The sequence below is a fragment of the Haloprofundus marisrubri genome (assembly GCF_001469955.1).
Taxonomy (GTDB): domain Archaea; phylum Halobacteriota; class Halobacteria; order Halobacteriales; family Haloferacaceae; genus Haloprofundus; species Haloprofundus marisrubri.
In genome coordinates this window covers 1-52606 of sequence record NZ_LOPU01000037.1, presented here as the reverse complement: position 1 = coordinate 52606, position 52606 = coordinate 1, and the positions used below count along the sequence as shown (strand labels likewise).

Below are 52606 nucleotides of genomic sequence, written 5' to 3'. Positions count from 1 at the left end.
ACGCGTGCGCCCGGGACTCGGTCGCGGAGCGTTTCGACCAGTCCGGTCGACGAGAACTCGTCGGGGACGATATCGACGCTGAAGCCGTGGTCGCGCATCACGGCGGCGGTGCTGTCGCCGATAGCACAGAGCGTCGTTTCCTCGGGCGTCCATCCGGCGTCGGCGACGAGTTCGACGCCCGTTTTGCTCGTCAGGATGGCGTACTCGGCGTCTTCGCGTGGTTTCTGTCCCGTCGGTTCGACGGCCAGCATCGGGTCGTCGACGGGCGTCGCGCCGAGCGAGTCGAGTAGTTCTATCGCATTCTGCAGTCGCTCGTCGTTCGGCCGGAAGACGGCGACGCGGACTTCCTGACTCATCGTTCGGTCCCCGTCTGCGACTCAGGTTCTGTCTCCGACTCGGACTCGTTTCGCAGGAACTCCAACACTCGTTCTCGTGTTCCGGCCACCTCGCCGATGACGGTGATGGCGGGCGGTTCGATGTCGTACTCGTCGCGTACGTCGACGATATCTTCAAGATTTCCAGTGGCGACGCGCATGTTCGGCCACGTCGCGCGTTCGACCAGCGCAACGGGCGTTTCGGGGTTCATTCCGGCACTGCGGAGCGCCTTCGTGTAGTCGGGCAGTTTACCGACACCCATCAGGACGACGATGGTTCCTCCTGTTGCGGCCAGCGCCTCCCAGTTCACCGCCGACTCCTCCTTCGTGGGGTCTTCGTGACCCGTCACGAACGAAACCGAGGAAGCGTGGTCGCGGTGAGTCACCGGGATTCCGGCGACGGCGGGACCGCCGATTGCCGAGGTGATGCCCGGGACGACCTCGAAGGGGATTCCTTCGCTCGCCAGATGCTCGGCTTCCTCGCCGCCGCGGCCGAAGACGAACGGGTCGCCGCCCTTCAGACGGACGACCGTCTTCCCCTCGCGGGCGAGTTCGACGAGACGCTTGTTCGTGTACTCCTGCGGCGTCCATTCGCCGCCGGCGCGTTTGCCGACGTCTTCGCGTTTCTCCTCGGGGATTTGGCCGAGAATCTCGGGACCCGGCAGTTTGTCGTGCAGCACCACGTCCGCTTCTTCGAGCAAGCGCTGGGCTTTCACCGTCATGAGGTCGGGGTCGCCCGGACCGCTGCCGACGAGGTAGACGACACCGGGGGCCGTCTCCGGGTCCGACTCGGCGTCGGGTACTTCCGTCTCGCTCGCCTCACCCGCGTCGCCTCCGTCGCTCATTCCGCCGCGTCCTCCTCGTCCTCGCGGGCCTCTCGCTGGTTCACCGCCTCGTCGGCGTCGCGTTTGGCTTCCTCGATGAGGTCGGCCGCCCCGCGCCCTCTGAGGTCGGCGGCGAACTCCGCAGCGGCGACGGCGTGGTTCTCCACCGGCAGGTCGCGCGTCGCTTCCACCGTCTCCTCGCCGTCGCGGCCGAGAACTTGGACTCGGGTGTGGACGTGCCGGCCCTGTACGAGTGCGAACACGCCGATGGGGGCGACGCACCCACCGCCGAGTTCCGAGAGAATCGTCCGTTCGACGGTCGTTTCGACGCGCGTCCGCGGGTGGTCGATGGCTTTGTGGATGGCTTCTGCGGCGTCGCCGTCGACGCTGGTCACCGCGATAGCGCCCTGTCCGGGCGAGGGGACGAACTGTTTGCGCGGCAGGCGGGCGTAGTTCACGTGATGGTCGAGGCCGCTTCGATTGAGACCCGCTTCGGCGAGAACGATGGCGTCGTACTCGACGTCAACGTCGCGGCCGAGTGCGCTGCGCTGGAGTTCGCTCAGTCCGTCGAACCACTCTTCGGGTCGCTGGTCGTACTCGGGTTCGTAGTCGTCGTTGCCGACGTTTCCTTTTCTGTCTTTGTCGGCTTCGACGCGCGCTTCGTGTTCTGCCTGCAGCGACGGCGCGAGCAGTTTCTCGATGCGGGTGTCGACGTTGCCGCGCAGCGGTTCGACCGTCAGGTCGGGTCGGGCGTTGAGCAGTTGCGCCTGCCGCCGCAGCGACGACGTGCCGACCGTCGCGCCACTCGGCAACTGGTCCAACTCGTGGCCGTCGGGCGTCACGAGCACGTCGCCTGCTGCCGCGCGCTCGGGGATGCCGGCGACGAGGAGTTCGTTCGGCTGGTCGGTCGGCATATCTTTCATCGAGTGGACCGCGGCGTCGACCTCTCCGGAGATAATCTTCTCGTCGAGCGAGCGGACGAACGCCCCGGTCTTGCCGAGACGGTGGATGAGTTCGTCCTGAATCTGGTCGCCGCGGGTTTCGACTTCCACTAGTTCGACGTCGCGGCGGCGTCCGGCGAGCGCCTCCTGTACGCTCGCGGCCTGTCGCAGCGCGAGGTCCGACCCTCGCGTGGCGAGGCGGAGTGTCCCGTGAGTACTCATGTGCGTCGGTGGGCGTCGGACCCTGAAAAGGGCTTCAGTTCCGCCTGCGGACGGTTCGACGGGTGTTTCTCACACTCACGGCCGCCCGAGAGCGCCGTGGCGCTTGTAGAGGTAGTACACCGACAGCGGGACGCTCAACAGGAAGTTCGTCGCCACGACGGCGAACACCGCGCCGAGGAAGTACAGCACGGGGTCGGGGTTCCAGCCCAAGTCGGCATCCTCGACGGCGCGGGCGTCGACGTACATCGCCACCGGGAACAGCACCGCGACGACGAAGCTCACGAGCACCAGAAGCGAGGCGACGACGAAGAACAGCAGGCCGAAACCTGCCGACGCGAGGCCCATGAAGCCCGCGATGTCGAGGCCGACGCCCAGCAATGCGAGGAAGAAGGCGCTCACGCCGAAGCCGAGCGAGACGACGAGCAGCGCGGGGACTGCGGCTATCCAGTACCACCAGTTCGAGTCGACCGATGCGGACGGGAGATACTCGTCGAGGATACGGCGAACGCTCTCGGTGGTCGACCCCGCCGAGTCGGTTCGGCCGTTCGACCCACTCGGCCCGTTGGTCGGTGTCGGCCCGTCGATTCGGGTGTCTCGGTTGGTCGTCGGTTCGTCGGTGGGAGGGCTCATACGCGACAGTAGCGCGGCTTCGGGGATAAATCTCGTCCGCCACGTCGGTGCATCGACGAACAGTTCTGTACATCACGTCCCGTTTGCCCTCGACCGCGGATTCTTCGGCACGCGGAGAGACGACTCGCTATGGACGTACTCATCGTCGGCGGCACCGGTCTCATCAGCACCGCAATTACGCGCCAACTCGTCGCCGCCGGCCACGACGTGACGCTGTACAACCGCGGCGAAACCGACGCCCAGATACCCGATTCGGTCTCCGTGATTCGCGGCGACCGAACCGAGTACGAGAAGTTCGAAGAGCAACTCGGCGGCCGCGAGTTCGACGCCGTCGTCGACATGGTTTGTTTCTCTCCCGACGACGCCGAGAGCGCCGTTCGAGCCTTTTCGGACTCCGTCGACCGCTACGTCTTCTGCTCGACTATCGACGTCTACTCCCGACCGGTTTCACGGATGCCGCTGACCGAGGAGACGCCGCGACAGCCGCCGACGAGCGACTACGGGAGAGAGAAAGCCGCCGCAGAGGACGTGTTCTTCGAGGCGTACGAGGAGTCGGGCTTTCCGGCCGTCGTGCTTCGCCCGTGGCACACCTACGGCGAAGGTGGTCGGCTCATCCACTCGCTCGGCGACCGGACGAGCTACATCGACCGTATTCGTGCGGGAAAACCGGTCGTCGTTCACGGCGACGGCACCTCCGTCTGGGCACCGTGTCACCGCGACGACGTGGCCCGGAGTTTCGTCGCTGCAGTGGAAGCGAAGGGGTCCGTCGTCGAGGGCGAAGCCTACCACGTCACCGCCGAGGAGCATCTGACGTGGAACGAGTACCATCGGGGTGTGGCCGCCGCCCTCGACGCACCCGACCCCGAGTTGGTCCACGTTCCCTCCGACGTGCTCTTCGAAGTCGCACCCGAGCGCACGGGTGGACTCAGAGACCACTTCCAGTACAGCACCGTCTTCGACAACTCGAAGGCGAAACGCGATTTGGACCACGAGCAGACCATCGGCTGGGAAGAAGGAGTGAAACGAACCGTGGGCTGGTTGGACGAGAACGACGAGATAGAGTCGTGGGAGTCGGACCCGTTATCGGATAGAATCGTCGCCGCGTGGCGTGAGTCGAGAGACGAACTCGTTTCGAGATTCGAGCGCTGAGCGTATGGGTTTCACTCAGACTCGTCTACTCTGGTAACGAGCGCACTATTTCACAAATCATAAGCTAAGCGACAACAAATAACGTCTACCGATATGAACAAACTGTTCTTCAAATATATCGCCTTGATTGGCGGGCTCTACCTGTTGTTTAGGCTTGTCGTAGAAACGACAGTTGGATGGCCAGCGAATCAGCCACAATCCGCGGTGACGTACTTCGCAGCCGGTTTCGTCGTGTTTGGACTCTCTGGGTATCTTACCAGCGCGTACATCGCCGACAACTGAATCCGGCGTGACTGACTGCTGGGCTTAACTGGGATTTCCTCACAACGCCTCTTTGTACGCTTCCAACGTCTCCTCGATGTCCTCGTCGGTGTGCGCGTAGCAGACGAACTGCGACTCGAACTGGTTCGCCGTGAGGAACACTCCTTGGTCTTTCATCTCCTGCCAGAAGATGCGCTCCCAGCGTTCCGTGTCCGCTTTCGCCACGTCCGCACCGGTTTTCGGACAGTAGTCGAAACGCGGGCAGTCGGCGCGTTGTTGACAGCCGGCCTCGCACTGCCCGTCGAGGTCGGCGGGCCCCTCGCGGGTGAACACCGTCTTGAACATGCTGTCGCTGCCGACGACGGTGTATTCGGGCGCTTGGTCTTCGCAGATGTCGGCGATGCCGCGGCGAAGTTTCTCGCCCAGTCGGTTGACGTGTTCGTACACGTCGTTCTCGGCGGCGTATTTCAGGTACTCGTGGCCGGCGGCCATCGTCACCGGATGTCCCGAGAACGTCCCCGACTGGAACACGTCGCCGCTGGGACTGAACTGTTCTATCAACTCCGCGCGGCCGCCGATAGCGCCGACGGGGAAGCCGCCGCCGATGATTTTGCCGAACGTCGTGAGGTCGGGCGTGACGCCGAACTTCCCCTGCGCGCACTGGAGGCCCCCGACCCGAAAGCCGGTGATGACCTCGTCGAAGATGAGAAGCGACCCGTGTTCGTCACAGAGGTCTCGTAGGGTTTCGTGGTAGCCGTCGACGGGCGCGACGATGCCCATATTAGCTAAGATGGGTTCGACGAGCACGCCTGCGATATCGTCGCCGTGTTCTTCGAACACTTCGGCGACGGCTTCCTCGTCGTTGAACGGCACGGGCAGGGTGTGTTCGGCGAACGACTCGGGGATACCGCTCGTGGAGGGGTGTGGGTTCTCCGGACCACCTTCGACGAGCGTCGACTCCTGAGCACCGTGGTAACCGCCCTGCATGATGACGATTTTGTTTCGACCCGTCGCCCCGCGGGCGAGGCGAACCGCCGAGACGGTCGCCTCTGTTCCCGAGTTGACGAAGCGAATCATCTCCACGGAGGGGACGTGTCGGGCGACGAACTCGGCGTGTTCGACCTCTATCTCGGTCGGCGCGCCGTACATCGGTCCGGCGCTGGCGTATTTTTGGACCGCGGCCTGCACCGGCTCTGGCGCGTCGTGGCCGTACAGAAGCGGACCATACCCCATCACGTAGTCCACGTACCGGTTGCCGTCGGCGTCGATAACGTGGCCGCCGTCACCGCGTTCGACGAAGAACGGGTACGGCCGCGTCGCGCGCACCGAGGAGTTGACGCCGCCGGAGAGTACCGAGAGTGCCCGGCCGTACAGGTCGCGGGAACGTTCGTGGTTCACGGGTTCCCTCCGCCCGCGTGCGTGCGAATCGTCGTCTGCTCTGTGAACGTCTTCCCTGTCAACGGTGCATCCGCACCGGTCTGTCCCGACGTGTTCATGTCTCGCGGTTCGAACGCTGGCGAAAAAGTAGTTACTGAGTCGCCGACGGTGTCGCGTTGATTACTGCGCGGCGTCTGCTTCCGCGTCGGCCTCGCTCTCCTCTGTCTCGGCGTCCTCGTCGTCCATCATCTGCGGTTTGCCGAACGGGAACGACCCGAACAGCGCGTAGTGGGCGACGGAGGCGACGACGAACAGTGCAACGAGTCCGAACAGGGCTTTCTTCGCTTTCGAAGGCATAGCAGCGTGTACGACCACTCGCCCCATGAGCGCTTCGGGGTTTCTCTCTCGGCGAAACTCGTTGCCTAGAAGTCATTTATCAGCAGCCTGACGAATGACGGCCATGGATATGGATATGGGACTGGAAATCCGCGGAGCGACCGAACCGGGCAGTCGCTTCAAAACGGTCGGCGTCCTGTTCGGACTCCTCCTGATAGCGTTCCTCTGCCTGTTCGTCTTCAGCTACGTGTAGCGCCACCGCTCAGGCGTCGAGTACGCCTAAAACGAAACGAGAGATGAAGGAAACCGAGAGACGCCCGCTCAGACCGCGTCGGGGCCTTCGTTGCCGGTGCGGACCTGCGTGGCGCTCTCGACGGGGAGCACGAATATCTTCCCGTCACCGGGTTCGCCGGTGTTCGCGGCCTCTCGAATCGCGCTGACGACGTCTTCGGCGGGGATGTCGGCGACGACGCACTCGACTTTCACCTTCTGGTGGAGGTCGACGGTGTACTCCTCGCCGCGCCACTGGCCTTTTTTCGCCGGCTGTGACCCACGGCCGGAGACGTTCGTCACCGTCAGCGACGGCGCGCCGGCGGCGGCGAGTCCTTTCTTCACGTCACCGAGTTTGTCGGGGCGGATGATGGCGACGACCATCTTGATTCCGCCGTCGTTCGGAAGTTCGCTGCTCATTCGTTCTCACCGTTGTTGGTGCGTTCGACGCGCGTACCGGTAACTCCTCCGTCGGTACGGACGCCCGCCCCGTCGGCGACAGCACCGTCGGGCTGGCCGAACTCGGGGTAGGTGTCGACGCCGTGTTCGGAGGTGTCGAGACCCTCACGCTCGTGTGCGGGCGTGACGCGAGCCTCGCCGAGAGCGCGAATCGCGCCGAAGACGACAACCGTCGCGGCGACGGTCCACAGGCCGATAACGCCGACGCCGATAACCTGCGTCACGAGTTGACCCACGGAGAAGCCGTCGACGGCGAAGAACGGGAACAGGACCGCACCCATGATACCCGCGGAGCCGTGGACGGGGAACACCGCACAGACGTCGTCGATTCTGAGGCGTTTCTCGACGAACTCGAAGACGATGGGTAGCTGCGCACCGGCGAGCAGGCCGAGCACGAGCGCACCGGGCCAGACGATGGCGTCGGCGACGGCGGTGATGCCCACCAGACCGGCGAGCAGGCCGTTGGCGACGTACAGCGTGTCGACTTTGCCCGTCTTCAGAAGCGCAACGCCCGCAGCGCCGATTGCGCCGGCAGCCATGCCGAGCGTCGTGACGAGTGCGACGCGGCCGACGTACGCGAAGTCAGCGAGTTCCGTGCCACCTTCCGCCAGCGGCGCGGCGGCGGTGCCGACGTTGAAGCCGTACCAACCGAACGCGAGGATGAGCGTGCCCAGCACCGCAAAGGACAGCGAGTGACCGGGGATGACGTTGGCCGTGCCGTCGTCGTTGAAGCGGTCCATGCGCGGGCCGATGACCCACGCCGCGGTGAGGCCGGCGATGCCGCCCATCCCGTGGACAATCATGCCGCCCGCGAAGTCGTGAAAGCCCATCTCGGCGAGGAAGCCGCCCGCCCACGTGAAGCCGACGACGACGGGGTAGATGACGCCCGCGAGCAGGATGGTGTACGTAACGTACGCGCGGAGTTTCGCGCGACCGGCGACGGCCCCCGAAACGATGGTGGCGGCGGTCATGGCGAACACTGCACCGAACAGCCAACTCACCCACGCGGCCGAACCGCCGTTGATGTAGGCGAACGACTCGGCGAACCCGGTTCCGCCGACGAGGTTCGAGACGCCCGCGCCGACGAGGAAGAAGACGATGACGCCGACGCTCCACGTCAGCAGGTTCTTCGTCAACTGGTTGGCGACGTTCTTCGAGCGAACCTGTCCGGCCTCCAGCATAGCGAAGCCCGCGTGCATGAAGAAGATGAGGAACGTGACCGTGAGGACCCACAGCATGTTGACTCCCTCGACGACCGCCGAGAGGTCGGTCTGTAACAACGCCTCCATATCAGTTCGTCACCCCCGAATTCTGCAGCGATAGGTGTGGACATTCGTTCACGATTCTCCCGATTACGTGGCGATTAGTGCTCTTAATCACGTCAGATGGTCACGGAATGCTATGGTATAAGCGTTAGCGTTAGAAAACACAATTTTCAAGGGTCCTAAATGGCCATACGGTCGCTTTAATATCGAATACCAGTTGTATAAGGTCATATTCTTCGCACTGGTTCGACAAATGTTGCCGCGGATGTGGACGATTGTCGGGTCGAAAATCGGGTAATTCGGTCGAAAACCGGCGCGCGCACCGAGGGTTGTGGCCGACGAACGGCCTTACAGACGGTCGGCGACCTGCTCTGCGAAGTACGTGAGGATGAGGTCCGCACCCGCGCGCTTCATCGAGACGAGCGACTCCATCGCCACCTCATCTAACTCCAGCCAGCCTTTCTCGGCGGCGGCGTGCAGCATCGCGTACTCGCCGGAGACGTTGTAGGCGGCGACTGGGTGGTCGAACTCGCGGCGAATCGCGCTGACGATATCGAGGTAGGGAAGAGCGGGTTTGACCATCAACACGTCCGCGCCCTGTTCGACGTCGAGTCGAACTTCACGGAGTGCTTCTCTGGAATTCGCGGGGTCCATCTGGTAGTGTCGTCTGTCGCCGAACGCCGGCGCACCGTCGGCGGCGTCGCGGAACGGCCCGTAGAAGGCGCTCTGGTACTTCGCGGCGTAACTCATGACCGGCAGTCCCTCGAATCCGGCGTCGTCGAGCGCACCCCGAATCGCGCCGACCATCCCGTCGGTCATCGACGACGGCGCGACCATCTGCGCGCCCGCTTCGGCGTGCGAAACGGCGATTTTCCCCAGTAGTTCCAAGGTCTCGTCGTTCTTGACCGTGAGGTTCGGGTCGTCGGCCGCGTGGTCTTCCAGAACGCCGCAGTGGCCGTGGTCGGTGTACTCGCAGAGACAGACGTCGGTGATGACGTACGCGTCCGTCTCGGCGACGATGTCACGGGTGGCTCGCTGGACGACGCCGTCTTCGGCCCACGCGCGCGTGCCGCGTTCGTCTTTCGACTCGGGAATCCCGAACAGCATCACGGCTTCGACGCCGGTTTCGAGCACCTCTTCGACCCGGTCTACTGCCTCGGAGACGGGGACGCGTTCGTGGCCCGGCATCGAGTCGATGGGGATTCGTTCGTCGGTCGTCGCGTCGACGAAGACGGGGGCGATGAGGTCCGACGCGGAGACTCGGTTCTCGCTGACGAGGCCGCGAACGCCGTCGCGTCGAAGCCGACGGGGGCGCTTCGTACGGGTCATACCCCCCGTACGGTCGGCGGGTCCAAAGTCACGTCGTTCCCGCCGTGCGTGCGGTTCTCTGTCAGGGCCAAAACGATAAATGCTGTAACGACGGACGTTCTGTACATGCTGAGCCTGCTGCTTCAGGCCAACTTCGAGGTCCCCTCGATGTTGCAGGACCTGCTCGACTCCGAGTTCGCGTTTCTCTTACTCCTTGGTATCTTCGTCCTCGAAGGCGCGATGCTGATGTACTTCATGCCGAGCGAACTGGTCGTTCCCGGCGCGATTTTCGTCTTCGGTGCCTCCATCGAGACGGCGATTGTCATCATCAGCATCGCCGTTCTCGGCGCGACGGTGGGGCAACTCGCGCTGTTCATGGTCGCCAAACGCGGCGGCCGCGAGTACCTGTTGCAGAAGCGCTGGTTCCGAGTCAGCGAGGAGCGTCTCGACAAGTTCGACGGCTGGTTCGACCGCTGGGGTCCCATCGTCGTCCCCGTGAGCAACACGCTGCCGTTCACACGCGGGATGCTCACCGTTCCGGCAGGCTTCTCGGAGATGCGTCCTCGGAACTTCGTCGTGCTGTCGGCGCTCGGCACGCTCTCGTTCGAGACGCTGTTGGCGCTTCTGTACTTCGTCGTCCTTCCGTACCTCTGAGACAGAACACACAGTTCTCGAACGGCCGACGGTACTTTCCCCCGTCGCGTGGACGTTCAGTCATGCCCGGCCCCGTCTTTCTCGTCGGTGACCACGTCGAACTCCGCACGGTCGAACGCGAAGACCGCGAGTTCATCGCTCGGCACCGCAACGACCCTATCTTTCGTCGGCTCCTCGGCGACGCCCGGCCGATGAATCTCTCGTCGGCGACGGAGTATTTCGAGACGGTCGTCGGCAGCGACGACGGTGAGACGTTCGTCGTCGCAACCGAGGACCGCGCCGTCGGCCTTGTCTTCTTCTTCGACCTCGACGAGCGCAACGGCGTTGCCGAACTCGGCTACTGGGTCACGGCGGAGGCACAGGGACGTGGCTACGCGACCGACGCCGCCCGGGCGCTCGCGCGCTACGCCTTCGAAGAGCGCCGTCTCGAAAAGCTCACCGCGCAGGTCGTCACGTCGAACACGGCATCTGTGCGAGTCCTCGAAAAACTCGGCTTTCACGAAGAAGGCGTGCTGCGCGAACACGAGTTCGTCGACGGCCAGCGAGTAGACCTACGCGTGTTCGGTCTGCTGGCGTCGGAGTTAGAGCGCTGAGCGGCGACTCCGCTGCTTCGAGATGTCATCGACGACTCGGTGGTGCTACGCGCTCTCCGAGATAGCGGGTGTCGAAAACGGTCCGTTGGCGTCTTCAGGTCGTCCAAGACTCACCCGGCGCGGTCGACACTCATCGATGTGGACCGTCAGTCGTTCGTAGAACACTCACTCCGCTCGGTCCACATCGATACGCTCCCGCAAGGCCTCCAACTCGTCGGATTCGGCGAGTTCTTCCATCCGCTCGCGGAAATGCTGCTCGCAGAGACCGACTCGAATACCGTCCTTGCCGGCGGCGAACGCGGCTTCACGGTCGCAGTAGTGGCACTGCATACTCCACACTTCGTTCCCCAGCGCGTTTAAGCCACCGCTTCGGGTAGTCGGCTGCGAATCGCCGCAAACGCTTTCGGGGGTACGCCACAGACGCCCAGTTCTGTCCCGTGCGCGTCGCTTCCACCGGTCGTGAGAAGGCCTTCCGCGTCGACGACGTCGTCGACGCGCGTCTCGTCCACCTCGAACCCGTACGGGTAGTACCGTTCGACGGCGTCTAACTCCCCGGCCAACGACAGCGCCGCCTCGGGGTCACTGTACCGGAGCGGATGCGCCAGCGAGACGACCGAACACGCCGCCGAGAGCAGTCGCACCCCGTCTTCGAACGTCGGAATCTCACGGGCGACGAAACAGGGGCCGTCGTCGCCGATGAGGTGGTCGAACGCGCCCTGATAGTCGTAGTCGGCGTCGCTCCCGTCGATGGCGCGGGCGACGTGCGGTCGGCCGATACCCGGTCGCGGTTCGATGTCGAGGTCGACGTCGAGATACGATTCGACGCGCTCGACCATCTCCGCGCCGCGTTCGACGCGGTTTCGCTGGAGGCGGTCGAGTTCGTGGGTCAGCGCGGGCGTCCGCCGAACGCCGTACCCCAAGAGGTCGACCTGCGTTTTCGGCCCTTCGACGCGGAGTTCGAGACCGTGAATCACCGTGACGCCGTCGCGGACGCTCACCGGGGCGTCGAGGCCCGGATGAAACGTATCGTGGTCGGTGACGGCGACCACGTCGATGCCGCCTGCCCGTGCGGCCGCCGGTATCTCGTCGAGCGTCAGTCGGCCGTCGGAGGCCGTGGTGTGGACGTGGAGGTCGCCGGCGATAGTCATGCGTATCGGTGGACTCCCCCTCGTCAAAAGCGCCGCGCCGTCCGGCCGCGTGATTACAGCCGAACGACATTAAGGACCATTAAGGAACTATTGGTGTCCCATCCCGACTAATGATGTGCATGGAAAATCGTTATAAACCAGAACGGCGTCGCTGTAGTCGATGCGCTTGAACAGAACTGGCGACCTCGTTGCCGACCACGAGTACCCCGCGACAACCGACGAACTCGTCAGTGCCTACGGCACGGAGACGATTCACCTACAGAACGGTTCGGAGACGGTGGGAGCCGTCCTCGAACGACTCGGCGCGCAGACGTACGCCGACTCCAACGAAGTGTACGACGCGATTCTCACCGGCGTCGGACACGAGGCCATCGGTCGGCGTTTCTACAGCGACCGGGACGCGCCGACCCTCGGCGAGGGCAACGCCGAACAGGTGTCCTTCTGACGCCGTAGCCCACCATCGCGGGCGTGTCGGGCCGCCAGTACTACCGACTCGCCCATCGCTATCTTCCTTTTGCTCGGACTCAGACCCACTCGACAGCGCCGTCTAAGTCCAGCGGGACGCTTCCTTTCCGATATGCTTCGACGCGTCCGGAGGGTCGCGTCCGGAAGACGACGGCCGGTCGATGCCGAACGTCCGGTTTCTCGCCGCGGACGGACGCCCAGTCGTCGTCGGGGAACGACGAACAGTCGACGAACAGCGTGACGCCGCCGCCGTGTCGCTCCAGTTGCCCCGACGTCTTCGTCTCCGCCGTGTCGCGGACGGCGGCGACAGGTGTCCCGGCACTACGGCGGTCCGTCGGCAGCGGCCGAGTTACTTCGACGAGCGTTCCGTCTCCGTTTCGCTCGGCGCGGTAGTCGAGCGAGTGTCCCGTCGTCACCTCGATTTCGGGCGTGATGTCGTACCCGGCCTCGGTGAGCAGCGCCGCCGCGTTGAACTCGCCCATCGAGGCACTCATCCGCACCAAATCCAGCTGTTTCGAGGTACCGAGTTTCCCCGCCATCAGTTCGCGGTACTCGTCTAACACGCCGGTCGAGAGAAACTCCTCGTAAAAGGACAGCGCCTCGTCGCGCGTCGCGTCGGGAAAGCCAGCGGCGTGTTCGTCGAAGAACTGCCGGGTGGTGTGCCGGCCGTCTTTCGAGAGGAAGACGGGCAGAAAGAACCACGAGAGATGCGGAAACGGTTCGAGCCACGGCGTCTCCTCGTGTAACTGTGCGAGCAGTTCCCGTTCGGCCCAGCGCCGGACCCGATACGGAACTTCGGTGAAGCCGAACTTGTCCGTTCGCCAGAGCGTGCTCGGCGTCTCCGTGTTGCCGAGCCAGTACGCGCCGTCGTCGTTCCAGCAGAACAGCGCCGTGTCGCCGTTGTCCATCTCGAAACGGCGGGCTTCGTAGCCCGAGGGCGGCTTGAACCACGGCCGTCGCATCGTCGCACCGAGATTCGAGTCGAGATGGGAGTACACGTCGTGTCGGACGCGCCCTTCCGTCCACCGACCGGGCGCGTGCCGAAACCGCAGGGGTCGTGCCACGACGCGGAGTTACCAGTGGGGCACCTTACGTGTTCCGTGCGCGTTCCGCCCACGTACGCCCTGTTTCACGTCAGCCGTGTTCGAAATCTGAGAAACCGTTATGTATTTATAGAGGAATTGTTAAGTGTTGACATAGCATGTCAATGGGAGCCTATGACGAAGACGAACACGAGCGTCGTGCGCAGAAAACGAGTCAAGTCGATGCCGACTTCGGCGAGGCGCGCACGGAGTTTCGCGGCCGTCTCGAGTACGACTCCGGCGAGTCTACGGAAGACCTCCTCGACCAGTTCCGTAAGCTGAAAGACGGCCAGTAGTCGACTACCAGTTTTCGCCGCCCGTCTCGACGTCGAGCGTCAGCATCGCCACCACCGAGACGACGGTGACGGCGACGACGTGGCCGCCGACGGCGAACAGCAACACCGGCCGGTCGAGGATAAACGGGACGAGCACCAACTGTGCGAGTCCGAACGCGACGTTCATCAGGTCGACGCGTCGCAGTTCGGCGGCCGTCTCGCCGTCGAACGTGAACCGATACGAACGCCACAGCGCGACAACCGACGCCCACCACGAGGCACCGATGCGGTAACAGAGGTCCCAGAGGACGAGCAACATCAGATACACCGGAATCACGTCCGGTTGCTCGCCGAACAGCGTCGTGACCAGCGGGTTCGCCGCCCGCTCGGGGTCGAACACGAACAGATGCGTAATCAGCGCGATGAACGCCAATACGGTGAGCACCACTTCGATACGCGACCCGAACAGCAGTCGCTGATACGACGTCGGGAGGTCGAGCGAGCGCGTGCCCTCGCCGATACGGACCATGGCGATGCTGCCGACGGCGGCGACGAACACCGCCGCCGTTCCCGCGAGCGCGGCGTTCCAGAGGTCGTACGCCCACGCGAGAAACAACACGGATATCTCGAAGATAGCTATCTGGAGCAGCACCGCCTGCCACTCCGTCAGGTCGATACCGGGCAGTGCACCGACGATGCTCTCGTACACCCACGTGTCGCCGTACACTGGTTCGGGTTCTGTCGCCTCGTCGTACTGCGGTTCCTGCATTCCTGTCTTCGTCTCCGTCCCCTCGTCGTTCAGTCGGCTTTCGGTGCGCTCGTCGCGTCCGCCACCGGCGTCGTCTCCCGCCCTTCACCCTCGCCGAGCGCCGCCGAGACGGCCTCGTCGAACGGCGTCAACTCGAACTGGACGATGTCTTCGATTCGGTCGTCGTCGACGACGACGGGGTTTTTCAGACCGTCGATGAGCGGCCGGGCGATGCTCGCCGGCACGTCGGTGACGAGTCCGACCCAGTACGCCGACAGTCGCGGCGTCAAGACGGGTACGGGGAGGATGGTCAGCCGTCGACCTATCTGTCGGGCGGTTTCGCGGAGTACCTCGTCGTACGTCAGCACGTCCGGACCTCCGATTTCGTACATCTCACCCGCCGTCTCGGGATGGTCGAGGATGCCGACGAGGTACGCGACGACGTCGTCGATGCCGATGGGTTGACACTTCGTCTGTACCCACTGCGGCGTCACCATCACCGGGAGTCGCCGCGCTAGCTGTTCGACGAGGTCGAAACTCGCGCTGCCGTTGCCGATGATGATGGCCGCCCGCAGCGTCGTCAACTCGTACTCGCCCTGCGAGAGGATGTACTCCACCTCCCGTCGCGAGCGGAGATGTTTCGAAAGTTCGTCTCGCTCCTCGCCGAGGCCGCCGAGATACAGCACGCGCTCGACGTCGGTGTCGTTCACCACGCGGACGAACCGCCGGGCGATGCGTCGGTCGCGCTCTTCGAAGTCGTTTCCGGCCTGCATCGAGTGGACGAGGTAGTACGCCGCCTCTATCTCCAGTGCGTCCAACAGCGTCGACAGCGACTGTTCGCCCGTCGGTCCGTCGCCGACGACGAGTTCGCAGTCGTCCGGTTCGAGCAGGTCGCCTTCGACGACGCTGACGCCCGCCGGTGGGTCGTATCGGTCGGCGTCACGGACCAGCACCGTCACGTCGTGGTCGGCGGTCCGAAGCGCCGGAACGAGTCGTCCACCGACGAACCCGGTCGCTCCCGTCACGAGGACCTTCATAGGTGACAAAAGGGCGTGAGTCGGTTAACTGTTCTCGCTGTTTTTCCAGTCACCACTCCGCGGCCGGTGGCGCGCCCTGTCGCTCCTCACGTTCGGCGGCGTCGGTGACGCTCCGAGCGTCGCTGCCGCGGCGACCCGCCTGTCCGGTCCACATCTCGACGACTGTACTTGCCCACGACGATGCATTTTGGGCACGCTCGCGGCCGGATTTGGCTTTCGCCTCGTCGACGGCAGTCGTCCCCGGCCGCGACCCGACGGCCGCGCCGACGAACAGCGCCCGGTCGGCGTCGGTGGTCTCGCCCGCGGCGAGGCGGTCGACGACGCCCGCCAGCTCTTCGGGGTCGGGGTAGACGAACAGTTTCGCGCCGAGCGCCTGCGGGCCGAGCGCCAACCCTCGGAGTCGTTCCGGCGGGTCGTCGTTTAGCAGGCGGTCGCCGCCGTAGCTTCGCTCGACGCGTTCGCACTCGGTTTCCGTGCCGAGCGTAAGATTCTGTCCGGGGTAGTCCGCGCAGGTCGTCGGATACAGGTCGGTTTCGTGGATTCGACAGCGGAGCGTCTCGGGGTCGAGAAAGACGCACGCGTCGAGCCACGTCGCGTCGAGACCGAACGGCCCGACCGGTTTCGGCGGCTTGCGGAGGCCGACGTAGAAGACGGGACCGCCGTCGATGGCGGCGAGGTCGTAGCCGTCGACGCGAACCGAGTTCGGTCCCTCGTCGGCGCGGAACAGTCGCGGCGTCATCGCGTCGCCGAGACCCGCGTCGAGGAACGCTTTCACCTCGTCACGCGTCAACGGCACGAGGTTGTAGGTGTCGTCGAGCGGGTCGCGCCGCCCGCGGCGCTCGTGGTCGAGCGCTTCGGGGGCGACCGGCCGCCAGTCGATACAGCAACCGGCGCACCCCTCGCAGTTCACCTTCATACCCGGCAGGTCGGTGCGGCGTCGCATAAACTGTCGTGTGCCGGAGGCGAATCGTCTCTGTTCGCCTTCGACCGGCCGAGTACGGCGTCCGTACCTCCCGAACGGTCCGTGCTAACCGACGATTAGACGCCTTATCGACGGCGTTAGCGCGGTCTCAGACGGGCTTAGACACCCCTCAGCACAGATTAGCAACCCGGCACGTGGCTCGTACCTATTACCCGACAGTTCTTGGGCGGTGATAGGTCGTCGGGCCCCGCCGGACGACGTGGACACCAATGAAAGAGAAACTCAACGTCTCGCGCCGCAACGTACTGCTCGGAATCGGAACCGTCGGAATCGCGTCCGCTGGTGCCGGTCTCGGAACGACCGCGTATTTCAGCGACCAAGAGTCGTTCACCGAGAACGCGTTCACCGCGGGCAAACTCGACCTCACCGTCGACTACACGACGAAGTACAACGGCGCGGAGGGCGACGACTCCGGCGACCTCAGCGGCAGCGTCGACGGCCGGCCCGCAGTCGGTACGTACACACTCGGCGACGTGAAGCCCGGCGACTCCGGCTGTCTGGAGTTCTGCTTCGAAATCGAGGACAACCCCGCGTACATGTGGGCGTGCGGTGACCTCCTCTCGAACGGAGAGAACAACCGCAGCGGTCTCGAACGGAGCGCGGGCGACGACAGCACGGACGTCGGCGAACTCGCCGACAGTATCGACGCACGTCTTCTCTACTGCGAGAACGGAGACAACGACCAGCACGACGATGACGACGATGACGACGACACCCTCCTCACCAGCGGCACGCTCACCGAGGTACTCCAGACACTCAGCACCGGCGTCCCGCTCGACGCCCGCATGCGTGAGGGAATCCTGACGCCCGGCCGCCAGAAGCCGTACACCATGGAGAACAGAGCCGGCAACATCACCGGTCCGTGTCTCTGCTTGGAGTGGAGCATCGACTTCGAGTCCGTCGGCAACGAGATTCAAAGCGACTCCATCGAGTTCGACCTGGCATTCCACGCGCTGCAGGCGCGCCACAGCGACGGTACCATCAACCCGTGCCCGGTCAAGAGCTCCACGATACCAAACTTCCCCCAGTTCGCCTACGACGGCTACAAGTGGAACGCACAGGCGGTAACGAACAACCAAGGAGACACTTGGAACCTGTTCCTCGGCAACGAACCCGCAGACGGCGACACCGACTCCACGAGTTGGCGTTTCGACACGCCGTACGCGTTCACGCTCTCGTTCGACCACGACGACGGCGCGACGTTCGAGGTCGCGGGTAAGACGCTCAGCTTCGACGGCTTCGACTCGACGGACCACACCGGTACAGTCGGCCTGCTCGGGAAGTCCGACAACGGCGCTTTCGACTTCGAGCTGTCCGACATCGAAGTCGCAGGTCGCAGCATCGACGGGCCGACCAGCGCACTCGCCGAGAACGGCGCGAAATCGGGCGTCCTGCTCGAAAACATCGCCGCCGACGAGTTCGCCGTCAGCGGGACGATGACGTTCCTCGGCGGCAGCGGTGCGGTGCCGCGGAACGGCAACTACGGTCTCAACATGTTCGTCGAGTACGAAGACGACGACTGAACGGTTCGCAACCGGACGCGGAAGTGATACCTTCCCGTGCGGTTTCGCCATCGCTGCTCCCTTCCGTCGCGGCCGCCGGTGGCCGCGGACGGCTGCCTCGGGTGCGACTTCCGTCGTTCCCCCGGCTCTCTGCGACCGCAGCACACCACGCTGCGTCGGCGCGTCCGGCGGTTCGACTCCGCCGAGAGCCGTTTATGACCGACGATAGTGGGTCGTCGACGTCTCGGCGTCGCACCCTCCTCGGCATCGGTGCGCTGGTCCTCGGCGGACTCGGCGGCGGTATCGGTGCCCAGCAACTGCTCGGCGACCCGACCGGCGACTCGGGGTCGGGCTTCGATTTGGGCGTCGAGACCAGAGACGGCGGTCGGACGCCGACACCGACCGGTGCCGACAGCGGCAGCAGCGCAAGCGAAGACGCCGAGGACGACGATGCCGACGCCGACGGCGTCGACGATGGCGGGTCCGACGACGTCGAGGACGTCAGCGACGGAAACGCGGACAACTCCGGCGGAGACGGACCAACCGACGCGTCCGCTGACGACGACAGTCGGGACAGTCGGGGCAGCGGCGACGACCGAGACGGCGAGGATTCGTCCGGGAACGGCGGCGGTGACGGCGAAACGACCGACAAAGCCCACGTCTCGCTCCGTCGCGTTTCATCCGAACCGGTCCGAGTGGGCAACCTTCTCCCCGGCCACAGCGGCACCGCCTCTTTCGTCGTCGAACTCCGAGGAACCGACGCGACGCTCACCGTCGACGGCGAGCTGTACGACACCGCCGAGAACGGCCGGACCGAACCCGAACGGAGCGATGGCGACGACACCGACGACGTCGGCGAGTTACAGGAGTTCCTCCACGTCACGCTCTGGCATGACGAATCCGGGAAAGACGAGCGCGGGCCACGCGACCACGTCGTGTACGACGGACCGCTGTCGGGCCTCTCGCGGGTCGAAAACGTCGCGCTCGCGGGCGGACGCTGCGTCGAACCCGGTACCCACCACCTCGGCGTCGAGTGGACGCTCCCGAACACCGTCGGCAACGTCGTCCAGTCCGACTCGGTGTCGTTCGGCGTTACCGTCGCCGCCGAGACGTGTGCGGACCGTCTGCTCCGACGGTAACGTCGTCTCCGGCATTCGTCACTGGTCGCCGACAACGCCGATGCCGATGCCGTCAATGCCGATGCCGCCAATACCGCCGATTCCGTCGTCTCCGCTGCCACACTCTCCTCGAAGGGGTCTTGTGTGGGCCTCGCTAGTTCGCTCCCATGGCGAAGGCACGCTGTGATGGCTGCAATCTCAAAATCCGCATCAGCGGCGGCATCGGCGACTTTTGGAGCTTCGACTACGGTCCTTCGGGGGGGATGGCGCTCGAACTCGCCGACGGTACCGACTGCCTGCTCTGTTTCGACTGCATCGAGCAACTACCCGAGGACCGCGACGTGACGGCTGCCGACGTGAAAGCGCTGTAGGCGCGGTCACGTTCCGACGGACGCGTCAGCGTCGTCGACGGCGAGTTCGCCCATCGACGCGGAGTCGGTGGTTTTAGGCCCGTGCCCGCGGTGACTCCCTGCGTGGACCCCGAGCGCATCTTCGAGTCCTTCCCCGCGCCGAGCTATCGCGGCAATCAGGAGCAAGCGCTTCGGGACATCCGTGACGCGTTCGCCGCCGGAAACGACGTCGTCTTGGTTCGCGCACCGACCGGCAGCGGTAAATCCCTCCTCGCGCGCGCTATCGCTGGCTGTGCGCGTACCGTCGAGGAGTCGGAACCGAAACACGCCACCGACGCCTACTACACTACGCCCCAAGTCTCGCAACTCGACGACGTCGAAAGCGAGTCACTTCTCGACGACTTGAGCATCATCCGCGGTAAGCGCAACTACACCTGCATTCTCCCGGGCGAACACGACACGCCCGTCAACCGCGCGCCGTGCGTCCGCCAGAAGGGGTTCGACTGTACCGTCCGGCACCGCTGTCCGTACTTCTCGGACCGCGCCATCGCCTCCTCGAAATCCATCGCGGCGATGACGCTCGCGTACTTCATGCAGACGGCGGGCAGCGACGTGTTCAGAAAGCGTGACGTGGTCGTTATCGACGAGGCCCACGGCCTCGCCGAATGGGCCGAAATGTACGCGACCATCGAACTGAGTCCTCATACGGTGCCCGTTTGGGACGACGTGGGCATCCCCGACGTCGCCGCCGCGGACGACGCCGTCGAACGCGCGTCCCGCCTCGCGGAGACGCTCTCGGGGGTCTGCGAACGCGCGAAAGACGAACTCCTGACCAAGCCGGAACTCACGCCCGACGAGGCTGCCCGCCGCGACAGACTCCAAGAACTGCGCTCGGAACTCGACTGGTTCGTCAAGGACTACCGCGACCCGACGAGCGCAACCACGTGGGTCGTCGACCAACCGGACGGCGAGGGCACGAAAATCGTCATCAAGCCGCTGAACCCCGAGAAGTATCTTCATCACACCGTCTGGGACCGCGGCAACAAGTTCGCACTCCTGTCGGCGACGATTCTCAACAAGGACGCCTTCTGTCGGCAGGTCGGCCTCGACCCGAAAGACGTCGCTCTCGTCGACGTGCCGCACACGTTCCCCGTCGAGAACCGCCCGCTGTACGACGTGACACAGGGTCGGATGACGTACGAACACCGCGACGAGACCATCCCCAAAATCGCGCGTCTCGTCGTTCGCCTGATGGCCCACCACCCCGACGAGAAGGGGCTGATTCACGCGCACTCCTACAGCATCCAGGAGCGACTCGCCGACCATCTCGTCGACTTCGGCGTCGGCGAGCGCGTTCGAACGCACAGTAAAGAGAACCGCGACGCCGAGTTGGACGCCTGGAAAGCGAGTTCGGACCCGGAGCTGTTTCTCTCGGTGAAGATGGAGGAGGCGCTCGATTTGAAGGGTGACCTCTGTCGCTGGCAAGTGCTGTGCAAAGCGCCGTACCTCAACACGAGCGACTCGCGCGTCGCGCGCCGTCTCGAAGAGGGACAGTGGAGTTGGTACCACCGGGCCGCGCTCCGAACCGTGATTCAGGCTTGCGGGCGCGTCATCCGCGCCCCCGACGACCACGGGGCGACGTATCTCGCCGATTCGAGTCTCCTCGATTTGTTCGAGCGCGCGCGGAGCGACACGCCCGACTGGTTCGCCGAGCAGGTCGACCGGACGAAAATCCCCGACTTACCGGAGTTCGACCCACGGGCGGCGCTTTCGGGTCTCGACGGCGGTGGACCTGGCACGCTCGGCGGGTCGTCGTCGACCAGTCAGAATGACGGGTCCGGCCGCGAGAACCGCGGTTTCGGCCGGCGTCGTCGACGCGGCAAGAGCGGGGTTCGCTCCAGCGAGGAGGAGCGCAAGAACCACCCGCTGTCGGACGTGTGGGGCGACGGGTAGCCGAACGGGCCGCTCGAAGTGCCGGTAGTCGCGTCTCTACGTGGGTGTCGAGGCGGTCGTCTTAGAAGAGGCTCGCACCCGCGTAGACGACGGACGACCCAATCATGAGCACGACGAAGAAGATGGCAATCCACTGTTGTCGGTCCATAGCCTCCTCTTTGGCACACCCCCATTTGTAGCTATTCACTCACCGGGTGGCAGAATTTGCCGGACAGAACTAACACGATTGTTAATCTTACTGCGTGTTTCCAAACTAGATTCGCACATCTGTGGGCGATTCACAACGTAATGCGGCCCCTACACACACGTAGTGGCACCGCTTCTCACGATAGCTTTACATGCACGTATTCTGTAGCAGTTCTCGAACGCAGATGCACACTCACTCCCTCACGACGGCGCTGACGCTGTACCGCAGCGGAACCCTGACGCTCGCGCAGGCCGCTTCCCGCGCCGGGAAGTCGCAAGCGGAGTTCCGGAAGGTACTCGCCGCCCACGGTATCGCACTCCACGATACCACGCCGTCGCCCACCGAGTCGGTGACGCCCGCGCGCGCCGACTGAATTTCGTCTCTTGCTTCCGACTCGTCCGCAACGCTCGTCGAGCGACGCGTATGCTCAGTTAGCGACACGTCGGTCTAGCTCACCCGCACGTCCGCCCGCTTACTCGCTGTCGACGGCGTCATCGGGAAGGATGTGCAAGCCGGCGCGACTCCGCAACACCGGCACCGTCTCGGCATCGGGGTCGAAGTACGACGGCCGGGCGATGGTTTTCGACTGGAACGTCTCGGGGTCTAACACTTGGACCGCGTGGTCGTCCTCGACGGTGACGACGGTGGTCTCGACGGCGTCGTCGACGGAGCCGAGTTCGCGGGCGTCGGGGGCTTCGCCCTCTTCGAACTGCGCTTCGTAGCGGTCGCCCGTCGTGAGACGTATTCCCTTCAGGTTCCCTCTGACGCTGCGAACCAGCACCGGTCCCTCGTCGTCTTCGGGGTCGATAATCGTGCCCGGGGTGTACTGCGGCAGGCGGACGGCGTAGGTGACGCGGTAGACTTCGTTACCGTCGCTGTCCTCGGTGACGAGCGTCGGATAGCTCTCGACGTTGCCGCCGAGTTCGCGGGTGATTCGCGTCGCCACGGCTTGCCCGAGTTGGTTCGTCGAGAGTTTGATATCGGTGCCGTCGTCGACTTCCTTCGACTCGGTGATGAACGCGTTTCGGTCGCCGGCCTCCTCGCGTTTGGCGACGAACGACTCGGCGATGTCGACGGCGCGGGACTGCTCGTCGGGCGTCGGCGTACGGCCCTCCGCGCGGACCTGAATCTCGCTGGCGTAGTAGCCGCCGGCGATGCGCCCGCATCGCTGGCACGTCTCCCGGGAGATGTAGACGGGGACGACGACTTCCTCTTCGACGTAGGTGCCGCGAACGACGCCGGAGAACTGACAGTGCATCCGAATCGTGTTCTGGTCGACCTGTTCGGGTTCGACGGCCCACGCGACGTCGCGGGCTTTGAGATGGACGCCGAGTGCTTCGCTGACGGCGTCGACGGCGATGTCGGTGTAGTCACGTGCGCCGACGTCGACCCAGCGGTTGCCGCGGTGGACCGCCCCGCAGTTCGCACAGACGCGGACCGTCACCCGGTCGGGTGCGTCCACGAGGTCGAAATCCTCGAAGTAACACGCGTTGCAGAGAACCTCGTCGCGCTCACGGGGTGCGCCGGGGAGCGGTTCGGAGCGCTCCTCGACTTCGTTTCCACAGCGCGGACAGAACTCGCGCGTTTGACTCATTGCCTCCGCTAGACCGCTCAGATGTTTAAGACCGACGACCTGCCCGTTCGAGAACTCGCGTTCGCACCCCCCGAAGACGGCGAGGACACCGACGACGCCGACGACACCGACAACGCCGACGACACCGACGACGCCGACGACACACCCTCTATCTCGGCTGACTCTCGCGCAGTATCGCTCGCGCCTCCTCGTTCGACACCTGACCGAACGACCGGTAGTACTGCCCCACCGCACCGAAGGAACTCGGCGCTTCGACGCAGACGAACGTGTCTAACTCCTCTGCGAGTCGCTGCTTGGCGTCCGCCGGAGCGACGGGAACCGCGAGCGTGACGTGTGCGGCCCCCGCGTTTCGGAGTTGTCGGAGGCAGGCGATGGCCGTCGCCCCCGTCGCGACGCCGTCGTCGACGAGGACTACCCGCTTGTCGGCCATCTCCGGGACCGCCTCGCCGCCGCGATACGAGGCGACTTTCTCGCGGGCGTTCTCCGCCTCGGTTTCTCTGACTCGCTCGACGTACTCCGAGGAAATTCCGAGTCGGTCGACCAACTCGTCGTTCAGCCAGACGCTTCCGTCGCCCGCGACGGCTCCGATAGCGAGTTCCGGGTTTCTTGGCGCACCGAGTTTTTCGGCGACGACCACGTCGAGCGGAGCGCCGAGTCGGTCGGCGACGACCCGACCGACCGGGAGGGCCCCCCGTGGAATCGCAAGCACGAGGTCGGCGTCGACGCCCCGACGTTCGAGCGCGTCGGCCACCCGTTCGCCCGCCTCGGTTCTGTTGGTGAACCTCATATGCGATACTGTGACACAGGCGCGCAAAAGCGCACCGCGGGTCAGTCCGCGAGGAGGTCCGGTTCCGCGACCGATTCGTCGACGGCGTCACGCCACGAGTGCGACGGTCGCCAGTCGAGCATCCGGTCGGCTTTCGCCGTCGACAGCGCGGACGCCTCTCCCTCCACGTTGCAGTCGTCCGGCAGTGCGCCGAACCGTTCCTCGACGGCATCCAGCGTCGCCACGTCGAGGTAGTTCTCCGCGGCGACGGCGTGGAACGCTTCGTGACCGGCGACCCCGATATCGAGCGCCGTCGCGACGAGTGAGGCCACGTCGCGTACGTCGACGTACGACCAGAAGTTGCCGACGCCCGCGTCGAGGTCCAGCGCCGACAGCGGTCGGTTCTCGCGGAGGTCCTCGCGGTCACGGCAGGCGTACTCGCCGGGGTACTGAATCCACGACGGTCGAATCGAGGCGACCGGAACGTCGTACCGGCGCACGACCATCTTCGCAATCTCCTCGCCGACGACTTTCGAGGTTCCGTACGGGTCCTCGGGGCGCAACGGGTGGTCTTCGGTGATGGGGAGTTCGTCGGGCAGCGTCGTCTCGCGGGCGAACGGGAAGCCGTAGGCGCTCTCGCTCGACGCCCAGACGATTTTCGCATGTTGTCGCGCCGCGGCGACGAGCACGTTGTACGTCGCCATCGTGTTCGTCTCGAACACTCGCCCGCCGGCGTGGCGCGTCGGCGACGGCAACGCCGCCCAGTGGACGACGCCGTCGGGGTCGAGTTCCGAGACGAGGTCGAACGTCTCGCCGCGGTCGGTGAGGTCGGCGGCCCGAAAGTCGATTGACGGGCGTTCGGAGACCTCGAACCCCGGTTGTGACAGGTCGACGCAGACCACGTCGTAGTCGTTGGCGAGACGGTCGACAATCCAGCGACCCGAGCGGCCGAGGCCGCCGGTGACGAGTACCGTGTCCATACGCTCTCGACGGTGCTGAGAGTCAAGTAATCTCGTCCCCCCTGTCGGGTTTGCCGCGGTTGCCGTAGTTGTCGATTGCACTCACGTTCATGGTCGCGCTACCGCTCACAGCCCAGCCGTCTCTCACGCCCGAAAGACCGTCTCACCGGCCGCAACGAAGCTTCTTACCGTCGAAACGCTTCCCGACCGCAGAGGCTTCTCACACGATGAGTCACGACCCACCAGACGACGGTCCCCGAAACGACGAGCAACTCCGCGACGCCGTAGAGCGGGCCCGCAGCGGTGCGCCGGCGGCCGGGAAGGCGGTCAGAGACCGCTTTTCTGCCGACGAAATCTTCCAGCGCGTGGTCGCCACCGCCAACGAAGAAGTCGACGAGTCGACCAGAAAACTGTTCTTCAGCGGGTTGGCCGCCGGGTTCGCCATCACGCTGACGTTCCTTCTGCAGTCGTCGGTGACCGCTGTCATCCCCGGTCCGTTAGCGCATCTGCTCGGTGCGGCGCTGTACCCGCTGGGGTTCGTCTACATCATCATGGGCCGCTATCAACTGTACACCGAGAACACGCTGCCGCCGGTTGCGCTCGTACTCGAACGCATCGCCAGCGTCCCGACGCTGCTTCGGGTGTGGACGACGGTGCTGGCCGCCAACCTCGCCGGCGGCATCGCCGGCGCGTTCGTGCTGGCGAACACCGGTGTGATGTCACCCGAGACAGCAGCGACGGCGACGGAACTCGGTCTCGCCGGCGTCGACGCCGGGTGGTGGGACCTGTTTTTCAAAGCCGTCTTCGCCGGGTGGCTCGTCGCCGGGGTGGTGTGGCTCGAACACGCCGTCCGCGACTCCATCTCGCGGTTCGTCCTCGTCTACGTGGTGTTTCTCGCCATCCCGGCGGCCGAGTCGTACCACGTCGTCGTCTCCGCGTGTGAGGCGTTCTTCCTCGTCTTCGTCGGGGAAGCGGCCGTACTCGGCGTGCTCTGGGGGTTCGTCCTCCCGGTGCTTCTCGGCAACACCGTCGGCGGCGTCTTCCTCGTGACGCTCGTCAACTACGGCCAGACCGAGAACCGCCTGTTCGACGCCGAGAGCGTGCCTTCTCGACTGCCGACGCGCGAGTGGCTGTTGGGCGTCCGCGGCCGCACCGATACCGCGGCGACCGACTCCGACTGAGTTGGTCGGGCGTCTTCTGGATTTCTGACGACGTAGACGAACGGTCGGCTCTCTCCGCCCGTTTTCGAGTATCGTACCATTCGACCCCGATTTCCGACAGGGTTTATGCTTCGTAGACGGTATGTTCTCGCATGGAATGGAAACCCGACTGGGGGCTTCGCGGGCGCATGGCGCTCACGATGTTCCTCCTGTTCGCCCTCTACATCGTCTTCGTGGGGGTACTCTCCCAAATCGGCTACTCGTCCATGCTGCTGTTCGTGGGCATCTTCTTCCTCGCCCAGTTCCTCTTCAGCGACAAACTCGCGCTGTACAGCATGGGTGCGAAGAAGGTCAGCGAGGACGAGTATCCGCAGTTACACGCGATGATTGGCCGCCTCTCCCAGCAGGCGGATCTCCCGAAACCCGACGTGGCCGTCGCGCAGTCGCGCGTCCCGAACGCGTTTGCGACCGGCCGCTCGCAGAAGAGTTCCACCGTCGCCGTGACGACCGGGCTCCTGCAGACGCTCGACCAAGACGAGTTGGAGGGCGTGATGGCGCACGAACTCGCGCACGTGAAGAACCGCGACGTGATGGTGATGACCATCGCCTCGTTCCTCTCGACGGTCGCGTTCATGATCGTCCGCTGGGGCTTCTGGTTCGGCGGCGGCAGTCGTCGTGAGGGCGGCGCACCGGTCATCGTCGCCATCCTCGTCTCGCTCGTGGTGTGGATTGTGTCGTTCCTGCTCATCCGCGCGCTCTCGCGCTACCGCGAGTATGCTGCCGACCGCGGTGGGGCGACCATCACCGGCAAGCCCGGTGCGCTGGCTTCGGCGCTGCTCACCATCGACGGCCGGATGGACAACGTCCCGAAAGAGGACCTGCGCGAGCAGTCGGAGATGAACGCGTTCTTCATCATCCCCATCCGCAGCGGCTTCATCGGCAAAATCGCCAGCACTCACCCCTCCACCGAGAAGCGCGTCGAGCGTCTCCGTGACCTCGAACGCGAGATGGAAGGGTTCTGAGCGACCCGCTGACGGAACACTGATTTCTCTTCGTTTTGTAGCACTGTCACGATGAGTCGTGACTGGTCGCTCGGTGCCCGGTTGCTCGTGGCGCTTGGATTCGTCACGGCTGGGTATCTGTTGCTGGTCGCGCCTCTGTTCGTGTTTCTCCCGTTGCGGATTGCCGCCATTGCGACGCTCGTGCTCGCATTCGTTCCGCTCTTGCTGATTCTGTTCGGCCACCGTCTCGCGCTCGATGCGGTGGATGCGACGTACGTCGACCCCGACGATTATCCGACTCTCTTCTCGTCGCTGCACCGACTCTCACAACAGGCGGGCGTGTCGACGCCGCGTCTGGCCGTCGTCGCCAGCGACGACCCGAACGCATTCACCGCCGGGTCGGGAGACAGTGCTGTCGTCTGCGTCACCACCGGCCTCCTTCGGACGCTCGACGACGAGGAACTCGACGCGGTGTTCGCCCACGAACTCGCGCACCTGCAGAACGCGGACGCGACAGTAATGACGCTCGTAGCGTTCCCGGTGACCGTCGCGGCGACGTTGTTCCTCTCCGCCGAATGGGCGTTCGACCCGCGGCGCTCGGAGCTTCGTGGGTTCGTCGTCGGACTGGTGGGACTGCTCGTCTCGCTGTTGTTACTTCTGGTCAGCTATCCGCCGGTTCTCGTCATCGCCAACGCCCGCGAGTACGCTGCCGACCGCGGTGCAGTCACCATCACTGGCAAGCCCGCGGCACTTGCCTCGGCGCTCCGCACACTCGACGAGGTTGATGAAAAACCCGAACGGGACATGCGGAGTCTCGGTCCGGTGAGCGCGTTCTGTATCGTTTCGCCGTCGTGGGGACTGCTCCAGTTTCCGGGTCTCCACCCGCCGACCGAGCAACGTATCGAACGGCTCCGCACGCTCGAACGTGAGGCGGAGACTGATTGACTCAGCCTGTGACGCAACACTAATTGTCATCTGCTTTGAAATACTGTCGAATGGCTCGAAACTGGTCGCTCGGCGGTCGTCTGCTCGTCGCCCTCGCGCTCGTCGCGGCCGGCTATCTCCTGCTCGTCGCACCCCTGTTCGTCATCTTTCGGGAGTGGTTCGCAGTGGTGGCGACGGTCACACTTACCGCGGTCCCCTTGTTTTTGATTCTGTTCGGGCATCGTCTCGCACTCAGCGCGGCCGGAGCCGCGTACGTCGACCCCGACGATTACCCGGAACTGTTCTCGTCGTTGCACCGACTCTCGCAACAGGCGGGCGTGTCGACGCCGCGGTTGGCCGTCGTCGCCAACGACGACCCCAACGCGTTCACCGCGGGGTCCGGGGACCGGGCGGTCGTCTGTGCTACGACCGGCCTGCTGCGAAAAATCGACGCCGACGAGCGTGAGGCAGTGTTCGCTCACGAACTTGCGCATCTGAAGAACCACGACGCCGTCGTGATGACACTCGCGGCGTTTCCACTGACTGTCTCGGGGCTGTTTCTCACGCTCTCGGAGGCGACGATGCACGAATCGCAGTATTCCGGTTTGCTCCCCGTCGGTATCGGACTCGTCCTCCTGTTTCCGCCGCTCGTTCTCCTCCCTATCAGCTATCCCGCCGTACTCGTCATCGCCAACGCCCGCGAGTACGCTGCCGACAGCGGCGCGATTGCGCTTACCGGCAAGCCCGCGGCGCTCGCCTCGGCGCTTCGGACGCTCGGCGACATCGACGAAAAGCCCGAACGGGATATGCGGAGTCTCGGCCCGGTGAGCGCGTTCTGTATCGTTGCGCCGTCGTGGTCGTCGCTGCAGTTCCCGGGACTACATCCGCCCACCGAGAAACGCATTGAACGACTCCACGAGATGGAACGAACCGCCGAGGCGACGACTGGTCAGTAAACCTATATTCGCCCAGTCTCGCGTTTCGGTATGGCCCTCTCTCGTAGTCGCTCGCTCCTGTTGCGAACGGTCGCCACCGGCGGGTACGTCCTCTTCGGCTACGTCGCCGTCGCGTTCGTTCTGTACGAGTTCGCCGGTCCGTTCGGATTGTTGCTCGCGCTCCCGCCGTTAGCGCTCCTACTCGCTCTCCTCGTGTTCGGGCCGTCGCTGACGCTCTCGGGCGTCGACGCGGTCCGCGTCGACCACGACGACCGACCGACCCTGCTCGCTGCCGTCGACCGGCTCGCGCGACAGGCCGACGTTCCGACACCCGCCGTCGCCGTCGTCGACGACGCCGAAGCGAACGCGTTCACCGTCGGCAGCGGGTCCGGTGCGACGCTCTGCGTGACGACCGGTCTGTCCGACGCCCTCAGCGGCGACGAACTGGAAGCGGTGCTCGCCCACGAGTTGGTTCACGCCGTCCACTGGGACTCCGTAGTGCTCTCAGTTGTGGCGTTCCCACTCCTCTCCGGTCGCACGATGTTCGACGCTGCTGTCGACGTGGGGAGCCAGAGTCTCTACGGCGCAGTGTTCGGTCTCGTCTTCGTCCTCCCGCTCTCTATCGCTGCGATGGCTCTCTCCGCGCCTGCGGTGTACCTCCTCACACACACTCGGGAGTTCGCTGCCGACCGCGGGGCGTCGGTCCTCACCGGGAACCCCGCGGCGCTCGCGTCGGCGCTCCGGTCACTCGACGGTCATGAACCGCAGGACGAAGACCTTCGAACGCTCGGTACTGCGAGCGCGTTCTGTATCGTTCCACCAGTCTCGGGAGTTCTCCCGTGGACGCATCCGCCGACTGAGAAACGCGTCGAACGACTGCGGCAGCGAGAGCGAGAGACAGAAACCTCCTAACCGTCGGAGCACAGAGAGATGGTCATGGGACTGTTCGACTCCATCCGCTCGGTGCTCGGTATGCGAGCGGAGGCGGACGCGACGCGTGCGGCCGACCCCGAGGACCTCTTCGGGATGTCGACCGCGTATCTCACGATGCAGGCGGACCTCGGCTACGACCACGTCGGCGCCGCGGCGCTCTGTTTCTCGTCGGTCGACAGCACCGACTTCGCCGAGACGCTCGACGAAGTCGAGGCCATCCTCCACGCCGGCAGCGAGGAGACGGGGACGACCTTCCGCCGCCACGCCGACAGCCACGGCTACCAGTGGGTGGTGCTGGAAGACAGCGACCCCGAGGACCTCGTGACGAGCATCCACTTCGCCGCCGACGAGTTCATCGAACGCGGCTACGGTTCTCGCCTTCTCACTGCGGTCTTCGGTTTCGAGAAGGACGACGAGAACGTCCGTGCGTACTGGATTTACTCGTTCCGCCGCGGCGCGTACTATCCGTTCGCGCCCCAGACGGGCCACGAACGAAACCAGCGCGTGGAGTTCAAACTGCAGTCCGTTCTCGACGGCGAACTCGGCATCGAGGACGACGAACGATACTGGTATCCGCTGTGGCCCGACCAACGCGGCGGTCACCCCTGGGACTGAATCGCTTCGACCGCCTCGCCGTCTGCTTCTTCCGTTTTGAACGTTCGCGTACGTCGATATTTGGCCCCGATGCCTGCGTCCAGTTTCACTTTCACTCTCCTGTTAACGAGGCTTTATGACCGGTGGGGCGTAAGCCGGATATACAATGGCAGATGACGACCTCGAAAACCTCCCGGGTGTCGGCCCCGCAACCGCAGACAAACTCATGGAAGCCGGGTACCGAACGTACGAGAGCATCGCCGTCGCGAGTCCGAGCGACCTCGGTTCGAAAGCAGACATCGGTGAGAGCACGGCCAACGACGTCGTACTCGCCGCCCGCGACGCCGCCGACATCGGCGGATTCGAGACCGGTTCGACGGTGCTCGAACGTCGCCAGACCATCGGCAAACTCAGCTGGCAGATTCCGGAAGCCGACGACCTCCTCGGCGGCGGCCTCGAAACCCAGTCCATCACCGAAGTGTACGGCGAGTTCGGTGCAGGTAAGTCCCAGATAACCCACCAGATGGCCGTCAACGTCCAACTCCCGAAAGAAGTCGGCGGCCTCCGTGGTTCCTGCATCTTCGTCGACTCCGAGGACACGTTCCGCCCCGAACGTATCGACGACATGGTTCGCGGCCTCGACGACGAAGTAATTCAGGCGACGATGGACGACCGCGAAATCGAAGGCTCGCCCGGCGACGACGCTGCGATGGAGGAACTCGTGGACGACTTCCTCGACAAGATTCACGTCGCAAAAGCGTTCAACTCCAACCACCAGATGCTTCTGGCCGAGAAGGCCGAAGAACTCGCCAGCGAACACACGGACACGGAGTGGCCGGTTCGCCTGCTCTGCATCGACTCGCTGACGGCGCACTTCCGCGCCGAGTACGTCGGCCGCGGGAACCTCGCCGACCGCCAGCAGAAGCTCAACCGCCACCTCCACGACATCGACCGCGTCGGCAACCTCCACAACTGCGTCATCGTCGTCACGAACCAGGTGTCTGCGAACCCCGACGCGTTCTTCGGCGACCCGACCCAGCCTATCGGTGGCAACATCCTCGGCCACAAATCGACGTTCCGGATGTACCTCCGCAAATCGAAAGGCGACAAGCGTATCGTCCGCCTCGTCGACGCGCCGAACCTCCCCGACGGCGAAGCCGTCATGCGCGTCAAGAACGAAGGCCTGAAGCCCGAATAACCCAAAAAAAGCTCTCGTTCTTTCTCCTCCGTCTTCTCTAGCTGTTCCGGGCGGTGCTGAGATTCAGCATCTCCCCGCCGCACGCCGCACAGCGACTGCTCGGTTTGTCCGTCCGAAGTCGGCGGCCGCAGTCGGCACACTCGTACGTCTGTGTGGGGTGTTGTGCCATGTCAATGATACGCGCTACGACGGCGTATCGTTTTGTATCGTCGCCCCGCGCTGAGAGACAGCACCGCGAGAAAATCGCTCGACCGACGTGTTCGCTCGTTACGACTTCGTTCTCCGACCGCTACTCTTCGGTGACGGTTCGGTCGAGGTCGTCGAGTTCGCCCTCGTGGAGCTTCGCGCCGTCCTGTGCGACCTGTCGCGCCAGCACCGCACATTTGATCCGCATCGGACTGATGTCGACGCCGAGCATCTCGGTCACGTCGTCGGTGTCCATCGACTCCAGTTCGTCGAGCGTCGTTCCCTGCAGTTTCTCGGAGAGCAGACTCGCGCTGGCCTGCGAGATGGCGCAGCCGTCGCCGGTAAAGGAGACGTACTCGATGGTCTCGCCGTCGTCTTCGAGTCGCACGTCGACCTTGATGGTGTCCCCGCAGGAGGGGTTCTCGCCCACGTGCGAGAACGTCGGGTCCTCCATCTCGCCGTAGTTTCGCGGGTTCTTGTAGTGGTCGAGAATCTGCTGCCGGTACATGTCCGAGCCCATACCCATAGTTGTCTTCGGGTAGGCCAGTGCGATGCAAAAGGGTTCCGGGGCGCTCGGGGGGGGGGGTCTCCCGAAACTCAGCGTGAGGCGAGTCTGTCCTCAGCGCGACCCGAGTCTCTCGCCGAGTTCGTCGATATCGACCCGGTCGACCGTCGCCCTTTCTGAACTGGGCGGCGACTCCGAAACCCCCCTGCCCGTCGCCACCGCGACGACGTCGTCTTCCTCGCCGAGTTCGCCGTCGACCGCGAGTCGTCGAATCGCAGCGAGCGACGTCGCGGACGCGGACTCGACGCTCAACCCGCCGGACTCGGCTATCGCCCCTCTCGCAGCGCGTATCTCGTCGTCGTCGACGGCGACGACGCCGCCGTCAGTCTCCCGCGCCGCCGTGAGCGCTCTGGTTCCGCTCGGCGGGTCGCGGTTGGCGATGGAGTACGCGATGGTCTCGCCACCCTCGACAGGCGAAACCGCGTCGTCGCCGGCGTCGAACGCCTCGGCGATGGGCGCACAGGCGGCCGCTTGCGCGAAGTACAAGCGAGGAAGTTGGTCGATGGTTCCTGCTGTTTTCAGTTCTCGAAGCGCTTTCCAGACGCCGCTGGCGTGGCCACCGCTGCTCACCGGGAGGACGATGGCGTCCGGCACGCCGGGCGCGAACGCCTCGCAAATCTCCAGTGCCGTCGTTTTCTGACCTTCGACGCGCAGCGGCACGTCGGAGTTGTAGAAGGGGATTTCGAGTTCCACGCCGAGTTCGAGCGACCGGTCGTAGAGGGCCGCGTAGTCGCCGCTCACCCGAAGCAGCCTGGGGCCGTACTGCGAGATGAGGTCGATACGCGACTCGGGGATGTCGTCGGGGACGAGCACGACGCAGTCGAGACCCGCGCTCGCGGCGTTGGCGGCGGTGCTCATCGCCATGTTGCCGTGCGAGACAGTGCCAACGATGTTTACACCTGATTCGAGCGCCGCGGCAACGCCGAGGGCGCTTCCCCTATCCTTGAAACTCCCCGTCGGGTTCGACCCCTCGTCCTTCAGGTGGAGTCGCACGCCGGCGAACTCGTCGAGGCGTGAGAGCCGAAGCAAGGGCGTTCCTCCGGCCGCGTCGGCGACGCCGCCGGGCGAGTCGAAGGGGAGCAACTCGGCGTAGCGCCACATCCCCGGGTCGTCGGCGACGGCGTTCCAGTCGAAGTCGTGAGGGTCGGTGTCGAGCCACAGCGGTTCGCCACAGTCACAGCGCGTCGCGGGGGCGGCAGCCCTCTCGCCGCAGGCGTAGCAGATGCGCTCGGTCATCGGTAGTCGGTGTCGGGGCAGGGCAATAAACGGCGCGCCGGCGGAAAACGAGAACGAGAGAACGAGAACGAACTATCCGAACAACTGCCGTGCTTCGTCAACCGCATCGACCAACACATCGATTTCCTCGTGCGTGTTGTAGAGGTAGAACGATGCACGCGCCGACGCTGCCACGCCGAGGGTGTCGTGCAGCGGTTGCGTACAGTGGTCGCCCGCGCGGATGGCGACGCCGTAGTCGTTGACGATGCTGGAGAGGTCGTGGGCGTGGACGCCGTCGAGGTTGAACGCGACGAGGCCGCCGCGGTCGTCGCCCGGCGGACCGTAAATCTCCACGTCGTCGAAGGCGGTCAGTTCGTCGTAGGCGTACTCGACGAGTTGCTCCTCGTGGCGCTGAATCTTCTCCATCCCGATGTCGTCGAGGTAGTCGATGGCGGCGTGGAGGGCGATACCTTGCGCGATGACGGGCGTTCCGGCCTCGAACTTCCACGGGAGGTCCTCCCACGAGGCGTCGTCGTAGCTGACACGACGAATCATCTCGCCACCGTACAGATACGGTTCCATCTCCTCGAGAATCTCCTCTTTCCCGTAGAGGACGCCGATGCCGGTCGGACCGCACATCTTGTGTCCTGAGAAGGCGAAGAAGTCCGCGTCGATGTCCTGTACGTCGACCGGTCGATTGGGCACCGACTGCGCGCCGTCGACGAAGATGTACGCGCCGTGGTCGTGTGCGAGGTCGGCGAGTTCCGAGACCGGGTTAACTGTTCCAAGAGTGTTCGAGACGTGGACGACGCTCACCATCTTCGTCGAGTCGTCGACGAGTTCGCGTGCGTGGTCCATGTCGAGTCGACCCTCCTCGTCGACGCGGATGAAGCGGACATCTGCGCCCGTCTTTTTGCCTATTTGCTGCCACGTGACCAGCGAGGCGTGGTGTTCCATCTGCGTGAGAACGACGCTGTCCTCCGGGCCGAGTTCGTTCAGCCCCCACGCGTAGGCGACGAGGTTCTCGCTCTCGGTGGTGTTTTTCGTGAAGACGACTTCCTCTCGGCCGTTCGCACCGATGAACTCCGCGACGCGGTCGTGGGCGTTCTCGTAGGCCACGGAAGCTTCCTGACTCAAGTGGTGAATCCCGCGGTGAACGTTCGAGTTGTAGGTGCGGTAGTAGTCGGCGATGGCGTCGACGACCTGGTCGGGTGTTTGACTCGTCGCGCCGTTGTCGAGGTAGACGAGTGGCGTGTCGTCGTCTTCGCTCGGGCCGGGTACCGTCACGTCGCCGCCGATTTTCCGCTGGAGGATGGGGAAGTCCTCGCGGATGGCATCGACGTCGATGGGGTACGACTCCTGCGTACTCATTGTCGGATTGCAGGGGACGGAGCACTAACATCCCTTCGGTCTGACGGGGGTGCGTAACCGTTCGTCGTTACGTCCCACCGAGCGGAGCTTCGGGTTCACCGCGGAGACGGGCGAGAGCGTAGTCGCTTTCCGTCCCGGCTTCCGCCACGACAATCCTTATCACTGCCACTACCTATGAAAATTCATGGACGATATCTTCGTCGCCCAGTTGATGTCCACCTCGTTACAGACGGTTACTCCCGATACGCTCGTCGAGGAGGCAGCGAAGACGATGATGGACCACGATATCGGGTCCGTACTCGTCGTCGACGAGGAGGACCACCTCGAAGGCATCCTCACCTCCACCGACTTCGTCCAAATCGTCGCTGAACGCCGACCGAAAGACGAGACGCCGGTGTCGGCGTACATGTCGCGCGACCCGATTACGACGACGGCACAGACGCCAATCAGAGACGTCGCCGACAGCATGATAGAACACGGCTTCCACCATCTGCCGGTCATCGACGGCGACGACCTCATCGGTATCGTCACGACGACGGACCTCGCGGCGTACCTCTCGCAGGTCCGGACGCCGAGTCCGACGTAATCCGAGTCGCCTGTGAGCCGCGACTCTCCGAGACGACGTAGGACGTGAGCTGAGCTACCGCATCCAGAGCAACTGCGCGTGACGCGTCTCGCCCACGTCGAGAACCGTCTCTTCGTCGATAATGCCGGCGTCGATAGCGACGCCGACGGCCTCCTCGCCGACGATGTTCGCCACCGTCGCGCGGGTGAGACTGTCGACGACGGCGTCGGCGTCGACGTCCTCGGCGTCGTCGCCGCCGTAGAACTCCTCGGTGACGGTCAGCGACACTTTCCCGTTTTCGTACGTCTCGCCGATACAGTCGGGGTCGCAGACGGAGACGAGCAACCCTTCCGGTGTTTGCCGTTCACGGACCAGCATCGTACTCCTCGACCATCTCCTGTTCGGCCTGCTCGCGGAGTTCGTCGGCCTCCGCCTGTACCTCCTCGGCTTCCTCCAACTGGCCGAGTTCTTCGAGCGCTCTTGCCTTCTCCTCTAAGATGTCGGCGTTGCGCATCCCGAGGCGGAGCGCGTTGTCGTAGGCGTTGACGGCGTCCTCGTGGAGGCCGCGTTCCGAGAGGAAGAAGCCGCGGTTGTACCACGCTTGCGGGAAGCGCGGGTCGATTTCGACGGCGCGTTCGGCGTGTTCGAGCGCTTCCTCGACTTCGCCGAACTCCCAGAGCGCGTACGCGAGGTTCGTCTCGGCGGTGGCGGCGTGTTCGGAGCGCTCGTTGGCGCGGAGCGCCTCTCGGTACGCGCCGATGGCCTCGTCGAACTCCTCCAGTTCCGCGTGGGCGACGCCTTTGTTCACCCACGCCTCTTGGGCTTCGAGGCTCTCTTCCTCGGCGAACTGCGCGGCGCGGGCGAACGTCTCGGTCGCCTCCTCGAAGCGGTTAATCTGCATGTACGAGAGGCCGACCTCCATCAGACTCGTCACGTCGACGTCGTCGCGGTCGACGTTGCGTCGGTCGAGGATGTCGGCGAGCACGCGGGAGTCGACGGGGTCGACCTTCGAGGGGTCGACTTTCAACTCCGGCGGTTCGAGCGTGAAGTCGTCGTAGCCATCGTCGAACCCCTGCCCTTCGGAGTAGCGATGCTCTCGGTCGCCGTCGTCGGTCATGCCACCGCTTTGGCGGTGGCGCTGGTTAAGCGCTACGTCCCACGGACGACTCAGTCGGCCGAACCGAGGTGGTCGGCCGCCCCGGCGTCGCGTTCCTGTTCGCGTTTTCGATACCGGAGCACCGCTCGCTCTTTCATCTTCGCTTCCACCATCACGTCCGCGTCGGTTCCGTAGGTCCGAATCGGCCCGCGAACGTAATCACTGTGGTTCTGTGGACGGACCGTCGGGTCCGCTTCGTGGAGCCGACGTGACTCGCTGTAGTGGATGATGGGTGTTTCCTCCCACGTGTCCGCGGCCACCTGTGCCGCCTCTTGCCGGGTCAGTCCGCGGTCGGTGAACTGGTGGTGGAGTTCGTCGTAGGTGACTGGAACCCCGACCTCGTCGGCGACGGCGTCGACCAGTTCGGGGACGCTCCAAAGTGATGATTTGTCGTCGTTCTCGACGGTCAGCCGACTCCGGACCGACTCGGAGAGACGGCCGACGTTCTCGCAGAACCGCCGGCCGGTCGCCTCCTTGTCGCCGTAGTGTGCGCCGATGTGGACGTTGACCGCGTTGTACGGCGTCCGCGACAGTCCCATCGCGTCCATCAGCGACCCGTGGTTTTCGAGGTCGACGACGGCGTTTTCCACCACTGAGTCGTCGGGACTCGCCAGTTTGACGAAGTGACTCGGGTGGAAGGTCAGCCGAACGTCTTCGCTCGCGGCGAGTGCGCCGATAGCTTCGACTTCCTCGCGGACCGCGGCCCCGTTCGGCAGGTCGTCGATGGCGTACTGGCTGTACCACGGCAGGAGGTCCGAGGTGATGCGATAGAAGCGGATGTCGTGGTCTATGTTCCACTCGACGATTCGGCGCAGGCCCCGACAGTTTTTCTCCGCTAGCTCGCCGGCGTACCGGAGGCCACGCTCTTCGAACGTCGCCTGTCGCATCCCGTGATTCGTCCGGACGTTCTCCTCGCGGAGCGTCGTGTTCATCGCGGCGTAGCCGTACCTGGTCGACGCGGTGTTCTGTCGAGAACTCACTACGCGACGTTAGGCTCGGAGTCGGGTAAGGATTGCAGTCGTGTGGAGAGCGACAACTATGTCGATGGCGAACAGACGGCGCTCGGTCGCTCCGCGAGCGGTGCGCCGTACTTCCGCCTCGGCCGCCCCGCGGTTCACGTCAGGTGACAGACGGGGGTGGCCCCGTCATCCGAGATAAACGTTCGTCGCCGTCGGTGGTAGTGTACCGTCAGAGCCACCCACTACCCCGACGCTTAACGCCTCCCTCGTCGCATCGTCGGGTATGCGACTGTTCGTCACCATCGACCTGCCGTCGTCGCTCGCCGACGCCGTCGCGGCCGTTCAAGAGGAGTTCCGTGACGCCGAGGGCGTTCGATTCGTCGACCCGACGCAGGCACACTTCACGCTGAAATTTCTCGGCGAAACTGACGAGAACCGCCTCGACGAGGTTGCGGAGGCGGTCGAATCAGCTGTCGACGCCGCGGACATCGACCCGTTCGAGGTGACGGTGGGCGGACTCGGCGTCTTTCCGTCGCTCGACCACATCAGGGTCGTCTGGGCAGGAGTCGAAGACGGCGACGCGGAGGTGACGCGTCTCGCCGACGCTATCGAGCGGGAGACGACCGCTATCGGCTTCGAAGCGGAGAGCTACGAGTTCACGCCCCACGTGACGCTCGCGCGGATGAACGACGCCCGTGGCAAGAACGCCGTCCAGCGTGTCGTCCGCGAGACGAACCCGACGGTCGGGACGTTCCGCGTCGAACAGGTCCGGCTGAAAGAGAGCGTGCTCGGCCCCGACGGGCCGACGTACTCGACAGTGAGTCGATTCGCACTCTGAGTCGCTCTACGTTCCGAGGTATCGGTCTCGGTCGGTTCTTCTCTCGACTATCCGTGTCGGGCCTGCGGTTCTTTCAGGCGAACCTCCTCGTCGTTCGCTTCTTCGACGTGCTCGCGGTGGAGGCGGTTGTCGTCGTCGGACTCCCAGCCGAGCATCTCCATCAGCCCTTCGGTGATGCTGCCGCCGCGTTCGACGTTCGCGTACTCGTCGTTGTCGCCGACGAGTTCGATGGTGCCCACGTCGTTGCCTTCGTGGTCGACGACGCGTTTCCCTTCGTCTTCGCCGCGGAAGTTACGCGACATACCGTGGGGTCGACCGTGAGTCACATGTAACTGGTGGCACAGTATCACACAGTCGTTGACAGCACGCCGCACAGTTCGCCTCCGCGATGGATTCGGCGGGAGGCGGGGGCAAAGGAACAAGATTTTATGTCGCGCAGCGGAATCCACTGCTACTATGAGTAAAAAATCGAAGGCCAAGAAGAAGCGGTTGGCGAAACTGGAGCGCCAGAACAGCCGTGTCCCCACGTGGGTCATGCTGAAGACGGACATGCAAGTCACGCGAAACCCCAAGCGCCGCAACTGGCGGCGAAGCGACACTGACGAATAATGAGCGCAAGTGACTTCGAAGAGCGTGTCGTCACCGTTCCGCTTCGCGGCGTCAAGAAGGTCGCCGTCCAGAAGCGCGCCGACCGCGCGATGAAGATTATCCGCCAGCACCTCGCAAAGAACTTCAACGTCGACGAGGACGCCGTTCGCCTCGAACCCTCGCTGAACGAGGCCGTCTGGGCGGAGGGTCGCCAGAACCCGCCGCGTAAGATTCGCGTCCGCGCCGCACGGTTCGACGAGGACGGCGAGTCCATCGTCGAAGCCGAACCGGCAGAGTAAACGGTGCTTCGCGCCTCCTTCGCCGGGTCGCCGTACGTCGGCGTCTTCGCGCGTGCGACGAACGCCTGCCTGCTCGTCCGCCCGGACGCTGACGACGAACTCGTCTCGGCGTTGTCCGACGAGTTCGGTGTTCCCGCAGTGCCGACTACGGTCGGCGGGTCGGGCACCGTCGGCGCACTGGCGATGGGCAACGAGAACGGCATTCTCGTCTCGGGCCGCGCCACCGACCGCGAACGCGAGCGTATCGCCGACGCCGTCGACCTTCCAGTCGTCTCACTGCCGGGTCGCATCAACGCCGCCGGCAACGTCGTCCTCGCAAACGACTACGGCGCGTGGGTCCACCCGGACCTCGACGACGAGGCCGTCGCCGCCGTCGAGGAAGCACTCGACGTACCGGTCGAACGCGGTGACCTCGGCGACGTCCGCACCATCGGCACCGCCGCCGTCGCCAACAACACCGGCGTTCTCTGTCATCCGAAGTCGCGGGAACCGGAACTGGAGGCGCTCGAAGAACATCTCGACGTCTACGCCGACATCGGCACCGTCAACTACGGCGCGCCGCTGGTCGGGTCGGGTCTCGTCGCCAACGACGACAGCTACGTCGTCGGCGAGGAGACCACCGGTCCGGAACTCGGGCGTATCGAAGAGACGCTCGGCTACATCGACTGAACCCGCCGTCTTTTCGGCCCCCGTCTCTGCCTTCGAGCGCCCCGCTCGACTCTCCGAGTAGGAAGATACTTCCCGCTCGCTACCCCACGCTTTTCCATGAGTCAGTTTACTGTACGCGGTCGCTTCCGAAGCCGCGACGGCTATCGGACGTTCACGAAGGATATCGACGCAGAAAACGAGAACGTCGCCCGCGAGTACGTGCTCTCGCGCTTCGGCAGCGAGCACGGTCTCAAGCGTGTGCAGGTCGAACTCGACGAGGTGACCGCACAATGATGGGCGGTGGCGGACAGCAGCAACTTCAGCAGCTCTCGCAGGAACTGCAGGCTATCGACGAGGAAATCGAAGAACTCGAAGCCGACATCTCCGACCTCGAAGACGAGAAAACCGAGATTGACGAGGCCGTCGAGGCGCTCGAAACGCTTGACAGCGGCTCGACGGTCCAAGTCCCGCTCGGCGGCGGCGCGTACGTCCGCGCAGAAGTCCAGGATATCGACGAAGTCGTCGTCAGTCTCGGCGGCAACTACGCGGCCGAACGCGAGCGCGACGGTGCTATCGAGACGCTCCGCAGCAAGCAGGATTCGCTCGACGAGCGTATCGCCGGCGTCGAAGGCGAGATTCGAGAGCTCGAAGACGAGAGCGAGGAAGTCGAACAGCAAGCCCAAGAACTCCAACAGCGCCTCCAGCAGCAGCAGATGCAGCAGATGCAGCAGATGCAGCAGGAGGAAGGCGACGACGAGTAACTCAGCATAACTTCCTATGTTTGACGGACTGAAAAAGAAGCTCAACAGCTTCCGCAAAGACGTCGAGGAGACCGCCGAGGAGAAAGCCGAGGCCGAAGGAGTCGAGGCGGAAACCGAAGCGGCCGAAGGCGACGCCGCAGCGGCCGAAGGCGACGCCGCAGCGGCCGAGGCGGACTCCGCAGCGGCCGAGGCGGACTCCGCAGCGGCCGAGGCGGACTCCGCAGCGACGGCCGACGCCAGCGCGGACGCCGTCGCCGACACGGCCTCCGACAGCGGTCAGCCCGCCACGGAAAACGGCGCGGCCGAGACGTCCGAACCGGACCGAGCGTCGACCCAACAGGCGTCGGCCGACAGCGTCGCCGACGCGACGGAGACGGCCGAAGTCGACGAGAGTACGCCGTCGGCGCAGGCGGCCACCACGGGCGCTGAGACGCCCGAGGCCGACGCCGCCGAGGCTGTCGCCGACTCGTCGTCAGAGTCGACGCCCGAACCGGTCCCCGACGAGTCCGTCGTCGAAGACCAACAGGAAGAAGAGAACTCGGGTCCGGGCCGACTGAAGCGGGCGGCGGCGTTCGCCACCGGTCGCATCATCATCGAGGAGGAGGACCTCGAACAGCCGCTGTGGCAACTGGAGATGGCGTTGCTCCAGAGCGACGTGGAGATGGGTGTCGCAGAGCAGATGCTCGACACCATCCGCGAGAAGATGCTCGGCACCACGCGCAAACAGGTCCAGACCACCGCCCAGTTGGTCGAAGAGGCGCTACACGATGCGCTACTCGACGTTATCAGCGTCGGGCAGTTCGACTTCGACCAGCGCATCGCCGAGGCGGACAAACCTGTCACCATCATCTTCACCGGCGTCAACGGCGTCGGGAAGACGACGAGCATCGCCAAACTCTCGGAGTACTTCGAGAAGCAAGGCTACTCGACGGTGCTCGCCAACGGTGACACCTACCGCGCGGGCGCGAACGAGCAGATTCGCAAGCACGCCGAGAACCTCGACCGGAAACTCATCGCCCACGAGCAGGGTGGCGACCCGGCGGCGGTCATCTACGACGCCGTCGAGTACGCCGAGGCCCACGACATCGACATCGTCCTCGGCGACACCGCCGGCCGACTTCACACTTCCAACGACCTGATGGCGCAGTTGGAGAAGATAGACCGCGTCGTCGGCCCGGACATGACGCTGTTCGTCGACGAAGCCGTCGCCGGACAGGACGCCGTCCAGCGGGCGAGCAAGTTCAACGAGACGGCCGAAATCGACGGCGCAATCTTGACGAAAGCCGACGCCGACTCCTCGGGCGGCGCGGCTATCTCCATCGCCTACGTCACCGGCAAGCCGATTCTGTTCCTCGGCACCGGCCAAGAGTACGACGACGTCGAGCGGTTCATCCCCGAAGAACTCGTCGCCAGCCTCCTCGAAGACGAGGAGTAGCTTTCGGCGGCTTTCTCTTGCTCACATCTCGGCGAGCAACAGCTATCTGTCGATGAACTGAATATTCGAGTATGTTCGCCCTCCCTTCACCTTCGAAGACCACAGTGACTCTGGTGTCTCTGTTGGCACTCACACTGGCGTTCGTGTTCGCACTCTCTCTCGGGAACACCGGTTCACCACCCGTCGCCGCGGCAGTTTCACTGCTCGTGTTGCTTGCGTTGGCCGCCGTTCTCTACCGCTTTCTCGGAACCGTCTCACCGTTCCCGACTAGTCTCGTCGCTGTCGTCGTCAGCTGGGTCGCAGACCCGTTTGTTCCCGGCCTGTCACTGTTCACAGCACCGCTTCTGGTCGCGCTCGCTGGCGGCGAGTACGCCGGTCGTCGCGCGAGCGGTCGGGCGACCCATCGACTCGCCGCACAGACCGAGCGAGCCATCCTCGTCGGCGTCGTTGCGAGTCTCGCGTGGACGGCGCTCGCGTGGGTACTTCTCCCGGCGTCGGATGGCTTCGGCGTCGTCTTCGACGAGTTCGGAACCGAGCCGTGGACGACAGTTCAAACCGGGCTGTACGTCCTCGCCGGGCCGACGTTAGTCGTCGGCGTTCCACTCTCGCTTGCGCTCTCGCGTCGACTCGTGACACCGCTGTCGCTCACGGCTGTCGAGGTGGTCTTCTTCCTTCGCAGTCCCGGTGCGGGTGACTCGGTTGGGACGCCCGCATCGTTGCTGTGGCCGTTCGGATTGTTGCTCGTGTTCGCACTCGCGCTGGTCGAGTGGACTATCCGTGAGCGGGTTCGGCGGGCTTTCGAGAGACGGAGAGACGGGGACTCCGAGGACGACCCGGCGTCGACAGCGACGTAGACGACTCGCTGGTTTCACTTCGGTACTCGCTCCGACCGCCACCACGACGAATAAAGCCTTTACCGGTTCGGTGGCGTACTGTTGGCAAATGGTACTCGATAATCTCGGCAGTTCCCTTCGCGGCACCTTGGAAACGCTGCAAGGGAAAACTCGCCTCAGCGAGGAAGACGTCGAGGCGGTCGTCAGAGAGATTCAGCGCTCGCTGCTCCAAGCCGACGTCGACGTGTCGCTCGTGATGGAGCTATCGGACAGCATCAAAACCCGCGCACTGAAGGAGGAGCCACCGGGTGGCACCTCCGCGCGCGACCACGTCCTCAAAATCGTCTACGAGGAGATGGTCGCCATCGTCGGTGAGTCGACGGAGATTCCGCTCGAACCCCAGACCATCCTCCTCGCCGGCCTCCAGGGGTCGGGGAAGACGACTTCGGCCGCGAAGATGGCGTGGTGGTTCTCGAAGAAAGGCCTGCGCCCGGCGGTCATCCAGACCGACACCTTCCGCCCCGGCGCGTACGACCAGGCCAAACAGATGTGTGAGCGCGCGGAAGTCGAATTCTACGGCGACCCCGACGAGTCCGACCCGGTCACCATCGCCCGCGAAGGTCTCGAAGCGACCGAGGACGCCGACGTCCACATCGTCGACACCGCGGGTCGGCACGGTCTCGAAGACGAACTCATCGCCGAAATCGAAGAGATAGAGGGTCTCGTCAGCCCGGACCTCAGTCTCTTGGTGTTCGACGCGGCCATCGGGCAGGGCGCGAAAGAACAGGCCCGACAGTTCGAGGAGGCCATCGGCATCGACGGCGTCATGATTACGAAACTCGACGGGACGGCGAAAGGTGGCGGTGCGCTGACCGCCGTCAACGAGACGGACTCCTCTATCGCCTTCCTCGGCACGGGTGAGACGGTCCAAGACATCGAGCGATTCGAGCCGAACGGCTTCATCTCGCGGCTCTTGGGGATGGGCGACCTCAAACAGCTCTCGGAGCGCGTCGAGCGCGCGATGTCCGAGACCCAAGCCGAAGACGAGGACTGGGACCCCGAGGACATCATGAAGGGGTCGTTCACCCTCAAGGACATGCAAAAGCAGATGGAGGCGATGAACAAGATGGGGCCGCTCGACCAGATTATGGACATGATTCCGGGGCTCGGCGGCGGACTCATGGACCAACTGCCCGACGACGCGATGGACGTGACCCAAAACCGGATGCGGAGCTTCGAGATTATCATGGACTCGATGACCGAAGGCGAGATGGAAAATCCCAGAGGTGTCGGCGCGAGTCAGGTCCGCCGCATCTCGCGCGGTAGCGGCCAAGACGAGGAGACGGTGCGCGAACTGCTCGAACAGCACAAGATGATGGAACAGACGCTCAAGCAGTTCCAAGGCATGGGCGACGGCGACATGCAGCGGATGATGAAGAAGATGGAACAGCAGGGCGGCGGTGGCGGCGGTATGGGCGGCTTCGGTCCGTTCTGAGCCGTCTTCCAGTCTGGGTTCGGCTCGAACGCGAGTCCGGTTTCGAGTTTCTCTACGCACCGACTCGCGCGGTGACGCTGTCTCTGAGGAGCACGCCGAGTGCACCGGCGAGCATCCCGCCGAGTGCGAACGACGGCACCAACATCACCACACTCGGCACCGAGAAGTACGCGCCGACGCTCCCGGCGATTTCGGCGTCGCCGACGTGGAAGTACACGTCCAGCGCGTAGAAGCCGACGACGGCCAGCACACCACCGACGGCTCCGACGAGACCGGCGAGCGCCCCATCGAACAGTCCATCGGTCGCGTCGCGGGCGCGGAGGGCGACGACCGCTCCGGCGAGGATACCCCACGGCGCGGCGGTTTCCGGGCCGTACAACACGACGGCGACGACGGAGGCGACGGCGCTGACGACACCGCCGAGTGCGACCGAAGTTCTGTCCATATTCGTGTGAAGATATGATAGCTACATAATCATTTCTCCCGTTCGCCTCGCGCTCACCGGTTTCCCACATATCGTCCGACTCCCGAACCGCCGTCCAGTTCCCGAACCGCCGGTTCCCGTTTCCTTTTGACAGTCGCCGACAACACCAGCGTGAATGGTTGGCCGTCTGCGTTCGCTGGCCCGGTTCGACGCGCTCGTACTGACGGCGCTACTGTGGTTTCTGGCGAAGTTTCTGCGGTACGCGTTCCCGCCGCTTTTCGGCACGCTCCAAGCGGAGTACGGCGTCTCGAACGCTGTCGTCGGCAGCGCGTTCACCGCGTTGATGCTCGTCTACGCGCTGATGCAGTTCCCCTCGGGCGCGCTCGCCGACCGCGTCGGCGCGGTGACCGTCATCACTGTCGGGGCCGTCGTCGCCGCCGCTGGAGCGCTTGCGCTCGTTCCGTCTGTACCCTTCGCGCTCGTCGTCGCCGCGATGCTGCTCGTCGGTATCGGGACTGGCGTCCACAAAACCGTCGCCGTCCGATTGCTCTCACAGGTGTACCCCGCACAGACCGGGCGGGCGCTCGGCGCACTCGACACGCTCGGCGCGTTCGGCGGTGTCGCCGCACCCGCGGCCGTCGTCGCGTTGAGCACCGGTCCGTACACCGACTGGCACGCGGTGTTCCTCCTCGGCGGTGGCGTCGGTATCGCGCTCGCGGCGGCGTTCGCCTTCCGCGTCCCGAAGCGAGTCCCCGACAGCCGAAACGTCGCCGCCGACGGCAGCGCCGGCGTCCGCGAGTACGCCGCGCTGTTTCGTCGCCCCCGCTTTGCGGTGTTCGTACTCGTCACCATCTGTTTCTCCTTCGCGTACAACGGAGCCGTGGCGTTTCTCCCGCTGTATCTCGAAGAGAGCGGCGGTCTGTCGACGGTCGCCGCCAGCGGTATCTACAGCGCCCTGTTCGTCGTGAGCCTCGTCCAACTGCTCACCGGCGAGGCCAGCGACCGGGTCGGACGACTCTCCATCATCGGCTTCACGCTCGGTCTCGCCGCCGTTGCGCTCGTCGCCCTCGTCGTCGTCGGGGAGGCGAACGTTCTCGTACTCGGTGCCGTCGTCGCCGCGTTCGGCCTCGGGTCGCACGGCTTCCGCCCCGTTCGAGGTGCGTATCTCGTCTCCGTCATCCCCGACACCGTCGCCGGCGGCGGGTTGGGCGCAGTGCGAACGCTGTTGATGGGTGCGGGAGCGCTCGCGCCGGCGGCCGTCGGTATTCTCTCCGATGTCGCAGATTTCCGTGTCGCCTTCTCGGTTCTCGCCGCCTCGATGGCCGCGGCGGCGGCACTGACCGGCGTTCTCGTGGTCATCGGCGACGACGCTGATAGCGACGCCAGCGGCGGCCGCCCGTCGTGAGTCGGCCACTGTAGCATCACTCTCTCGGGTGTGCTATCGTGACACACAGCCGTTCCGTACACTCTCGCCGCCCGATTTTTACCGCCGCCACGCGTCTCTCTCGGTATGTCCGTCCGTGACGTTGCCGTCGAAGCGTACCGGGAGGCGCTGCCGGTGTTGCTGTTGAGCGCCGTCGGCGGTCTGTTCGCGGGCGTCGTTCTCGGCGGGATGGAGGCGGAACTCGAACAGGTCGCGGGCCTCATCGTGCTCGTTCCGGCGCTTCTGGCGACGCGTGGAAACGTCTACGGGTCGCTCGGCGCTCGCCTCGCCACCGGTCTCCACCAGGGTCTCATCGAACCGTACTTCACGTTCTCGGACCGGCGCATCCGCAACGCTATCGTCGCGGCGCTTGCGAACGGGGTTCTCGTCAGCGTCTTCGCGGCCGTGCTCGCTTACGCCGTCTTGCTGACACTCGGGCGGCCCGTGGCGACGCTCTGGTCGCTTGTCGGCATCGCAGCCATTGCGGGGGTCATCTCGGGACTGTTGCTGACGATTGCGGTGCTGAGCGTCGTCTTCTACGGCTATCGACAGGGGATGAATCCGGATACGCTCGCCGGCCCCGTCGTCACCACCACCGGCGACGTGGTCGGCATCGCCACGATGCTGTTCGCCGCCCGCGTCATCCTCGCACTGGGAGGTGGCTGAGTGCCCGACACACAGTGGTCGGTCCGCCGAATCACGCGGACGATGCTTCCCGTTCTCCTCGTGCTGACGACCGTCGAACTCGCCAGCGGCCTCGTGTTGGACACGTTCGAGTCGACGCTGCTGCAGTATCCCTCGTTGCTCGTACTCGTGCCGGTCACCATCGGGATGGCAGGCAACTTGGGCAGTATCCTCGCCGCACGTCTCTCGACGGCGTTTCACCTCGGTCTGCTCGACTTCTCGCCGGACGACGACCTGCTTCTCGGCAACGCCGTCGCCACTATCGCGCTCTCGTTGACGCTGTTTCCGCTCGTCGGTGCGGGGGCGTGGACGATTCAGACGCTCGTCGCCGGCACAGCGCTGGATTTCGTGACCGTCGTGCTCGTCGCCACCACCAGCGGGGCGGTGCTTGCGGTGCTCGCTATCGTGATAACGCTGATTGCGACGTATGCGGCCTACCGCCTCGAACTCGACCCCGACGACGTGGTCATCCCGGTGGTGACGAACACCTGCGACGTACTGGGGGTGCTCGTGCTGTTCGGCGTCGTTCTCGCGCTGGTGTAGGTGATATCCTCCGAAACGTTAACAAACCGACGTGAAAACCACTCGAATATGGCCGACCCAGCCGAGGTTGTCAGCGTTCTCGTGGTCGTCGAGTTCGTCGTGCTGACCTCGGTCGTCCTGCTCTTGTTTCCACTGGAGGTTGCCGCGCCCGCCGTTCCGTTGCTTCTGGTTTTCGTGGTCGCGCTCTACCTGTACCGCTCCTGAGTTATCGTGTAACTCGGCGGACGTTTTATCCCACTCCACTCTGACCCACGACCATGACAGACGACGGCATGCCCGACGCGCCCGGCAATCGACGGCAGGTCGAGGTGTACATGCAGGGAATGGCGGACGTGACCCCCGACGTGCCCGTCTCCTACGAGAAACTCGAAGCCGAGGCGCTCGACGCCCTCTCGCCGGAGGCGTACGACTACGTCGCCGGTGGCGCGGGCGAGGAACGGACTGTCTCCTCGAACCGGCGGGCGTTCGACAAGTGGCGTATCGTCCCGCGGATGCTCCGCGGCGCGGCCGACCGAGACCTGACCGTCGAACTGTTCGGTCGTGAGTACGCCTATCCGCTCTTCTTGGCACCGCTCGGCGTCCAGTCCATCATCCACGACGAGGGCGAACTCGCAACCGCCCGCGCCGCCGCGTCGCTGGATTTCCCGTTCGTCCTCAGTTCCGCCTCCTCGGAGACACTGGAGGACGTCGCCGACGCGGCCGACGAAGCGAGTAGTTCCACCAGCGGCGCGGACGACGAGGATGGAAACGAAGATGCCGAGAGTCACGCACCGAAGTGGTTTCAACTGTACCCGAGCGCCGACCGCGATATCTCGGCAAGTTTCCTCGAACGCGCCGAAGAAACGGGCTACGAAGCTATCGTCGTCACCGTCGACACGCCGATGCTCGGGTGGCGCGAACGCGACATCGAACGCGCCTACCTCCCCTTCCTCGACGGCGAGGGCGTCGCCAACTACTTCTCGGACCCGGCGTTTCGCGCCCGTCTCGACGATACACCCGAAGACCGACCGTTGCTGGCGATTCGGGAGTTCATCGACGTGTTCGGCGACGCGACGCTGTCGTGGGACGACCTCGACTGGCTACGCGAGCAGACCGACCTCCCCCTCTTGGTCAAAGGAATCCTGCATCCCGAGGACGCCCGCCAGGCGGTCGCCCACGGCGCGGACGGTCTCGTCGTCTCGAACCACGGCGGAAGACAGATCGACGCCGCGATTCCGGCACTCGATGCGCTTCCCGGCATCATCGACGCCGTTGGCGACAAAGCGACGATACTGTTCGACAGCGGGATTCGAACTGGCTCCGATGCGCTCGTCGCACTGGCACTCGGCGCGGAGGCGGTACTGATCGGTCGCCCGTACGCCTACGGCTTGGCGCTCGACGGACAGCAGGGGGTCGAAGCCGTCTGTGCGAACGTGCTCGCCGACCTCGATTTGACGCTCGGTCTTTGCGGCTACTCGGCGATAGGCAACGTCGAACGGTCGTTGCTGACGCGGTCGTAGCGGCGACCGGAACTCGTATCAGTACACCTGTTCGACACGTCGGTGTGCGAACTCTCGTTCCGCAAACAGCCTCCGAGAACGCCCTCCTGTGGTTTTTTGCCTCGGTGGGTGCGCAAGCGATTCTCGGCACTGCTCTCGTGTTCGGCCTCGGCTTTTCCGCGTTCGATTTCTGGATGTCGATGCTCGGGTCCTCTATCGGTCTTGCTGTCGTCGGCTACCTCTTTTATGAACGGCTCTCCGATTCGACCGCGGCGAGCGAACACTGACACACGAGACGCTTGCTCGTCTTCTACTGATTCCCTTCGCTGCCGACCGACGCACATTTCTCCGCCCGGGACCGACTTCCGAGCGTGCAGTCGGTCGTACAGGTCGTAGACTGGCCGTTCGTCACGGAGGTCGCTTCCCGCGTCGCCACCATCGCCATCGCCATCGGCGTCGGGGTGTTCCTCGCCAACCTCGCTGTGGCCTTCGGCGCGGTGCGCTACATCACCGTGCTCGCGTACCCGCTGACCAAGCCCGCCAATCTCCCGCGAGAGGTCGGCACGGCGATTCTGACGACGACGGCGTCGACGACAGCAGGATATGGCATGCTCGCGGAGTTCCGCGACTCGGGGATGTTGGACGACCGCGCGACGCTGGTCGCCGTCACCATCAACACGTTCTTCGGCTTCGTCCAGCACATCTTCACCTTCTACGCGCCGGTGCTGATTCCCATTTTAGGGCTTCGCGTCGGCCTCATGTACGTCGGCGCGCGGGCGGCTATCGCGCTCGGAATCACCCTCGCTGGGATTCTGGGCGGCGCGCTGTTGCTCTCGGAGCGAAACGTGAACCCGACCGCCGTCCCCGACGATATCGACGCACCGGACAGAGACACGCAGCCAACGGGAGAGAAACTTCGCGGGGCCGCGACGAGCACGTGGAAGAAACTCCGCAGAATCGTCCCCCGCCTCGCCGTCGTCTACGCACTGGTCACGCTGCTCGTCGAGACGAACACGTTGCAGGCACTGACGAGCGTGGCGGACCCGCTGGCGACGCTCGTCGGTCTCCCCGGTGCGGCAGTCCCCGTCATCGCCGTCTTCGCGTTCGACACGACGACGGGTGCGGTGACTATCGCCCCGCAAATCGGGACGGTGTTCACGCCGCGGCAGGCGGTGGCGACGATGCTCGTCGGCGGTATCGTCTCCTTCGCCGTCTCGACGTTCAAACGCTCTATCCCCTTTCAGTACGGCATCTGGGGGGCGAGTTTCGGCTCGAAAGTCGTCGCCATCAACACGGCGCTGAAAGTCGTCTTCATCGGTCTCGCCGTCGCAGTGTTGCTCGTTCCCTGACGCGTCAGTCGTTGTCGCCGCCGGTGCGACTCCCCTCACCGACGCTCCGGTCGGCCTGCTGTTCCGACGACTCCGGGGTCCGTTCGTCTTCCGGCGCGGTGAGCGGGCCGGTGGCTCGGCGAATCTGTAAGAGTCCCTGCTGGACGACCACCAAGAGGACGACAGCGACGACGATGATGACCGCCTCCGGGACGCTCGTCAGGAGACCCAACCCGACGATGAGCGTCGTCGCGCATGCGGGTGGATGCCGGAGGTTCGTCGCCAACATCGCCGCCGTCGTCAGTCCCACCGCCACGGTGGCGCTGACCGCCAATCGGACGCCGGTCACAGAAAAGGGCGCGAACGGTTGTGTGGCGACGAGACCGTCGGCGACGAGGTGGTAGGTGAGCATCCCGGCGACGACGCCGATGACGTGGCCGCCGACGACTCGCTTGGGTGCGCTGTCCTCGTCGCCGATACCCGTCGCAAGCACGTACGCCGAGGGACCGAGACTCGGGAAGAGAAACGCTCGACCGGTGACGAGCGCCGTCAGGCCGAGAACGGTCATGAGCGCGGCCGCGTGGATGCTCGCCGGGCCGGGCGTGTCCCGCCGCCAGCCCATCAGTCGGTGATGGGGCGGCCGTCTCTCGTCGGCGGGGCGACGTGGTCGATGAACTCGTCGACGCTCGGGTCGCGGACGGTGACGTGGACGTCGATGTCGCCGAGTTCGTCGGGGTTGCCGACGGCGAAGTTGACGACGCCTTTCAGCGCCGCCTGCTTCTTCAGCGCGAACGAGAAGCCAGAGTCGTCCTCCCGTTTCGTGAACTCCCGGCGGGCGGTGTCGAGTATCTCCTGTTCGTGTAGTAGGTCCGAGAACGCGTCGAGCGAGTGCGTCTCGGCGACGAGTTGGCCTCCCGACTCGTGTTCGAGTTCCGCGTTCGGAAAGAGGTTGGTGACGGCGTCGGCGACGCGGTCTGTCACCTCGGTTGCTCTGACGGGCGCTTCGATTCGAACGTCGATGCTGTATATCATCGTGATGGCTCTCCTTTCTCGGGTGCTGGCTCGGACTCGTTCTCCGTCTCCTCGCGGAGTATCTCCCGAATCCGTTTACGGAACGTCTCCAGCGTGTCGGTGTTCTCGATGCGGACGTCGGCGTGTTCCATCGCCTCGCCCATTCCGAAGCCGAGTTCGCGTTCGTCGCGGGCGCGCAGTCCCTCGCCACCGTCGTCTTCGCCGAGGTCGCGGCCGCGGTCGGAGATGCGCTCACGCCGCAACTCGAACGGTGCTTCGATGCTCACGAGCGAGAACTCGTCGCCGAACGCCTCCTCGAAGCGTTCGACTTCGACCTGCGAGCGGAGTCCATCGACGAGCACGGTCTCGTTCGTCCGGCGGTACTCTTCGATGAGCGGGAGCGACCGTGCCGCGATGGCGTCGGGACCGTTCTCCTCGCGGAGCGCTTTCGCTATCTCGCCGTGATGTTCGGCAGGGTCCAACCCGCGGTCTCGACACTCCCGGCGGATGACGTCGCCCATCGTCACGACCGGAACGCCTTCCTCGCGGGCGACGTTCGCGGCCTCACCCTTCCCACTGCCGGGCAGGCCGACGGTACCGATGACTCTCATTCGTCTCTCGTTACTTGCAGGGCGGACTTAGGTGTGCTGTTCTCTTCGACCACTGGCGGGCCGCCAGCACGCTTTTGGCGTCTCGTCGCCTCCCCTCGGGTATGAGCGACCGTTCTCTGATAGTCCGCGCGTTGTGGTTCGTCTTCATCGGCTGGTGGGCGACGCCGGTGGTCGTCAATATCGCGTGGTTCCTGACGGTGACAGTGGTCCTGATTCCGGTGGGAATCAAACTCACGAACCTCGTCCCCACCGTGTTGAGCCTGAAAGAACCGCGTTCACGCACTGCACCTGAGACGGCCCGCGGTCAGCGCTCGCTTCTCGTTCGAGCGGTGTACTTCGTTCTGGTCGGTTGGTGGCTGAGTTGGCTCTGGGCGAACGTCGCCGCCTTCCTCGCGGTGACTATCGTTGGCCTTCCCATCGCCTACTGGATGTTCAACCGACTGCCGTACGTGACGTCGCTGTACCGCTTCGACGGGTGAGACACGCTCTCATCCCGGTGCAGTCGGTGCGATGAACCACAACCGCTTTTTGCTCGGGACGAATCGTCGTACCAGAGGGCACGTAGCTCAGTCTGGATAGAGCGTCGGACTTCTAATCCGACGGCCGTGGGTTCAAA

The 52606-nt window shown here is 64.6% G+C and carries 68 protein-coding genes (1 of these 68 cut by a window edge); 37 read left to right on the top strand and 31 right to left on the bottom strand.

Translation table 11 applies throughout. The features are described from left to right. From AUR64_RS17945 to AUR64_RS17930, 4 genes are all read right to left on the bottom strand, one after another. Positions 1-356 carry the beginning of a uroporphyrinogen-III synthase gene (locus tag AUR64_RS17945; protein ID WP_058583344.1) on the bottom strand. It extends 391 nt beyond the left edge of the window, so only the first 356 of its 747 coding nucleotides appear in the window; the start codon lies at positions 354-356; its stop codon lies off the left edge, out of view. Next, positions 353-1219, bottom strand: coding sequence for a uroporphyrinogen-III C-methyltransferase (gene cobA / locus AUR64_RS17940; RefSeq protein ID WP_082230847.1), 867 nt, complete (start codon positions 1217-1219; stop codon positions 353-355). The genes AUR64_RS17945 and cobA overlap by 4 nt, the downstream gene beginning before the upstream one ends. Beyond that, complete coding sequence (hemC, locus tag AUR64_RS17935; protein WP_058583343.1) at positions 1216-2361, bottom strand: hydroxymethylbilane synthase; 1146 nt, start codon at positions 2359-2361, stop codon at positions 1216-1218. The genes cobA and hemC overlap by 4 nt, the downstream gene beginning before the upstream one ends. 75 nt (positions 2362-2436) lie before the next feature. Continuing rightward, complete coding sequence (locus AUR64_RS17930; RefSeq protein WP_058583342.1) at positions 2437-2991, bottom strand: hypothetical protein; 555 nt, start codon at positions 2989-2991, stop codon at positions 2437-2439. A 129-nt stretch (positions 2992-3120) separates the two neighbouring features. On the opposite strand from AUR64_RS17930, the gene AUR64_RS17925 reads away from it, so the two are divergent. Both AUR64_RS17925 and AUR64_RS17920 read left to right on the top strand, forming a co-directional pair. Continuing rightward, positions 3121-4140, top strand: a complete 1020-nt coding sequence (locus AUR64_RS17925; RefSeq protein ID WP_058583341.1) for an NAD-dependent epimerase/dehydratase family protein — start codon at positions 3121-3123, stop codon at positions 4138-4140. Between the two features lie 93 nt (positions 4141-4233). Continuing rightward, the gene (locus tag AUR64_RS17920; protein ID WP_058583340.1) at positions 4234-4422 is read left to right on the top strand and encodes a hypothetical protein; all 189 of its coding nucleotides are present in this window, start codon (positions 4234-4236) and stop codon (positions 4420-4422) included. Between the two features lie 39 nt (positions 4423-4461). On the opposite strand, the gene hemL is transcribed toward AUR64_RS17920, so the two are convergent. Then, positions 4462-5799 carry a glutamate-1-semialdehyde 2,1-aminomutase gene (hemL, locus tag AUR64_RS17915; RefSeq protein WP_058583339.1) on the bottom strand — a complete coding sequence of 446 codons (1338 nt, stop codon included), beginning with the start codon at positions 5797-5799 and terminating at the stop codon, positions 4462-4464. 159 nt (positions 5800-5958) lie between these two features. Continuing rightward, positions 5959-6135: a hypothetical protein gene (locus AUR64_RS20985; protein WP_169794675.1), complete on the bottom strand. Its 177-nt coding sequence runs from the start codon at positions 6133-6135 to the stop codon at positions 5959-5961. Positions 6136-6238: 103 nt separating this feature from the next. Between AUR64_RS20985 and AUR64_RS21295 the strand changes: the two genes are divergently transcribed. Next, complete coding sequence (locus tag AUR64_RS21295; protein ID WP_276203547.1) at positions 6239-6367, top strand: hypothetical protein; 129 nt, start codon at positions 6239-6241, stop codon at positions 6365-6367. Between the two features lie 68 nt (positions 6368-6435). Here the strand turns inward: AUR64_RS21295 and AUR64_RS17905 are convergent, their stop codons facing one another. The 3 genes from AUR64_RS17905 to hemB all read right to left on the bottom strand — a co-directional run bounded on the left by AUR64_RS17905 (position 6436) and on the right by hemB (position 9437). Continuing rightward, positions 6436-6804: a P-II family nitrogen regulator gene (locus AUR64_RS17905; RefSeq protein ID WP_058583337.1), complete on the bottom strand. Its 369-nt coding sequence runs from the start codon at positions 6802-6804 to the stop codon at positions 6436-6438. Next, positions 6801-8132: an ammonium transporter gene (locus AUR64_RS17900; protein WP_058583336.1), complete on the bottom strand. Its 1332-nt coding sequence runs from the start codon at positions 8130-8132 to the stop codon at positions 6801-6803. Before AUR64_RS17900 ends, AUR64_RS17905 begins: the two co-directional genes overlap by 4 nt. Positions 8133-8456: 324 nt before the next feature. Continuing rightward, positions 8457-9437 carry a porphobilinogen synthase gene (gene hemB / locus AUR64_RS17895; RefSeq protein ID WP_058583335.1) on the bottom strand — a complete coding sequence of 327 codons (981 nt, stop codon included), beginning with the start codon at positions 9435-9437 and terminating at the stop codon, positions 8457-8459. Between the two features lie 105 nt (positions 9438-9542). On the opposite strand from hemB, the gene AUR64_RS17890 reads away from it, so the two are divergent. Both AUR64_RS17890 and AUR64_RS17885 read left to right on the top strand, forming a co-directional pair. Continuing rightward, positions 9543-10070, top strand: coding sequence for a DedA family protein (locus AUR64_RS17890; protein ID WP_058583334.1), 528 nt, complete (start codon positions 9543-9545; stop codon positions 10068-10070). Between the two features lie 62 nt (positions 10071-10132). Beyond that, positions 10133-10663, top strand: a complete 531-nt coding sequence (locus tag AUR64_RS17885; protein WP_058583333.1) for a GNAT family N-acetyltransferase — start codon at positions 10133-10135, stop codon at positions 10661-10663. Between the two features lie 165 nt (positions 10664-10828). Here AUR64_RS17885 and AUR64_RS20980 read toward each other — a convergent pair whose 3' ends face one another. Together AUR64_RS20980 and AUR64_RS17875 are read right to left on the bottom strand one after the other, a co-directional pair. Continuing rightward, positions 10829-10993, bottom strand: coding sequence for a DUF6757 family protein (locus tag AUR64_RS20980; RefSeq protein WP_169794674.1), 165 nt, complete (start codon positions 10991-10993; stop codon positions 10829-10831). A gap of 26 nt (positions 10994-11019) precedes the next feature. Continuing rightward, a complete protein-coding gene (locus AUR64_RS17875) occupies positions 11020-11811 on the bottom strand; it encodes a PHP domain-containing protein (RefSeq protein WP_058583331.1) in 792 nt (263 codons plus the stop codon). 160 nt (positions 11812-11971) lie between these two features. Here AUR64_RS17875 and AUR64_RS17870 point away from each other — a divergent pair, with 160 nt between their 5' ends. After that, a complete protein-coding gene (locus tag AUR64_RS17870) occupies positions 11972-12256 on the top strand; it encodes a DUF5789 family protein (protein WP_058583330.1) in 285 nt (94 codons plus the stop codon). A gap of 79 nt (positions 12257-12335) precedes the next feature. On the opposite strand, the gene AUR64_RS17865 is transcribed toward AUR64_RS17870, so the two are convergent. Beyond that, positions 12336-13340, bottom strand: a complete 1005-nt coding sequence (locus AUR64_RS17865) for a DUF5784 family protein (protein ID WP_058583329.1) — start codon at positions 13338-13340, stop codon at positions 12336-12338. 137 nt (positions 13341-13477) lie between these two features. Here AUR64_RS17865 and AUR64_RS20775 point away from each other — a divergent pair, with 137 nt between their 5' ends. Beyond that, positions 13478-13654: a DUF5786 family protein gene (locus tag AUR64_RS20775; protein ID WP_205628424.1), complete on the top strand. Its 177-nt coding sequence runs from the start codon at positions 13478-13480 to the stop codon at positions 13652-13654. Positions 13655-13658: 4 nt separating this feature from the next. Here the strand turns inward: AUR64_RS20775 and AUR64_RS17860 are convergent, their stop codons facing one another. From AUR64_RS17860 to AUR64_RS17850, 3 genes are read right to left on the bottom strand one after another with little or no spacing between them, the layout of a single operon-like run. Then, the gene (locus AUR64_RS17860) at positions 13659-14402 is read right to left on the bottom strand and encodes a DUF7530 family protein (protein ID WP_058583328.1); all 744 of its coding nucleotides are present in this window, start codon (positions 14400-14402) and stop codon (positions 13659-13661) included. A 29-nt stretch (positions 14403-14431) separates the two neighbouring features. Then, positions 14432-15418 carry an NAD(P)H-binding protein gene (locus tag AUR64_RS17855; RefSeq protein ID WP_058583327.1) on the bottom strand — a complete coding sequence of 329 codons (987 nt, stop codon included), beginning with the start codon at positions 15416-15418 and terminating at the stop codon, positions 14432-14434. A 49-nt stretch (positions 15419-15467) separates the two neighbouring features. Continuing rightward, on the bottom strand, positions 15468-16334 hold the full coding sequence (locus AUR64_RS17850; RefSeq protein WP_058583437.1) for a YkgJ family cysteine cluster protein: 867 nt from the start codon (positions 16332-16334) through the stop codon (positions 15468-15470). A gap of 275 nt (positions 16335-16609) precedes the next feature. On the opposite strand from AUR64_RS17850, the gene AUR64_RS21060 reads away from it, so the two are divergent. The 4 genes from AUR64_RS21060 to AUR64_RS17830 all read left to right on the top strand — a co-directional run bounded on the left by AUR64_RS21060 (position 16610) and on the right by AUR64_RS17830 (position 21323). Further along, complete coding sequence (locus AUR64_RS21060) at positions 16610-17923, top strand: TasA family protein (protein WP_058583326.1); 1314 nt, start codon at positions 16610-16612, stop codon at positions 17921-17923. Positions 17924-18117: 194 nt separating this feature from the next. After that, on the top strand, positions 18118-19041 hold the full coding sequence (locus AUR64_RS17840) for a hypothetical protein (RefSeq protein WP_058583325.1): 924 nt from the start codon (positions 18118-18120) through the stop codon (positions 19039-19041). A 146-nt stretch (positions 19042-19187) separates the two neighbouring features. Further along, complete coding sequence (locus AUR64_RS17835) at positions 19188-19391, top strand: DUF7561 family protein (RefSeq protein ID WP_058583324.1); 204 nt, start codon at positions 19188-19190, stop codon at positions 19389-19391. A gap of 102 nt (positions 19392-19493) precedes the next feature. Then, the gene (locus AUR64_RS17830) at positions 19494-21323 is read left to right on the top strand and encodes a helicase C-terminal domain-containing protein (RefSeq protein ID WP_058583323.1); all 1830 of its coding nucleotides are present in this window, start codon (positions 19494-19496) and stop codon (positions 21321-21323) included. 61 nt (positions 21324-21384) lie between these two features. Here AUR64_RS17830 and AUR64_RS21290 read toward each other — a convergent pair whose 3' ends face one another. Further along, complete coding sequence (locus AUR64_RS21290; protein ID WP_276203546.1) at positions 21385-21510, bottom strand: hypothetical protein; 126 nt, start codon at positions 21508-21510, stop codon at positions 21385-21387. A 184-nt stretch (positions 21511-21694) separates the two neighbouring features. Here AUR64_RS21290 and AUR64_RS17825 point away from each other — a divergent pair, with 184 nt between their 5' ends. Further along, positions 21695-21883, top strand: coding sequence for a DUF7317 family protein (locus AUR64_RS17825; RefSeq protein ID WP_058583322.1), 189 nt, complete (start codon positions 21695-21697; stop codon positions 21881-21883). 99 nt (positions 21884-21982) lie between these two features. Here the strand turns inward: AUR64_RS17825 and AUR64_RS17820 are convergent, their stop codons facing one another. From AUR64_RS17820 to AUR64_RS17810, 3 genes are all read right to left on the bottom strand, one after another. Further along, entirely contained in the window at positions 21983-23104 is a 1122-nt protein-coding gene (locus AUR64_RS17820; RefSeq protein ID WP_058583321.1) for a 60S ribosomal export protein NMD3, read from the bottom strand. 148 nt (positions 23105-23252) lie between these two features. Next, complete coding sequence (locus tag AUR64_RS17815) at positions 23253-23891, bottom strand: phosphoribosyltransferase (protein WP_058583320.1); 639 nt, start codon at positions 23889-23891, stop codon at positions 23253-23255. A 41-nt stretch (positions 23892-23932) separates the two neighbouring features. Beyond that, positions 23933-24850: an NAD-dependent epimerase/dehydratase family protein gene (locus tag AUR64_RS17810; RefSeq protein WP_058583319.1), complete on the bottom strand. Its 918-nt coding sequence runs from the start codon at positions 24848-24850 to the stop codon at positions 23933-23935. 206 nt (positions 24851-25056) lie between these two features. On the opposite strand from AUR64_RS17810, the gene AUR64_RS17805 reads away from it, so the two are divergent. The 7 genes from AUR64_RS17805 (at position 25057) to radA (ending at position 31574) form a co-directional block, all read left to right on the top strand. Next, positions 25057-26010: a formate/nitrite transporter family protein gene (locus tag AUR64_RS17805; protein ID WP_058583318.1), complete on the top strand. Its 954-nt coding sequence runs from the start codon at positions 25057-25059 to the stop codon at positions 26008-26010. A 131-nt stretch (positions 26011-26141) separates the two neighbouring features. Beyond that, the gene (gene htpX / locus AUR64_RS17800) at positions 26142-27011 is read left to right on the top strand and encodes a zinc metalloprotease HtpX (protein WP_058583317.1); all 870 of its coding nucleotides are present in this window, start codon (positions 26142-26144) and stop codon (positions 27009-27011) included. Between the two features lie 51 nt (positions 27012-27062). Further along, positions 27063-27935, top strand: a complete 873-nt coding sequence (locus tag AUR64_RS17795; RefSeq protein ID WP_058583316.1) for a M48 family metalloprotease — start codon at positions 27063-27065, stop codon at positions 27933-27935. 50 nt (positions 27936-27985) lie between these two features. Next, positions 27986-28870: a M48 family metalloprotease gene (locus tag AUR64_RS17790; protein WP_058583315.1), complete on the top strand. Its 885-nt coding sequence runs from the start codon at positions 27986-27988 to the stop codon at positions 28868-28870. Between the two features lie 30 nt (positions 28871-28900). Next, a complete protein-coding gene (locus AUR64_RS17785) occupies positions 28901-29761 on the top strand; it encodes a M48 family metallopeptidase (protein ID WP_058583314.1) in 861 nt (286 codons plus the stop codon). A gap of 24 nt (positions 29762-29785) precedes the next feature. After that, positions 29786-30397, top strand: a complete 612-nt coding sequence (pspAB, locus tag AUR64_RS17780; RefSeq protein WP_058583436.1) for a PspA-associated protein PspAB — start codon at positions 29786-29788, stop codon at positions 30395-30397. 145 nt (positions 30398-30542) lie between these two features. Then, on the top strand, positions 30543-31574 hold the full coding sequence (radA, locus tag AUR64_RS17775) for a DNA repair and recombination protein RadA (protein WP_058583313.1): 1032 nt from the start codon (positions 30543-30545) through the stop codon (positions 31572-31574). Positions 31575-31611: 37 nt separating this feature from the next. Here the strand turns inward: radA and AUR64_RS20640 are convergent, their stop codons facing one another. The 4 genes from AUR64_RS20640 to sufS form a co-directional block, all read right to left on the bottom strand. Then, entirely contained in the window at positions 31612-31743 is a 132-nt protein-coding gene (locus AUR64_RS20640; RefSeq protein ID WP_155120655.1) for a rubrerythrin-like domain-containing protein, read from the bottom strand. Between the two features lie 120 nt (positions 31744-31863). Next, positions 31864-32286 carry a Fe-S cluster assembly sulfur transfer protein SufU gene (gene sufU, locus AUR64_RS17770; protein WP_058583312.1) on the bottom strand — a complete coding sequence of 141 codons (423 nt, stop codon included), beginning with the start codon at positions 32284-32286 and terminating at the stop codon, positions 31864-31866. 93 nt (positions 32287-32379) lie between these two features. Then, positions 32380-33561, bottom strand: coding sequence for a threonine synthase (locus AUR64_RS17765; RefSeq protein WP_058583311.1), 1182 nt, complete (start codon positions 33559-33561; stop codon positions 32380-32382). 72 nt (positions 33562-33633) lie between these two features. Then, entirely contained in the window at positions 33634-34911 is a 1278-nt protein-coding gene (gene sufS, locus AUR64_RS17760) for a bifunctional cysteine desulfurase/selenocysteine lyase SufS (RefSeq protein WP_058583310.1), read from the bottom strand. Positions 34912-35095: 184 nt separating this feature from the next. On the opposite strand from sufS, the gene AUR64_RS17755 reads away from it, so the two are divergent. Continuing rightward, positions 35096-35497, top strand: coding sequence for a CBS domain-containing protein (locus tag AUR64_RS17755; RefSeq protein ID WP_058583309.1), 402 nt, complete (start codon positions 35096-35098; stop codon positions 35495-35497). Between the two features lie 54 nt (positions 35498-35551). On the opposite strand, the gene AUR64_RS17750 is transcribed toward AUR64_RS17755, so the two are convergent. From AUR64_RS17750 to uvsE, 3 genes are read right to left on the bottom strand one after another with little or no spacing between them, the layout of a single operon-like run. Next, positions 35552-35854 carry a DUF424 domain-containing protein gene (locus tag AUR64_RS17750; protein WP_058583308.1) on the bottom strand — a complete coding sequence of 101 codons (303 nt, stop codon included), beginning with the start codon at positions 35852-35854 and terminating at the stop codon, positions 35552-35554. After that, positions 35841-36593, bottom strand: coding sequence for a tetratricopeptide repeat protein (locus AUR64_RS17745; protein ID WP_058583307.1), 753 nt, complete (start codon positions 36591-36593; stop codon positions 35841-35843). Before AUR64_RS17745 ends, AUR64_RS17750 begins: the two co-directional genes overlap by 14 nt. 50 nt (positions 36594-36643) lie before the next feature. Then, positions 36644-37612: a UV DNA damage repair endonuclease UvsE gene (gene uvsE, locus AUR64_RS17740; RefSeq protein ID WP_240479631.1), complete on the bottom strand. Its 969-nt coding sequence runs from the start codon at positions 37610-37612 to the stop codon at positions 36644-36646. Positions 37613-37874: 262 nt separating this feature from the next. Here uvsE and thpR point away from each other — a divergent pair, with 262 nt between their 5' ends. Next, complete coding sequence (thpR, locus tag AUR64_RS17735; RefSeq protein ID WP_058583306.1) at positions 37875-38429, top strand: RNA 2',3'-cyclic phosphodiesterase; 555 nt, start codon at positions 37875-37877, stop codon at positions 38427-38429. Positions 38430-38476: 47 nt separating this feature from the next. On the opposite strand, the gene AUR64_RS17730 is transcribed toward thpR, so the two are convergent. Beyond that, positions 38477-38731, bottom strand: coding sequence for a hypothetical protein (locus AUR64_RS17730; protein ID WP_058583305.1), 255 nt, complete (start codon positions 38729-38731; stop codon positions 38477-38479). Positions 38732-38885: 154 nt separating this feature from the next. Between AUR64_RS17730 and AUR64_RS17725 the strand changes: the two genes are divergently transcribed. The 8 genes from AUR64_RS17725 to AUR64_RS17690 all read left to right on the top strand — a co-directional run bounded on the left by AUR64_RS17725 (position 38886) and on the right by AUR64_RS17690 (position 44488). Beyond that, a complete protein-coding gene (locus tag AUR64_RS17725) occupies positions 38886-39038 on the top strand; it encodes a 50S ribosomal protein L39e (RefSeq protein ID WP_058583304.1) in 153 nt (50 codons plus the stop codon). After that, positions 39038-39316, top strand: a complete 279-nt coding sequence (locus tag AUR64_RS17720) for a 50S ribosomal protein L31e (RefSeq protein ID WP_058583303.1) — start codon at positions 39038-39040, stop codon at positions 39314-39316. Before AUR64_RS17725 ends, AUR64_RS17720 begins: the two co-directional genes overlap by 1 nt. 3 nt (positions 39317-39319) lie before the next feature. Continuing rightward, positions 39320-39985 carry a translation initiation factor IF-6 gene (locus tag AUR64_RS17715; protein WP_058583302.1) on the top strand — a complete coding sequence of 222 codons (666 nt, stop codon included), beginning with the start codon at positions 39320-39322 and terminating at the stop codon, positions 39983-39985. 96 nt (positions 39986-40081) lie between these two features. Continuing rightward, on the top strand, positions 40082-40258 hold the full coding sequence (gene rpl18a, locus AUR64_RS17710; RefSeq protein ID WP_058583301.1) for a 50S ribosomal protein L18Ae: 177 nt from the start codon (positions 40082-40084) through the stop codon (positions 40256-40258). Then, on the top strand, positions 40258-40725 hold the full coding sequence (pfdA, locus tag AUR64_RS17705) for a prefoldin subunit alpha (RefSeq protein WP_058583300.1): 468 nt from the start codon (positions 40258-40260) through the stop codon (positions 40723-40725). The genes rpl18a and pfdA overlap by 1 nt, the downstream gene beginning before the upstream one ends. A 16-nt stretch (positions 40726-40741) precedes the next feature. Beyond that, on the top strand, positions 40742-42160 hold the full coding sequence (gene ftsY, locus AUR64_RS17700; RefSeq protein WP_058583299.1) for a signal recognition particle-docking protein FtsY: 1419 nt from the start codon (positions 40742-40744) through the stop codon (positions 42158-42160). 71 nt (positions 42161-42231) lie between these two features. Further along, complete coding sequence (locus AUR64_RS17695) at positions 42232-43014, top strand: hypothetical protein (protein ID WP_162265549.1); 783 nt, start codon at positions 42232-42234, stop codon at positions 43012-43014. An 88-nt stretch (positions 43015-43102) separates the two neighbouring features. Then, positions 43103-44488, top strand: a complete 1386-nt coding sequence (locus AUR64_RS17690; RefSeq protein ID WP_058583297.1) for a signal recognition particle protein Srp54 — start codon at positions 43103-43105, stop codon at positions 44486-44488. A gap of 52 nt (positions 44489-44540) precedes the next feature. Here AUR64_RS17690 and AUR64_RS17685 read toward each other — a convergent pair whose 3' ends face one another. Continuing rightward, positions 44541-44933, bottom strand: coding sequence for a DUF5518 domain-containing protein (locus AUR64_RS17685; RefSeq protein ID WP_058583296.1), 393 nt, complete (start codon positions 44931-44933; stop codon positions 44541-44543). Between the two features lie 154 nt (positions 44934-45087). Between AUR64_RS17685 and AUR64_RS17680 the strand changes: the two genes are divergently transcribed. The 7 genes from AUR64_RS17680 to AUR64_RS17655 all read left to right on the top strand — a co-directional run bounded on the left by AUR64_RS17680 (position 45088) and on the right by AUR64_RS17655 (position 50389). After that, on the top strand, positions 45088-46317 hold the full coding sequence (locus tag AUR64_RS17680; protein WP_058583295.1) for an MFS transporter: 1230 nt from the start codon (positions 45088-45090) through the stop codon (positions 46315-46317). Between the two features lie 105 nt (positions 46318-46422). Beyond that, a complete protein-coding gene (locus tag AUR64_RS17675) occupies positions 46423-47001 on the top strand; it encodes a magnesium transporter (RefSeq protein ID WP_058583294.1) in 579 nt (192 codons plus the stop codon). Positions 47002-47043: 42 nt separating this feature from the next. Next, positions 47044-47562 (top strand): magnesium transporter, encoded by a 519-nt coding sequence (locus AUR64_RS17670; RefSeq protein WP_058583434.1) that lies wholly within the window; start codon positions 47044-47046, stop codon positions 47560-47562. 48 nt (positions 47563-47610) lie between these two features. Next, complete coding sequence (locus AUR64_RS20975) at positions 47611-47766, top strand: hypothetical protein (RefSeq protein ID WP_169794673.1); 156 nt, start codon at positions 47611-47613, stop codon at positions 47764-47766. A gap of 53 nt (positions 47767-47819) precedes the next feature. Then, positions 47820-49061, top strand: coding sequence for a lactate 2-monooxygenase (locus AUR64_RS17665; protein ID WP_058583293.1), 1242 nt, complete (start codon positions 47820-47822; stop codon positions 49059-49061). 44 nt (positions 49062-49105) lie between these two features. Then, positions 49106-49327, top strand: coding sequence for a hypothetical protein (locus tag AUR64_RS17660; RefSeq protein WP_058583292.1), 222 nt, complete (start codon positions 49106-49108; stop codon positions 49325-49327). A gap of 84 nt (positions 49328-49411) precedes the next feature. Beyond that, a complete protein-coding gene (locus AUR64_RS17655) occupies positions 49412-50389 on the top strand; it encodes a hypothetical protein (protein WP_058583291.1) in 978 nt (325 codons plus the stop codon). Positions 50390-50393: 4 nt separating this feature from the next. On the opposite strand, the gene AUR64_RS17650 is transcribed toward AUR64_RS17655, so the two are convergent. The 3 genes from AUR64_RS17650 to AUR64_RS17640 are packed head-to-tail and all read right to left on the bottom strand — an operon-like array spanning position 50394 to position 51990. Then, positions 50394-50990: an HPP family protein gene (locus AUR64_RS17650; protein ID WP_071391322.1), complete on the bottom strand. Its 597-nt coding sequence runs from the start codon at positions 50988-50990 to the stop codon at positions 50394-50396. Beyond that, on the bottom strand, positions 50990-51400 hold the full coding sequence (locus AUR64_RS17645) for an RNA-binding domain-containing protein (protein WP_058583290.1): 411 nt from the start codon (positions 51398-51400) through the stop codon (positions 50990-50992). Before AUR64_RS17645 ends, AUR64_RS17650 begins: the two co-directional genes overlap by 1 nt. Continuing rightward, complete coding sequence (locus AUR64_RS17640) at positions 51397-51990, bottom strand: AAA family ATPase (RefSeq protein WP_058583289.1); 594 nt, start codon at positions 51988-51990, stop codon at positions 51397-51399. The genes AUR64_RS17645 and AUR64_RS17640 overlap by 4 nt, the downstream gene beginning before the upstream one ends. 101 nt (positions 51991-52091) lie before the next feature. On the opposite strand from AUR64_RS17640, the gene AUR64_RS17635 reads away from it, so the two are divergent. Beyond that, the gene (locus AUR64_RS17635; protein WP_058583288.1) at positions 52092-52469 is read left to right on the top strand and encodes a YccF domain-containing protein; all 378 of its coding nucleotides are present in this window, start codon (positions 52092-52094) and stop codon (positions 52467-52469) included. The last annotated feature ends 137 nt before the right edge of the window (positions 52470-52606 follow it).

Bases quoted from the DNA above. Each gene is read 5' to 3' on its own strand.
- cobA (WP_082230847.1), bottom strand. From the start codon at position 1,219: ATGAGCGACGGAGGCGACGCGGGTGAGGCGAGCGAGACGGAAGTACCC.
- hemC (WP_058583343.1), bottom strand. From the start codon at position 2,361: ATGAGTACTCACGGGACACTCCGCCTCGCCACGCGAGGGTCGGACCTC.
- AUR64_RS17930 (WP_058583342.1), bottom strand. From the start codon at position 2,991: ATGAGCCCTCCCACCGACGAACCGACGACCAACCGAGACACCCGAATC.
- AUR64_RS17925 (WP_058583341.1), top strand. From the start codon at position 3,121: ATGGACGTACTCATCGTCGGCGGCACCGGTCTCATCAGCACCGCAATT.
- AUR64_RS17920 (WP_058583340.1), top strand. From the start codon at position 4,234: ATGAACAAACTGTTCTTCAAATATATCGCCTTGATTGGCGGGCTCTAC.
- AUR64_RS20985 (WP_169794675.1), bottom strand. From the start codon at position 6,135: ATGCCTTCGAAAGCGAAGAAAGCCCTGTTCGGACTCGTTGCACTGTTC.
- AUR64_RS21295 (WP_276203547.1), top strand. From the start codon at position 6,239: ATGGATATGGATATGGGACTGGAAATCCGCGGAGCGACCGAACCGGGC.
- AUR64_RS17905 (WP_058583337.1), bottom strand. From the start codon at position 6,804: ATGAGCAGCGAACTTCCGAACGACGGCGGAATCAAGATGGTCGTCGCC.
- AUR64_RS17900 (WP_058583336.1), bottom strand. From the start codon at position 8,132: ATGGAGGCGTTGTTACAGACCGACCTCTCGGCGGTCGTCGAGGGAGTC.
- hemB (WP_058583335.1), bottom strand. From the start codon at position 9,437: ATGACCCGTACGAAGCGCCCCCGTCGGCTTCGACGCGACGGCGTTCGC.
- AUR64_RS17890 (WP_058583334.1), top strand. From the start codon at position 9,543: ATGCTGAGCCTGCTGCTTCAGGCCAACTTCGAGGTCCCCTCGATGTTG.
- AUR64_RS17885 (WP_058583333.1), top strand. From the start codon at position 10,133: ATGCCCGGCCCCGTCTTTCTCGTCGGTGACCACGTCGAACTCCGCACG.
- AUR64_RS20980 (WP_169794674.1), bottom strand. From the start codon at position 10,993: ATGCAGTGCCACTACTGCGACCGTGAAGCCGCGTTCGCCGCCGGCAAG.
- AUR64_RS17875 (WP_058583331.1), bottom strand. From the start codon at position 11,811: ATGACTATCGCCGGCGACCTCCACGTCCACACCACGGCCTCCGACGGC.
- AUR64_RS17870 (WP_058583330.1), top strand. From the start codon at position 11,972: ATGCGCTTGAACAGAACTGGCGACCTCGTTGCCGACCACGAGTACCCC.
- AUR64_RS20775 (WP_205628424.1), top strand. From the start codon at position 13,478: ATGTCAATGGGAGCCTATGACGAAGACGAACACGAGCGTCGTGCGCAG.
- AUR64_RS17860 (WP_058583328.1), bottom strand. From the start codon at position 14,402: ATGCAGGAACCGCAGTACGACGAGGCGACAGAACCCGAACCAGTGTAC.
- AUR64_RS17855 (WP_058583327.1), bottom strand. From the start codon at position 15,418: ATGAAGGTCCTCGTGACGGGAGCGACCGGGTTCGTCGGTGGACGACTC.
- AUR64_RS17850 (WP_058583437.1), bottom strand. From the start codon at position 16,334: ATGAAGGTGAACTGCGAGGGGTGCGCCGGTTGCTGTATCGACTGGCGG.
- AUR64_RS21060 (WP_058583326.1), top strand. From the start codon at position 16,610: ATGAAAGAGAAACTCAACGTCTCGCGCCGCAACGTACTGCTCGGAATC.
- AUR64_RS17840 (WP_058583325.1), top strand. From the start codon at position 18,118: ATGACCGACGATAGTGGGTCGTCGACGTCTCGGCGTCGCACCCTCCTC.
- AUR64_RS17835 (WP_058583324.1), top strand. From the start codon at position 19,188: ATGGCGAAGGCACGCTGTGATGGCTGCAATCTCAAAATCCGCATCAGC.
- AUR64_RS17825 (WP_058583322.1), top strand. From the start codon at position 21,695: ATGCACACTCACTCCCTCACGACGGCGCTGACGCTGTACCGCAGCGGA.
- AUR64_RS17820 (WP_058583321.1), bottom strand. From the start codon at position 23,104: ATGAGTCAAACGCGCGAGTTCTGTCCGCGCTGTGGAAACGAAGTCGAG.
- AUR64_RS17815 (WP_058583320.1), bottom strand. From the start codon at position 23,891: ATGAGGTTCACCAACAGAACCGAGGCGGGCGAACGGGTGGCCGACGCG.
- AUR64_RS17810 (WP_058583319.1), bottom strand. From the start codon at position 24,850: ATGGACACGGTACTCGTCACCGGCGGCCTCGGCCGCTCGGGTCGCTGG.
- AUR64_RS17805 (WP_058583318.1), top strand. From the start codon at position 25,057: ATGAGTCACGACCCACCAGACGACGGTCCCCGAAACGACGAGCAACTC.
- htpX (WP_058583317.1), top strand. From the start codon at position 26,142: ATGGAATGGAAACCCGACTGGGGGCTTCGCGGGCGCATGGCGCTCACG.
- AUR64_RS17795 (WP_058583316.1), top strand. From the start codon at position 27,063: ATGAGTCGTGACTGGTCGCTCGGTGCCCGGTTGCTCGTGGCGCTTGGA.
- AUR64_RS17790 (WP_058583315.1), top strand. From the start codon at position 27,986: ATGGCTCGAAACTGGTCGCTCGGCGGTCGTCTGCTCGTCGCCCTCGCG.
- AUR64_RS17785 (WP_058583314.1), top strand. From the start codon at position 28,901: ATGGCCCTCTCTCGTAGTCGCTCGCTCCTGTTGCGAACGGTCGCCACC.
- pspAB (WP_058583436.1), top strand. From the start codon at position 29,786: ATGGGACTGTTCGACTCCATCCGCTCGGTGCTCGGTATGCGAGCGGAG.
- radA (WP_058583313.1), top strand. From the start codon at position 30,543: ATGGCAGATGACGACCTCGAAAACCTCCCGGGTGTCGGCCCCGCAACC.
- AUR64_RS20640 (WP_155120655.1), bottom strand. From the start codon at position 31,743: ATGGCACAACACCCCACACAGACGTACGAGTGTGCCGACTGCGGCCGC.
- sufU (WP_058583312.1), bottom strand. From the start codon at position 32,286: ATGGGTATGGGCTCGGACATGTACCGGCAGCAGATTCTCGACCACTAC.
- AUR64_RS17765 (WP_058583311.1), bottom strand. From the start codon at position 33,561: ATGACCGAGCGCATCTGCTACGCCTGCGGCGAGAGGGCTGCCGCCCCC.
- sufS (WP_058583310.1), bottom strand. From the start codon at position 34,911: ATGAGTACGCAGGAGTCGTACCCCATCGACGTCGATGCCATCCGCGAG.
- AUR64_RS17755 (WP_058583309.1), top strand. From the start codon at position 35,096: ATGGACGATATCTTCGTCGCCCAGTTGATGTCCACCTCGTTACAGACG.
- AUR64_RS17750 (WP_058583308.1), bottom strand. From the start codon at position 35,854: ATGCTGGTCCGTGAACGGCAAACACCGGAAGGGTTGCTCGTCTCCGTC.
- AUR64_RS17745 (WP_058583307.1), bottom strand. From the start codon at position 36,593: ATGACCGACGACGGCGACCGAGAGCATCGCTACTCCGAAGGGCAGGGG.
- thpR (WP_058583306.1), top strand. From the start codon at position 37,875: ATGCGACTGTTCGTCACCATCGACCTGCCGTCGTCGCTCGCCGACGCC.
- AUR64_RS17730 (WP_058583305.1), bottom strand. From the start codon at position 38,731: ATGTCGCGTAACTTCCGCGGCGAAGACGAAGGGAAACGCGTCGTCGAC.
- AUR64_RS17725 (WP_058583304.1), top strand. From the start codon at position 38,886: ATGAGTAAAAAATCGAAGGCCAAGAAGAAGCGGTTGGCGAAACTGGAG.
- AUR64_RS17720 (WP_058583303.1), top strand. From the start codon at position 39,038: ATGAGCGCAAGTGACTTCGAAGAGCGTGTCGTCACCGTTCCGCTTCGC.
- rpl18a (WP_058583301.1), top strand. From the start codon at position 40,082: ATGAGTCAGTTTACTGTACGCGGTCGCTTCCGAAGCCGCGACGGCTAT.
- pfdA (WP_058583300.1), top strand. From the start codon at position 40,258: ATGGGCGGTGGCGGACAGCAGCAACTTCAGCAGCTCTCGCAGGAACTG.
- ftsY (WP_058583299.1), top strand. From the start codon at position 40,742: ATGTTTGACGGACTGAAAAAGAAGCTCAACAGCTTCCGCAAAGACGTC.
- AUR64_RS17695 (WP_162265549.1), top strand. From the start codon at position 42,232: ATGTTCGCCCTCCCTTCACCTTCGAAGACCACAGTGACTCTGGTGTCT.
- AUR64_RS17690 (WP_058583297.1), top strand. From the start codon at position 43,103: ATGGTACTCGATAATCTCGGCAGTTCCCTTCGCGGCACCTTGGAAACG.
- AUR64_RS17685 (WP_058583296.1), bottom strand. From the start codon at position 44,933: ATGGACAGAACTTCGGTCGCACTCGGCGGTGTCGTCAGCGCCGTCGCC.
- AUR64_RS17680 (WP_058583295.1), top strand. From the start codon at position 45,088: ATGGTTGGCCGTCTGCGTTCGCTGGCCCGGTTCGACGCGCTCGTACTG.
- AUR64_RS17675 (WP_058583294.1), top strand. From the start codon at position 46,423: ATGTCCGTCCGTGACGTTGCCGTCGAAGCGTACCGGGAGGCGCTGCCG.
- AUR64_RS17670 (WP_058583434.1), top strand. From the start codon at position 47,044: ATGCTTCCCGTTCTCCTCGTGCTGACGACCGTCGAACTCGCCAGCGGC.
- AUR64_RS20975 (WP_169794673.1), top strand. From the start codon at position 47,611: ATGGCCGACCCAGCCGAGGTTGTCAGCGTTCTCGTGGTCGTCGAGTTC.
- AUR64_RS17665 (WP_058583293.1), top strand. From the start codon at position 47,820: ATGACAGACGACGGCATGCCCGACGCGCCCGGCAATCGACGGCAGGTC.
- AUR64_RS17650 (WP_071391322.1), bottom strand. From the start codon at position 50,990: ATGGGCTGGCGGCGGGACACGCCCGGCCCGGCGAGCATCCACGCGGCC.
- AUR64_RS17645 (WP_058583290.1), bottom strand. From the start codon at position 51,400: ATGATATACAGCATCGACGTTCGAATCGAAGCGCCCGTCAGAGCAACC.
- AUR64_RS17640 (WP_058583289.1), bottom strand. From the start codon at position 51,990: ATGAGAGTCATCGGTACCGTCGGCCTGCCCGGCAGTGGGAAGGGTGAG.
- AUR64_RS17635 (WP_058583288.1), top strand. From the start codon at position 52,092: ATGAGCGACCGTTCTCTGATAGTCCGCGCGTTGTGGTTCGTCTTCATC.